This is a genomic window from Pseudomonas sp. Lb2C2, assembly GCF_052112205.1.
In the GTDB taxonomy this organism is placed as follows: domain Bacteria; phylum Pseudomonadota; class Gammaproteobacteria; order Pseudomonadales; family Pseudomonadaceae; genus Aquipseudomonas; species Aquipseudomonas kilonensis.
In genome coordinates this window covers 170,694-227,092 of sequence record NZ_JAUTYW010000007.1, presented here as the reverse complement: position 1 = coordinate 227,092, position 56,399 = coordinate 170,694, and the positions used below count along the sequence as shown (strand labels likewise).

Here is a 56,399-nt window from a genome sequence, read left to right as displayed (position 1 = left end):
GGCTTGATGTTTGGGTAAACCTGGCTGTAATGCTGTTCACTTAGAGAAAACGGCGCTTCTTCAGAAATGGGAAGCGCCGTTTTTTTTGGGCTTGGGTTTGGGTGTATATCCATTTCTTCGGTAACGGCTACTTATGGTTCCGCTCTTACAGCGGCTCACTTTTGAGAAGCCCGGGAGCCGGCCCAGTCAAAAGTAAGCAAAACGCTTTATGCCCCACCACTCGGTGCCTCGCCTAGGCTCGGCATCCATGCCGGGTTGCCCACTGCGCAATACCTTCGTTCAGCCAGCGTGGTTAACGGGGCGCCGAGATCAACGTCCGCCGCGAGGCGGCCTAACAGCCGACCTGGCTCTCCCGGTCGTACACCCATTAGATCTGTGGGAGCAAAGCTTGCTCGCGAATGCGGTGGTTCAGTTGTAATGATGTTGGATGTGCCGACTTCATCGCGAGCAAGCTCGCTCCCACAGGAGGAACGCGATCACCCAGAATCAGGCCGGCTGTCAGGCCGCCTCGCTTCGGCTTTTGATCTGGGGCGCCCCGTTAAACCACGCTGGCCGAACGCAGGTATGGCGCAGTGGGCACCTCGGCATGGATGCCGAGGTAGCCGCGCTGGGCCATGGATGGCCCTTCGCGGCGGCCCACGGAGCAATGCCTTCGTTCGGGCACACCGAGCCTAGGCGAGGTGCCGAGTGGTGGGGCAAGAGCGTTTTGCTTACTTTTGACTGGGCCGGCTCCCGGGCTTCTCAAAAGTGAGCCGCTGTAAGAGCGGAACCGCCAGTGGCCATCACCGCAACAACGGATATACACACCTAACCACGCCTCCAGAAACGGAATAAAAAAATCTTCATTAACCGCTCAAGTGAACAGCATTAACCCGAACCGTCAGGTTTTTGTATCTGCTTGTTGCATGGAAAGCGGGTATTCGTCGATCTACCGGATCAGCGTCTTTTTCCTGCAAACAACCCCCAGTAAACTTGTAACCCCCTTGAAACAAGATTAGCCACGCTGCCAGGTCGCGTTCTGTTGCACAATACGCCCCGGACCGTTTTTCTCAGGATGTTCAATGTTCAAATCATTTCACATGCGCACCGTCGGGCTTGCATTGGTGCTGGCCGCCGCAGCCGGTTGCTCGTCGAAGAAAACCGCCATTTACGAGCACGAGAATTTCGATGACTCCGGCACGTTTTCGCGCACTTATCCAGTGAGTGACGCGGCGACCTGCGAGGCCGGGCGTCGGGCGCTGCTCAGCCAGGGCTACATCATCACCAGCAGCGATCCGAAGCTGGTCAGCGGTCACAAGAGTTTCCAGCAGACCGGCGAGACCCATATGGAGATCAGCTTCAACCTGGTCTGTGCCGAAGACGGCGGTACCGGCCACCGTGCGACCATGTTCGCCAATGCCTTGCAGGACCGTTATGCCCTGAAGAAAACCAACAACTCCGCCAGCCTGGGCGTGGGGGTGCTGGGTTCGGTGTCGATGCCGATCGGCTCCTCGGATGATTCGATGGTCAAGGTCGCCAGCGAAACCGTGTCGGCGGCCAAGTTCTATGAGCGTTTCTTTGCCTTGGTCGAGCTGTTCCTGCCTCCCGAAGCGAAGAAAGCTGCCGAGAAGGCTGAGAATACCGACAAGCCGAAAGCTGAGCTGGGTATCCCGGAAACCAAGGCTGAATCGGCTGCGCTGATGCCGGCTCCAGTTCCAGCACCAGAGCCAGAGCCTGTTGCGCCTGCTCCCGCAGCAGCCACGCCGGTAGAGGAGGTCGCGCCGACCCCCGTCGAAACCGCTCCCACGGTGTCAGAGCCCGTCGCACCGCCGAGCGAGCCCGCGCCAATTGCGCCCGAGTCGTTCGAGTCTGCGCCGACGACGGAAACCGTTACACCTCCACCGTCCAGCTCGTTACCTGCCCCGACCGAGCCGATTCAGCCGCTTCCGGCATCCTGAGGTCCAGTGGCAGGGAGTTACGCCCTGTCACACTTCACACGGTAATTTTCCGACCCTGTGCTACGTTTAATTCATGAAGCCTTTGCTTCATGTTTTGTTCATAAAGCAGCTTTATGCTGATGCCAGCGCCATCAGGCATTGGTTTCAATGACAGGGGAAGGACACGTAATGGATGATTATCAGGAAGAGCTGCTGGAATACCAGGCGTATGAACTGGACCCGCTGGAACCCGCCGAAGATGCGACGGAGTTGTGAAAACCGCTACGGGCTACAAGTGGTAAGCAGCAACCCAGGTTCTTGTAGCTCAAACCCCTCTGTGACTACGACGAAATTCCCCGGGCGTCTGGTTGTTCCAGCGCTTGAAGGCTCGTTGAAATGCCTCGGCTGAGGCGAATCCCAATAGATAGGCGATTTCGCCGAACGCCAGTTCGGTATCGCGTATATAGGTCATGGCCAGGTCGCGGCGGGTGTCGTTGAGGATGGCGCGAAACTGCGTACCTTCCTCGGCCAGCTTGCGACGCAGGGTCCAGGTTGGCAGCTTCAGGCGGGTCGCCACTTCTTCCAGGTCGGGTTCCCGACCGCCGTTGAGCAACGGCCCCAGCAGCTGAATGATGCGTTCACGCAGGCTGCGGGTGCGGGTTCGTTGTTCCAATTCCCGTTCACACAACTGAAGCAGATGGTGCCAGGTGCTGGGGCAATGCTGCGGGTTGCGCTGGGCGAGGCTGTCCAGGCCCAGGCGCAGTTGATTCTGTTCGGCGCCAAACTGGATCGGGCAGTCGCCGAGCGTGCGGTAGGCTTCCAGGTATGCCGGCTCCTCGAATTCGATTTCGATGCGTTCTGGCCGCAGCGCGATGCCGCTGACGCTGGACAGTTGGGCAAGCCAGCCGGCAATGATCGAATCCACGACGAAGCGGTTGTAGGCGTTATACGGGCTGATGGAATAGAACCGTAGCCAAGCGCCTCGGGCATCTTCATGGAAACTCGATTGGCCGCGATAGTTGGAGCCATACAGCGGTTCGAAGCGGATCATGCAGCGGGCGGCCTCGCGCACGGTCGGCGCCTGGGCGGCGGTAACGCCCGCCAGCCCGGCCTGGCTCAAGCGCCCGAGCTGACCCATGCGCAGGCCCAGGGCCGGGTCCTGAGTCTGTTGAATCGCAGCGTGGCCCAAGCGCATGTAGCGTGGGATCGACAGCCGTGCCCCGGGCTCGGCCAGGCGTGCGGCATCGAGACCGTACTGTTCAAGCAAAGGTTGGGGGTCTTGCCCATGGCTGGCGACAGCGTCAGCCAGGCTATGGACGAAGCCCACTGACAAGTCCCCCAGGCGCATCGGCTGCGGTTTCATGTTCACAACCACAGGTTCAGCAGGCGGGCGCCACGGTCTTCGCCATCGGGGAAGTGTTGGCCGTTGTGGCTGATGAAGCTCTGGCCGGCGCTGCCGCTGTCCCAGAACTGGCCACGCAGGAATACGCTGACGCCGCCCCGGGCCTGGCTGATGGGCAATTGGCCGGTCAGTGTCAGGCGATGCCAGGCTTGGCCCTCGCTCACTTCACCCGGTTTGAGACTCACTTCGTTTGGTGTGGACAGGCCTTTATAACCGCTCCAAGGTTTGTCCCACGTTTCGCGGCCGATAATGAAGGCGGGCACCGCGATCAGTTCTGCGCCCTGGTCGTTGAGTTGCCGGTAGTGGAGCGGGTACCAACTGTCGCTGCCAATCAGCACGCCCAGGCGTCCGGCGGGGGTGTCGATGACGAGGGGGGCGGCCGGGTGGTCGGCGCCAAGCACATCCTGCTGTTCAAACACGGGATGCCGTTGGCGTTGTGGCTGGCCGATCGGCCGGCCATCGCTGCCGAACACCAGGCTGCTGTTGTACAGCGCGCCGCGGCCGACTTTCAGTTCACCGTCGCTGACGCTGGGCTCGGGAAGTACGATGGAACCGGCCACCAGGGTGATGCCGAACTCCTTGGCCAGGCCACCGAACAGCGCTTGATAGTCATGGGCCATGTGTTCGGCTTTCATGCGCAGGTAGGCATCGCCCAGTCGGTTATCGCCTTGAGCGCTGACCAGCGCCTGGATAAACGCCAGTGGATTGCTGACCGCCAGCCAGTTCATGGCTTCCTTCAAGGTGGTGGCCTGGTACAACTCGTCTTTTTCGCCGCCGACCATCAACCAGGTGCCGATGTGCTCGGGCAGGACCACGACGGTCTTGGCATTGAGCAAGCCCTGGTCGCGAGCGGCCTGCAGATAGGCCGCCAGTTTGCGATGCAGGCGCTCGGGGCTCTGGTAGTCGGTGGGGAACAGTTCGGGCTGGATGCCCAGCAGATTGCCGCGGTCGGCCGGCGTGCCTTGATTCACCGCCAGGTGGATGCGCAGGTCCGACAGGTAATGACCCATCGGACGATCCGTCGTCCACAGTGCGTAGGTGACCAGGGCGGCAATCAAGGCCAGTGAAAACAGCAGGTACAGAAATTTGCGCATGGGGAACAGTCAGCGGCCGTGTGCAGGTTCGTGATTTTTCATCAAGAGTTACGGGGCAGGGTACGGTAAAACAAGGGATTAGCGAAGGGCGGACGCTGATTTGTCCTCACGGCAGGCACACGCAAAGGCGTCCATGGAACCCTTGGATCGCCTCTGCGCGGGCAAGGCGCGCTAGTGACTTTTGGCCTTCCTGATCCGGATCAGAATCAGCAGCATGATCAACAGCACCGGCGGCGTCATGCCCAGCAGCGCTTCGCGGGCCGAGAGGTTCGCGCCCAAGGTGTGCAGCCCGCTATAGACCAGTTTGAACAGGTTGATCAGGTAGTAGGTGATGGCAATGATCGACAGGCCTTCCACCGCGCGCTGAATTTTTATCTGTGCATCGGCTCGGGCATTGAGGCTGCGCAGGATCTCGGCGTTCTGGTCTTCCATTTCGACTTGCACGCGTGCTTGCAGCAAGTCACCCAGGTTGGCGACGCTCATGGCCAGTTGTTCGAGGCGCTGTTCGGTGGCTGCGCAATAACGCACCGTGGGTTTGAAACGCCGTTCGATGAACACGCCCAGCCGTTGGCAATCGCCCAGGTGACTTTCGCGCAACTCACCCAGGCGCTCGAACACCAGTTGTGCGTAGGCGCGGGTCGCGCTGAAACGGTGGCGATTCCTGACCGTGCTGCTGACCACCTGGCGAGACAGCAGGGCGATGTCCTCCAGCAGGGCCTTGGCATGCACGCCGCTGGCATTGGCGTTGCGCTCGGACAGGCTCACCAGGGTGCGATCGAATTCGTTCAGTTGCGGATCCAGTGCCTTGGCGGTATTGAGCGACAAGGACGCCATCATGCGATAGGTCTCGATTTCCAGCAGGCGCCGGATCATGCGGCCCTGGCGATAAGCGTTGAGCCGTCGATTGATGAACAGCAGGCGGTTGGTGCCGTCCTCGGTCAGGCGAAAATCGCTCCAGACCACCGCATCGCCACCGCCCACGCAAGAGCCGCACGGGTCCTTGAAACCGTAGCTGGGCAGGTCGAGACCGGCTTCGGCGCGCACCACCACCTGAACCGCATTGATCAGGTGCTGGGAATGACCTTCGATACCCTGGGCAAGGCAGTCGGGCAGTGTTGTCCAGTGCAGTTCATTGGTGCTGGCGGGAACGACCAGGGTCAGGGTGAAGAACTCGGCGTGGCGCTCCCACTTGAGCGGGTGTCCTTCAAGGCGGGTGATGCCTTGTGCGGCTTCTGCTGCGTGGGTTTCAGGGCACAGTCGCTCGAGCAGCGCGTTGCACTGGGCATTGTCGCCCAGAAACGCCAGGTGGAAGACGTGGGCCGGTTCGTCGAAATATAGCGACGGGCGGGCGTGCAACTCGTTGTGCAGCATTTTTCGTTGGGGATGCATGCAAGGGCGACCGTGTTATTAGGGTTATTTTGGGTTCGAGCACTTGGTCCAGCGTTGATAGGACTGGCCCATCCCGTCGAGAGTCACGCACGGTTGATCGGCCCCCTGCACATTCGGATCATTAAGTTGTCAGTTACGGTCATTGAGTGCCCGCATCCCGGCTCTTACGCTGTGGGTCATGACAGACGCAAGCCGCAGAGCTTGCGCTTTTTCCCGTGATCGCCCGTTGTGGAGTTATCGATGACCGCCTCTCATTACCCGCACCTGCTGGCCCCGCTGGACCTGGGTTTCACCACCTTGCGCAACCGTACCCTGATGGGCTCGATGCACACCGGTCTGGAAGAGAAACCCGGCGGCTTCGAACGCATGGCGGCGTATTTTGCCGAGCGCGCCCGGGGTGGCGTCGGCCTGATGGTCACCGGTGGGATCGGGCCGAACGACGAGGGCGGTGTCTACTCCGGCGCGGCCAAGCTGACCACCGAAGAAGAAGCGCTCAAGCACCAGATCGTTACCCGGGCCGTACACGAGGCCGGTGGCAAGATCTGCATGCAGATTCTCCATGCCGGGCGCTACGCCTACAGCCCCAAGCAGGTGGCACCGAGCGCGATCCAGGCGCCGATCAACCCGTTCAAGCCCAAGGAACTGGACGAGGAGGGTATCGAGAAGCAGATCAGCGATTTCGTCACCTGCTCGGTACTGGCCCAGAAGGCCGAATACGACGGCGTCGAGATCATGGGCTCGGAAGGTTATTTCATTAACCAGTTCCTGGCGGCCCACACCAACCACCGTACCGACCGTTGGGGCGGCAGCTATGAAAACCGCATGCGCCTGCCGGTGGAAATCGTGCGTCGGGTGCGTGAGGCGGTAGGCCCGAATTTCATCATCATCTTTCGCCTGTCGATGCTCGATCTGGTGGAAGGCGGCAGCACCTGGGGCGAAATCGTCCAGTTGGCCAAGGCCATCGAGCAGGCCGGCGCGACGATCATCAACACCGGTATCGGTTGGCACGAAGCGCGAATTCCCACCATCGCCACCAAGGTTCCGCGGGCGGCGTTCAGCAAGGTCACGGCCAAGCTGCGTGGTTCGGTAAGCATCCCGCTGATCACCACCAACCGCATCAACACCCCGGAAGTGGCCGAGCAGATCCTCGCTGAAGGCGATGCCGACATGGTCTCCATGGCCCGGCCGTTCCTGGCCGATCCGGAGTTCGTCAACAAGGCCGCTGCCGGTCGCGGCGATGAAATCAACACCTGCATCGGCTGCAACCAGGCGTGCCTGGACCACACCTTTGGCGGCAAGCTCACCAGTTGCCTGGTGAACCCGCGGGCCTGCCACGAAACCGAGCTGAACTATCTGCCGGTGACCCAGGTGAAGAAAATCGCCGTGGTCGGTGCCGGCCCGGCCGGCCTGTCCGCTGCCACCGTGGCGGCCGAGCGTGGGCATCAGGTGACGCTGTTCGATTCGGCCAGTGAAATCGGTGGCCAGTTCAACGTCGCCAAGCGCGTGCCGGGCAAGGAGGAGTTCTTCGAAACCCTGCGCTACTTCAAGCGCAAATTGCAGACCAGCCATGTCGAACTGTGCCTTGACACCCGGGTGGATGTGGCGCAATTGGTGGCTGGCGGTTACGACGAGATCATCCTCGCCACCGGCATCGCGCCGCGCGTGCCGGCGATTCCTGGCGTGGAGCATGCCAAGGTGTTGAGCTACCTGGACGTGATCCTCGAGCGCAAGCCGGTGGGCCGCAGTGTCGCGGTGATCGGTGCCGGCGGTATCGGCTTCGACGTGTCGGAGTTCCTGGTGCATCAGGGCGTCGCCACCAGCCAGGACCGCGAGGCGTTCTGGAAGGAGTGGGGCATCGACACCCACCTCGAGGCTCGCGGCGGCGTGGCCGGGATCAAGGCCGAACCCCATGCACCGGCGCGCCAGGTGTTCCTGCTGCAACGCAAGACGTCCAAGGTCGGTGACGGCCTGGGCAAGACCACCGGCTGGATTCACCGCACGGGCCTGAAGAACAAGCAGGTGCAGATGCTCAACAGCGTCGAGTACCTGAAGATCGACGACGATGGCCTGCACATTCGCATCGGCGAAACCGGCGAGCCACAAGTGCTGGCCGTGGACAACATCGTGATCTGCGCCGGCCAGGATCCGCTGCGTGAATTGCAGGAAGGCCTGGAGGCGGCGGGGCAGACCGTTCACCTCATCGGCGGTGCCGACGTGGCGGCGGAGCTGGACGCCAAGCGGGCGATCAACCAGGGTTCTCGGTTGGCGGCACAGTTGTAACGCACAGCCCCAGACAAAACCCTTGTGGGAGCGAGCTTGCTCGCGATGGCGGCAGGTCAGTCAACCTCTATGTAGCTGACTAACCGCTATCGCGAGCAAGCTCGCTCCCACAGGGGGATGTGGTGAACCTGAAGTCACCCGCTGCCAAGCTGTTAAGATGCCGGGCATCTTTCTCCTCGACCTGCTGCCATGCTGCTTCCCGCCCTCGACTGGCATCCCCAACCCCGACTCGACCCCCTTCACCTGGACTGGCTCGCCCGAGCCGGTGTTGAAGTGGCGGTGTTGCGCCTGGACCGGATCGATCCGCTGATCAGCGGCAACAAGTGGTTCAAGCTGGTGCATCATTTGCGCGCCGCCCATGAGGCCGGTGCCGAGGGGGTCATGAGCCTGGGCGGGGCCTATTCCAACCATTTGCATGCGTTGGCCGCGGCGGGCAGGCGCTTCGGGTTTCCCACGGTGGGGCTGTTGCGTGGTCATCCCCAGGACACGCCGACGGTGCGCGACCTGAAGGCGTTTGGCATGGATCTGCACTGGTTGGGTTATGGCGGATACCGAGAGCGGCACGCGCCGGGTTTCTGGGCGCCGTGGCAGATCCGCTACCCACATTTGCATCCCGTGCCCGAGGGCGGTTCGGGGTTGCCTGGCGCACTAGGCTGCATGGCCTGGGCAGCCAATGTCCGTGAACAACTGGCAACGTTGGGATGGGCGGATTATCACGGCTGGTGGTTGGCCTGCGGCACCGGCACATCGCTGGCCGGGCTGGTGCTGGCCGAAGCGGGCGAGCGCCCGGTCTATGGCGTGCTGGCGGTGCCCCAGGACCATGGCGTGGCGCAGCAAGTCGAAAACATCGTGGCAGAGGCAGGCCTTTGTCGTGCGCTTTATGAATTGTTTGACGGCAGCCGTGGCGGTTTCGCCCGGGTCGATGCCGAACTCACCGAGTTCATCGAAACCACGGCGGCCATCGAACTGGAGCCGTTGTACACCGGCAAAGCCTTGATGTTGCTTAAAGCGCGGGTCGAAACCGGAGGGTTTGCCCCCGGCACCCGTTTGATTTTCGTCCACACCGGCGGTTTGCAAGGCCGCCGCGGGTTCGAGTAACAGCGATCAGCCGCGTTTGGGCATCATCCGCAACAGCGTGTTGTCCCGTACCACATAGTGGTGGTACAGCCCCGCCAAGGCATGCAAGCCAATCAACCAATAGCCGATGGTGCCGCCCAGCACATGCCAGCCTTCCAGCTGCTTGGCAAACTCCTTGTCCTGATCGATGAGCAAGGGCAGATCGAAACCGTAGAACATCACTTGATGACCTTCGGCGCTGGTGATCAGCCAGCCCAGCAACGGCATGGCGATCATGAACAGGTACAGCGCCCAGTGCATCAGGCGAGCCAGGACGGTTTGCCACACAGGCGAGGCCGGGAAAATTGCCGGTGTCTTACCCATGCTGCGGGCGAACAGGCGCAGCCAGACCAGCAGGAACACTGTCAGGCCGAGCATGAAGTGCGCTTCCTTGATCAGGGTCCGGCCACCGCTGCCCTTGGGGAAAATCCCCCGGAACTCGATGCAGGCATAAACCACGGCCAGCAGCACCAGCATCAGCCAATGCAAGGTCACCGTGACGGTACTGTAGCGGCTTTCTGAGCTTTTCCAGGGCATTGCAGGTATCTCCAACGATCAGGGTAGAGCGCCGTCTAGAGCGGCGTTGTCTATTTACTGTAAGCCCGTTTCGTTGAATTGGCATGAGCCAGATCAGTTTTGCCGGCATGAAGTCACAGGATGGGTCAGGGCGTGAAGTCCGGCGGATTCAGCAGCCAGTCCAGAAGCAGCCCGGCATCAGGATTGCCCCGGGGCGGTTTCGTGGGCGCGGCGGTTTGTCCTGCGCCGGTATCGACAGCCCCCGGGCACAGCACCGGTCGATCAGGGTCGCCATCGAGAAAACTCACCAGCACTTCGCTGCCGGCCATCAGGCTGGGGCTGCCATCCAACGTCAGCCGCGACACTGGCAGCGTGATGCCGTCCTGGTCCGGCGCCCATAGGCTGACACTCACCTGGCCACGCTCATCGGGGCTGGCCGGCTGGCCGGTGCGGCCGAGTACATGGGCCAGGTGGTACCCGGGGATGCAGGGCTTGGGGTGCTTGAGGGCCGGCCTGAACGTGGTGGACCAGGGAATGGCGGTGAACCGGTTGCGGTAGTCACGGGCCGACGGTGTGGTGGGCAGATCCGGTTCCAGGATCGAAAACTGTCGTCCGCGATGCTGGACCTCGGTGATCAGCCATTGATCGTTGAAGGTGGAAACCGGGTGTTCGCAGATCTGCACGATGTCGCCGCTGTGCAGGCCCGGTTGGGTGCTGTGGCCATGAATTTGTCGTTGCCGGCAGCGCAACCGTTCAAGGTGGCGGCGACCGGCCTGGTAACGGTGAGCCAAGGCCGGGTTGCCGCGCATGGCTTCGTGATCGATCCGCTCAAGGGGTTGATTCGCCGCCGAGGCCTCGGTTTCTGACTGGGCCCGGTCACTGAACCCGACAGGCAGGCCAGGCATCATCGGGTGGTGACGCAAATACAAGCGCTTGATGGCCGGTAGCTGGCTGTCGTTCGGGTGCAGGGGCAGCTCGACGGGGCGTGCGGGAAAGCTCTTCGGGTCTTCGGCAAACACCAGGACATGGCCCTGGGGAGCGTGTTCGAAGTGGTAATGAATACCTTCTTCCTCGCACAGCCGTTGCAGGAGGGTCAGGTCGCTTTCCTCGTACTGGATGCAGAATGGGCGACACGGATACTGCCCATGGGGCAGTTCGAAACGGTAGCTGTCGACGGGTAGCGCGTGTTCTTCCAGCAGGCGTTGCAGCACCTGTACCACGCTGAGCCGATGGAAAACCCGGCGCCGCGGGCCTTGCTCCAGTTGCTGGAGGTAGGGAACCAACGTCAAGCGATAGCCGATGCACCGCGTCGCCAGGGCATTCAAGCTAACGCGGTGGACAATCCCATGGACGCCCGATTCGCCGTCCAGGCGCAGGAAGGCCGGATGCCCCAAGAGGAGGTCGGGATCTATCGGCGGGGCCAGGCCGATCAGTTCGAGGTCAAAGCGGTATGGCTGGTTGAGGGCTTCGCGGCCGTTGAAGCGCAAGACTTGCAGTTGCAAGTCGCTTTGCGTGAGCGTCAGGCTGAAGGGACTTTCCGTGTCGTTGCGCATCGCCGCTCCTACTGGCGGGGAGAGAGGCGCAGAGGGTACGAAACCGCGGGGGGAAACGGTGCTTGTGAGTCACTATTTCAGAAACGCCCTACAACACGCTGTGAAAATGTCGATCCGGCAGGGTGAATTTTTTGGTCGATCAGCCGGTTTAGGCCGTATAAACTTGCGCCACAGCGCCGGCCGGCAGATGTCTCGGCGCGTCAGACAAGAGAGTGAGTAATGGGCGCACAGTGGAAGGTTAAACACAAAGAAGCGGCTGCCAACGCCAAGGGCAAGATCTTCGGCAAACTGGTGAAGGAAATCACCATTGCCGCGCGCAACGGCGCGGATACCGCTACCAACGCGCACTTGCGACTGGTGGTCGAACAGGCGAAGAAGGCCTCGATGCCCCGCGAGACCCTGGAACGTGCGATCAAGAAAGGTTCTGGCCAGCTCGGTGAAACCGTGCAATACCACCGCGTCACCTACGAAGGGTTCGCGCCGCACCAGGTGCCGCTGATCGTTGAATGCGTGACCGATAACATCAACCGTACCGTTGCCGAAATTCGCGTCGCGTTCCGCAAGGGCCAACTCGGCGCCTCGGGTTCGGTGGCGTGGGACTTCAACCATGTCGGCATGATCGAAGCCGCGCCGGACAGCCCGGACGCCGATCCGGAAATGGCCGCCATCGAGGCCGGTGCCCAGGATTTCGAGCCGGGCGAAGAGGGCGCGACGTTGTTCCTCACCGATCCTGCCGACCTCGACGCTGTCCAGAAGGCCTTGCCGGAGCAGGGTTTTACCGTGTTGTCGGCCAAGCTGGGCTACCAGCCGAAAAACCCGGTCAGTGGCCTCACCGACGAGCAGATGGCTGAAGTCGAAGCGTTCCTCGAAGGCCTCGACAACCACGATGACGTGCAGGATATGTTTGTCGGGTTGGCCGGTTAAGCGCTACCCGCAATGTCCTGTGGTGAGGGAGTTTGCTCCCTCGCCACGGTCGCGCAGTAAACCTTCAATCTCATCAAAGCCCGGCCGCGCCAGCACATACGGCTGACAGCAGCGCACCTGTAGATCCTGCAACGCTGCCAGTTCCTCAACACCGAGCCCCGGTTCGATCCGCGCCAGCAATTCCCCCAGCAGAATCCCGAAGGCCCGCACTTCGATGCGTTGCAGGGCGCGGGTTTGCAGGTTGTCCGTGGTGGCGTGGAACGACGCCGCGCCAAAATCCCCCAGCAGGCAATCGCCCTGGTCATCGCACAGAATATTGTGCCCGTAGAGATCCCCGTGGGTGATGCCCTGGCGGTGCAGGTGTGCCGCCACCGAGGCGATGCCATGGGCGATGCGCAGGGCCGCCGGAGCGCTCAGGCGCAGTTCATCGGCATAGACGTCGCGGCTGCACGACGCCAGGCTCGGCAGCCCGGCGAGGTTGCGGTAGCTGGGTTCGATCAGCGCCATCACCAGCCCGGCCTGTTGCTCGGGGTGTCCGGCAACCTGGCCCAACACCTCAATCAGGTTCGGGTGTCGACCGGCCGTGATGCAGGCATGCATCTCATGCAGGGGGGAGCCGTCGCTGGTCATCTGGCCTTTGTACAGCTTCACCGCGACCTTTCGTGCCACCTGGCCGGGCGTCTGCCAGAGCGCCTGATGAATCACCCCCGACGCGCCTTCACCCAGTGGTTGTTGCAGTTCCAGATGCGACCAGTCGATAGGCGTCGTGGTATTCAGGGCCGCCGCTTCTGCCCGGGCTTCCAGCGGGTTACCGGCGTAGGCCAGCCAACTGAGGCTTGGCAACGTGAGCAGCCATTGCGGCAGTTCGGTCAGTTGGTTGGCGGCGATACGTAGCAGTTCGAGGCGATGACACTGGCTCAGGCTCGCCGGTAATTGCCGCAAGCGGTTGCCGGCCAGCATCAGTTTTTGCAGAGAGGGGCGTTGGCCCAGTTCATCCGGCAATTGGCTGACGCAGTTGTCGGTCAGGATCAGCCAGCGCAGCCGTGGCGGCAGCGCGGCGCCTGCGACGTGCGCAATACGGTTGGCCTTGAAACCGACCATGGTCAAAGCGCCGCAACGGCCCAGGCATTCGGGCAGTTCGGTGAAGCGGTTGTCCGAACAGAACAGCACGCGCAGGCGAGTCAGCCGATGCAGGTCGTCGGGCAGCGTGTCCAACTGATTGCCACTGAGGTTGAGAATCTCGAGGGAATCGGCCAGGTCGAAGATTTCCTGGGGAAACTGCGTCAAGCCGCAGGCCAGGTCCAACCGGGTAATGCCTGAGAGCTGGCCGGCGCGTAGTTGGGCGAGGGTGTGCATGGTGGGGGTCGCTGTTGATCAAGGGGAGGGTCTGGCGTCCGTAGCCAGACAGTTAACCAATAATCAGCTCAGTACAACACCCTGTGGCGAGGGGATTTATCTGTGGGAGCAAGGCTTGCCCGCGATGAAGACGGCGCGGTCTCTGAGAAAACGAGGCGCCTGCATCGCGGGCAAGCCTTGCTCCCACAGCAATTCGCGCTAGCGCTCGATGCTGCGGTTCCAGCGGGCGTTCCAGGCCGGGCGTTGTTCGTTGACCTGGTCCCAATCCACGGCAATCGCCGTTTCCAGGTATTGCTTCATCGCCTCCACCTGGCCGCGGGTCTTGTCGGTGGTCGGGGTGTTGGGGTTGGACGGGATCTGGTCGCCTTCTTCCAGGGCGATGGCCTGGGCTTGCGGGGTCAGCAGGAACGCGGCGAGCTTTTGCGCCAGTTCCGGTTGGGTGTTTTGCGCGATGGCGCATTCGGCGACGTTGAGGACCACGGCGCCTTCCTTCGGCTGGGCATATTCGACCGGCATGCCCTTGAGTTTCAGCGCGGTCACTTGGGTCGGCGTCAGCGGGAACAGCGCGGCTTCATCGGTCTGCAGCATCTCGGATATCTTCGCCGAGCTCGGGATGTACTCCAGCACGTTGCGTCCCACCGTGTTTGGCCAGGCCTTGAAACCCGGCTCAACGTCGGTTTCGCTGCCGCCCTGGATCCGGTTGAACATCAAAAAGCCGTGCAGGCCGAACGTGGACGAGGCCATCGACTGGAACACCACTTTGTCCTTGAGGCGCGGATCGGCCAGGTCCATCCATGAGGTGGGCGTATTCCAGCCCTTTTCCTTGAATAGCCGGGTGTTGTAGGCCAACCCCGTCACCCCGAGGCTGACGGCCACGGCCTGATCCTTGATGCGCCCCTTGGCCGGGATCTGCGCCAGGGGTGGGCTGTCTTCGAGCTTGTCGCACAAGCCCATGGCGATGGCGCGGTACATGATGCCGTCATCGAGGAACATCACGTGCATCTGCGGGTTGCCTTTGCTGGCCTGGACCTTGGCCAGGATGTCGGCAGAGGTACCAGGCACGATGACCACTTTGACGTTGTTGGCTTTCTCGAAAGCCGGCAAGACCTTGTCGGCGTAGAGCCGCTCCATGGTGCCGCCGTTCATGCCCAGGTAAAGCGTCGGCTCGGCCAACGCCTGGGTGGCCGGGAGCAGGGCGCCCAGGCAAGCGGAACCCAGCGAGCAGAAACCGAACAGTGCACTGCGTTTGACGTTATTCATTGGCACGACCTTCCTCTATCAAGCAACGGAGATGGAGTGAAACCGGGTGATGGAAAACGCATCCAGCGGCGTGGTCGAAGCCCCGCTGCAGATGATCTCGGTGAGCGCCTGGCCCACCGCCGGGCCGATCTGGAAGCCCGCGCCGGCAAAGCCGAACGCATGCAACAGACCAGGCTGGGTGCTGCTGTGGCCAATCACTGGCTGGCGATCGGGCAGGTAACCTTCGGTGCCGCTCCAGGTACGGATCGCCTGGGCGCCCTCCAAAAACGGGTAGAGCTCGACGGCCTGACGCAGGATCTCCAGCACGGCGTTCTGGCCGGGGCGGGCGCGTGCAGCGTCCAAGGCAAAACCCTGGCCGCCGCCTAGCACGCAATTGCCGCGCGAGACTTGGCGGGCATAGATACCACCGCCCTCGACGCCAGTGCTGGCGTCCATCACCAAGGGCAAGGGTTCGGTGACCAGCATCGCCGGGTGTCCGGCGTGCATCGGTACCGCTTCGCCGAACTGCGCGGCGAACTGGCTCGCCCAGGCACCGGCGCAGTTCAGCAGCCAGGACGCGTGGAACGTCAGGCCTGTTGCGGTGTGTACGGCAAAGCGCTGACCGTCATGCACAACGTTGCTGACGGCGCACTGTTCATGGATTTGCGCACCCTGCCGGCGAGCGGCCTGGGCAAAGGCTGGCGACACCAGGCGCGGATTGGCATGGCCGTCGTCCGGGCACAGCGATGCCCCGACCGCGACAGAGCCGACCCACGGAAAACGGCCGCGCAGCGCCTTGCGATCGAGCAGTTGCAAATCCAGGCCAAAGCCCTGGCTGGCGACGGCGTAGTCGTGCAGCGCTTGCAGATCTTCAGCGCTGCGGGCCAGCTTCAGATGACCGCTGCGCTGGTACTCACCGTCGATGCCGATCAATTGTGGCAACTGGCTCCAGATTTCATGGGCCCGTTGCGACAAGGGCAATTGCGACAGCGGCCGGCCCTGGCGGCGCACACCGCCGTAGTTCACGCCGCTGGAGTGCGAACCGCAGAAGTCGCGCTCCAGCAACACCACCCGGCGTCCGGTCTGGCTCAGGAACAACGCGGCCGAGGCGCCGACGATGCCGCCGCCAATGATCACTGCATCCACTTCGATCATGGCTCGACCTCCAGGCCGAACGGCACGGGCTTGATCGGCGCCTGGGCCCGCAAGCGGCCGATGCTGGACACGGTGCGGCCACTTTCGCGGGCAATGATTTCCGCCGCGGCGGCACCGCACATTCGTCCCTGGCAACGGCCCATGCCGACCCTGCAATGCGCCTTGACCCGATTGATCTCCCAATGGCCTTGGCCCACCACCTGGCGGATGTCGCCGGCGCTGACTTCTTCGCAGCGGCAAATCATCAGGTCATCGGCGGCATCGGCGGCCCACGCTTCAGGAAAGGCAAACGCACGTTCCAGGCCCTGTCGGAAATGGCCGATGCGTTCGAGGGATTGTTCCAACTGAGTGCAACGCTGCGGGTCGATCAGATAACCAATGTCTTCGAGCAAGGCCAGGGCCGCCCGTTCACCGGCCATCTCAGCGGCGTCGGCGCCCATGATGCCGGCGCCGTCACCGGCCAGGTAGATCCCCGGCACGCTGCTGCGTCCAGCGCCGTCGCGTCGTGGCAGCCAGGCGCGGTTGAGGGCGTTCCAGGTGAAGTCGCAACCCAGCAGGTCGGCCAGTTGGGTTTCACTGCGCAAGCCGTGGGCGAAGGCCACCGCGTCGCAGTCGAGGGTGTGTTCGCCGTTGGCGCCGCGCCATTTCAACGACTGCACCCGGCGTTCGCCGTCGAGGCGCGACAGGCTCGCGCCTTGATGCACGGCGATGCCGTGGGCGGTCAGCCAGGCGCGGTAGTAGAGGCCTTTGGCGAGGGTGGCCGGTTGTGCCAGCAGGCCGGGCAGGGCACGGACCTGGGCGCCAAAGGGCGAACTGTCGAGCACTGCGACCACGTTGGCGCCGGCCCGGGCGTATTGATAGGCCACCAGATACAGCAAGGGGCCGCTGCCGGCGAACACCACCCGTTCACCAATGGCGCACCCCTGGAACTTCAGGGCGATCTGCGCCGCGCCCAGGCTGTAGACCCCGGGCAGGGTCCACCCCGGCACAGGCAGGATCCGGTCGGTGGCGCCGGTTGCAACGATTACGCTGGCGTACTCGAGGCGGTCGGCGCGGCCTTCATGCAGGGTATCGAGCAGGCCGGCTTCGGCGTTCCACACCAGGGTGTCGGGACGGTAATCGAGCTGTTCGCGCAACGCGTCGAGCGTCTGGTGGATGGCGTTGGCCTTGTGCGCTTCGAAGCCATAGAGCTTGCCTGGCGAGCGCTTGAAATTGGCCGGTTGGCGCCGATAGATCTGCCCGCCACCGCGGGCGGCTTCGTCCAGCAGGACCGGGTATAGGCCGTGGGCGACCAATGTCTGCGCGGCACGGATACCAGCGGGGCCGGCGCCGATGATGGCTATCGGTTTCATCGCCACCTCATTGGCCGGGCCGGGGGATTTGTGGTGTTGTCGAAGCCGCCATCGCGAGCAAGCTCGCTCCCACATTGGATCGGTTGTGGATGCTGGTGCCGCAGTACCCCTGTGGGAGCGAGCTCGCTCGCGATGAGGCCAGGCCAGTCGACAGTGTTCATACCTGGCGCCCCGGTTCGCGGCTGATGTGCTGGCCGGCTTCGAGCAGGGTCGAGCAGGCGCGGACGCGGCGGCCGTCGCCCAGGCGCACCCAGCAGTCCTGGCAGGCGCCCATCAGGCAGAAACCGGCCCGGGGTTCGGCGCTGAAGTCGCTGCCGCGCAGGTGTTCGCTGCAGGTCAGCACGGCGGTCAGCAGCGTGTCCCCCTGCAGGCCGGTGGCAGGCTGGCCATCGAGGGTAAAGTCCAGGGCCGGGCGGTCGCCTTCGGCCAGTCGTTTCAGCAGCGCCATGGTGCCCTCATTGTTTGCCTACCAGAACCCGATCCAGGCCATAGACCCGGTCGAGCAGAATCATGGTCAGCGCGGTCAGCGCGATGACCAGCGCCGACACCGCCGCCATCATCGGGTCGATGGATTCGGTGGCGTACACGTACATGCGCACCGGCAAGGTTTGCGTGGCCGGCGAGGTGACGAAGATCGACAGCGTGACTTCATCGAAACTGTTGATGAACGCCAGCAGCCAGCCCCCGGCCACCCCTGGCAGGATCATCGGCAAGGTGATTTGCCGGAACAGCGTGAAGCGTCCGGCCCCCAGCGATTGCGCGGCCTGTTCGGCGCTGCGGTCCAGGCCGATGGCCGAGGCCAGCACCAGGCGCAACACGTAGGGCGTGATCACCAGCACATGGGCGAAGATCAGCCAGGCAAAGCTGCCGTTCACACCCATCAGCGCAAACAGGCGCAGCAATGCGACCCCCAGCACCAGGTGTGGAATGATGATTGGCGACAGGAACAGGCCGTTGAAGAAGTCCCGCCCCGGGAACTCGAGCCGGGTGATCGCCAGGGCAGCCGGCACCGCGATCAACGTCGCCAGCGAGGCCGCGCTGAACGCCAGGACCAGGCTGTTGTAGAACGCATCGACAAAGTCCGCGCGTTCGAACACGGCGCGAAACCAGCGCAGGGAAAACGTCGTGGTCGGCAGGCTCAAGGTGTTTTCCGGGGTGAAGGCGACGAGGCAGACCACCACCAGCGGCGCGAGCATGAAGGCCACTACCAGGGCGTGAAACAGCAGCGCGAAAGGACCGTTTCTGGACATGAAGAATTACCCCAATGACTTCTTGTAGCGGCCTTCGATCATCCGGTTCCACGACAGCATGATCAGCAGGTTGAGCAGCAACAGGGCAACGGCAATGGCCGCGCCCATGGGCCAGTTCAGCTCCGACAGGTACTGGTCGTAGATCAACGTGGCGACCATCTTCAAGCGCCGTCCGCCGAGCAGACCGGGAATCGCGAAGGAACTGGCGGCGAGGCCGAACACAATCAGCGTGCCGGACAGCACGCCGGGCATGATTTGCGGCAGCACCACTTTGCGGATCACCGTGAATTGGCTGGCCCCCAGGGACAGCGCGGCCTGCTCGGCGGCCGGGTCGAGTTTCTGCAGCGAGGTCCAGACCGGAATGATCATGAACGGCAACATCACGTGGACCAGGGCGATGACCACGGCGAACGGTGTATAGAGCAGCTTCATCGGCGAGCCGCCGAAGGCTTGCAGCGCCTGGTTGACCAGGCCGTCGGCGCCGAGCAGGAGGCTCCAGCCGAAGGCCCGCACCACCACTGAAATCAGCAGCGGCGTGAGAATCAGAATCAGGAAAATCGAGCGCCACGGTGCGCCCATGCGGCTGAGGATGTACGCCTCGGGCACGCCGATCAGCACGCACAGGAGGGTGGTCAGGGCACTGATCCAGAACGTGCGCAAAAAGATCTCGTAGAAGTACGGATCGCCCAGCAGGCTGGTGTAGTGCTCGAAGGTATAGGCGTCGCCGTTGATGCCCGAGCTGTAGTCGAAGACGTTGAACGACAGGACCAAGGTCAAGCCCAAGGGAATGACCAGCAAGCCCAGGTACAAGGCCAGGGCCGGCGCGGACATCAAGTAGCCTTGGCGACCGCGGCGCATCGCATCGATCAGCTTCATGCCGGCACCTCGTCCGCGCTCAGCACCCGCAGCAGCGCGGGGTCCCAATCCAGGCCCACCGCCGTGCCTTCGACCAAGGGCGCGGAGCCGTCGTTGCGGCGCACCACGCAGAGCTCCCCCAGGCAGGTGGAGACGCCGTACAGCCATTGGCTGCCAAGGAAGAAGCGGCTGACGAGGGTGCCTTGCAGTCGGCCTGAACCGGCCTCGCACAGGTCGATTTTTTCCGGGCGCAGGCTCAGCGTCAGCTCGCCATTGCCCTGGCTGCAGGCTTGAACGACACCCGCACTGTCACGCATGCCGGGCAGCAGGTTGGCTTTGCCGACGAAGCCGGAAATGAATTCGGTGCGCGGGTGCTCGTAAAGGGTATACGGCGCGTCGATCTGGGTGATGCGCCCGGCCTGCATCACCACGACCCGGTCACTGATCGACAGGGCTTCGGACTGGTCGTGGGTCACCATCAGCGTGGTGATCCCGACTTCGCGCTGGATGCGGCGGATTTCGTATTGCATCTCTTCGCGCAAATTGGCGTCGAGGTTGGACAGTGGCTCGTCGAGCAACAGCACTGGCGGCTCGATCACCAGCGCCCGGGCCAGTGCCACGCGTTGGCGCTGGCCGCCCGAGAGTTCTCGCGGGTAGCGGTCGGCGTGGCGGTCCAGGCGTACCAGCTTCAACACCCGGTCTACCCGTTGTTGCAGTTCGGTATTGGCCACTTTGCGCATGCGCAGGCCGAAGGCGACGTTGTCCTTGACGGTCATGTGGGGAAATAGCGCGTAGCTCTGGAACACCACACCCAAACCACGGCTGGCGGGCTTGGCGTGGGTAATGTCGCGACCGTCCAGCAGGATGCGCCCGCTGCTGACTTCGACGAAGCCGGCGATCATCTGCAGGGTTGTGGTTTTGCCGCAGCCGGAAGGTCCCAGTAGCGAGACGAACTCGCCTTTTTCCACCGACAGATGGGTGGCGACCACGGCGTCGATGTCGCCGTAACGTTTGCCAAGTCCTTCAAGTTGCACAAAAGCCATAGCTGCGCTCCACCTGAGATTGTTATGCGTCGCCGCGAGGCGCGCTTTTTTGTATGGGCAGATACGAAAGGGTGTTGCTGGGGTGCGTTGGCGCTCGACCTTGAGTCGGCTGCCGCTGTTGTTCGAATCGCCCCTGTCTGGACGAAGAGTAGGACGAAGAATAGGATGGGCTCAATGGACTATTTCACTGAAGCGAAGACTATTTTCAGTTTCATTCAGTGAGTAAATTTAATAATGAGAAACTGCATGTCTAATTCCACTGATCGGAATAACGAGAAAGGTGAGGTAGGTGTCGGTGCGGTCTCCCGGCTGTTTGCCGTGTTGCGCAGCCTGGGTGACACCGCCGAGGGTGGGGAGCGGGTGACGCAACTGGCCCAGCGCATCGGCCTGTCCCAGCCCACCACGCATCGCTTGCTGCACAGCCTGATGGACGAGGGCATGGTCGAGCAGGACGCACGCAGCAAACGCTACCGCCTGAGCCTGGAGTTCTTCGCCCTGGCCGCCCGCGCCGGCAACACCGGCAACCTGCGCGAACTGGTGCGCCCGGCGATGCTGCGGTTGTCGGCCTCCCTGGGGGACTCGTTATTTTTGCTGGCGCGCAGTGGTTTCGATGCGGTCTGCCTGGACCGCAGCGAGGGGCCGTTTCCGATCCGCACGTTCACTGGCGACATCGGTGGTCGCGTGGCGTTGGGTGTGGGGCAGGGCAGCCTGGCGATCCTGGCATTTCTGCCGGAGGAGGAGCGCGACACGGTGATTCAATACAACCTGCCGCGGCTCAAGGATTTTCATTTGTACGACGAAGTCTTCCTGCGTTCGGAAGTGGAGAACGTCCGTACGCTGGGTTACGCCGGGCGCAATACAGGCGTATTGCAAGGCATGGCCGGGGTGGCCGTGCCGATCCTGGACCGTGACGGCCGGGCCGTGGCCGCCTTGAGCGTGGCCACGGTGAGCGACCGCCTGGGGCCCGATCGCCTGCCGACGGTGGTGGACATGCTCAAGCGCGAGGCAGCCCTGATCGGACCGCGGATCAACCCGTTCGACCCGTTGCTGCGCAGGCCTTCGCAGGTGTTTGGGCAGGGGTGAACACACTCTCAAGAGCAGCCTGTATCCCCTGTGGGAGCGAGCTTGCTCGCGATGGCGGTGGTTCAGTTAGAAATGATGTCGACTGATACACCGCTATCGCGAGCAAGCTCGCTCCCACAGAGATTCCCACAGGGTAGGGGACTCAGAAATTCAGGGTCTGCCTGAGCCGCTGCACTGTCGGCGTATCACTGGGGATGACCATCGCATAGTTGTAGCCCGGCCCGGACCAGTACTCGGCTTGCAACTCGCCCTCGCGGCGACTGCCCCGGGGCAGGAGGAAGTTTTTCGGGCCGGGTGGGCGCACGTAGAAGCTGATTTTTTGACCGCTCGTGTCCTGATAGACCACCATCGCCGCCGCGCCTTGTTCGGTGCTGAGCAAGCGCCCGCTGACCGGCTTGAAGCCGGCGCCCGACAGGTCTGGCAGCCGGTTGGCCTGGGTGAAGTAATGGTCGAGCCAATCTTGCATGTGCTGTTCGTCGCCGGTCTGGTAATCGGCCGGAAGGATGCCTTGCTGGGCAATCAAACGGTATGCCTGCAACGCATCGGCCATGGGGGCTGCGGCACTGAGCAGGGTCATTTGCCGCGCCTGCCAGCCGCCGAAGCCACCCACGCTGACGGCCAGCAGCAACACCGCGGCGCTGGCCAAGTGGCGGCGGGAACGATGTTTCAGGTGCTGGCGAATCATGGCCGGGTCGAGGTCCGGGTTGGGCGGCTGTTGCAAGGCGCCGCTCAGGGCCGTGCGCAGGTGCTGTGCGTCCTGTTGCCAGGCGCGGACCCGGGCGGCGACTTCCGGCTGGTTGGCCAGGTAGGCCTGCACCAGGCGCTGGTCGGCCTCGCTCAGTTGGCGATCGACGTAGGCGTGCAGGTCGCTTTCGCTGGGGGGCATGCTGATCATTTGAGTATCCGCAGGGTAGGGCGGGTGATTTCGCCGTCGCTGAGTTGGCGCAGGGCCTGGCGGGCGCGGGACAGGCGGGACATCACCGTGCCGGTCGGCACGCCGAGGATGTCGGCGACTTGCTGGTAACTCAGGCCTTCCACCGACACCCACAACAACAGTGCACGTTGTTCCGTCGTGAGTTGATCGAAGGCCTGCAGGGACGATTGCGCGATCACGCTGCGCTCGGCCGAAGGGTGGGCATCGTCGCGACCGGTGAAAAACTCCAGCATGCGCGCATACCGACGGGAGCGGCGGTGACCGTCGAGAAACTGCCGGTACAGAATCGAAAACAGCCAGGCCCGCAGATCGCCGTCCGGGCGCTTGTCGCTCCATTTGGACAACGCCCGTTCCAGGCACATCTGCACCAGGTCGTCGGCGTTGCTCGGGTTGCGCGTCAACGACATGGCAAAACGCCGTAGCCTGGGGATGAGCTCGCGCAACTGTTCGTCGAATGCGTTCATAGGGGTGTGGCTTCTGTGGGCAGTCACTGCGCCGGGACTGGAAAGACGACCCGCGAACGAGATTATTCCAGTGCAGGAAAAATAAATACGAGGCGTGGGAATAAACCTGTCACGCCTTCGTCTGACGGGTCCTTTCCAACAAATGGCCTCGAGGCCTGGAGATTTCTCATGGTTGATCCTTCATCCTCGTCGAGCCGGCCACCCTTGAGTGCCGCTGGCCTGACATTGCGCCTGAGCGGCATCGCCGTGATTGTTGCCGCGCTGGCCGGGGCGTTTGCCTACGTCAATGGTAGCCTCGACCCACAGCGCCTGACACCGCAGGCATTGGTCAATGTGCTGGAAAAAAACAACGGCGTTCACCCGGGCTTTCGACGCAACCACTCAAAAGGTGTCTGCGTCGCGGGCTATTTCCAAAGCACGGGCGAGGCCAGCGCCTATTCCAGCGCCCAAGTGTTCTCGCAGCCGCAAACGCCTGTGGTTGGGCGTTTCGCCTTGCCCAGCGGCAACCCCTATGCACCGGACGGCAGCGTGCCGATTCGCAGCCTGGCACTGCGCTTTACCCAGGCCAACGGCCAGCAATGGCGCACCGGCATGAACAGCATGCCGGTGTTTCCGGTGGGCACGCCCGAAGCCTTCTACCAGCTCCAGCAAGCCCAGTCGCCGGACCCTGCCACAGGAAAACCGAACCCCGCGGCCGTACCGGCGTTCTTTGCCGCACACCCCGAAGCGGTGCCGTTCCTGCAATGGATCAAGACCGCCAAGCCGTCGGCCAGCTATGCCACCGAAACCTACAACGGCATCAACGCATTCTATCTGGTCAACCCCGCCGGGCAGCGCCAGGCGGTGCGCTGGGGCGTGGTGCCGATGAGCCAGGATGCTGCGGATGCGACGCCACCCCAAGGGGCCGACTTTCTCGAGCAAGACTTGGCGAAGCGTCTCGCCGCCGGGCCGTTGCGCTGGCAGTTGAACATCACCCTGGCCAACCCGGGTGACCCGGTGAACGATGCCAGCAAGGCCTGGCCCGCTGACCGCAAGGTCCTCAATGCCGGCACGTTGGTGCTGGAGCGCACCCAGGCACAGGACAACGGCGAATGCCGCGACATCAATTATGACCCGCTGATCCTGCCCCAAGGGATCGAAGGTTCCGAAGACCCGCTATTGGTCGCGCGCTCCGCCGCCTATGCCAGTTCCTATCTGCGACGTACCAGCGAAGTGAGCCAGTTGCCCGCCAAACAGGAGTCCCGCCCATGAGCGCCCCTCGTCACTTTGCACCGCTGGCCCGGCTGCTGCACTGGCTGATGGCAGTGATGATCATCGCCATGCTGTTCATCGGCGCGGGCATGGTCGCCTCGGTGTCCGAACGCCATGAATGGCTGCTGCAGTTGCACAAACCATTGGGTATCGCGATTTTGCTGTTGGTGATCGTGCGCCTGCTGGTGCGCTTCACGACCCGCCAACCGCCGCTACCGGCCGATCTGCCGGCCTGGCAAGTGCTGGCGGCAAACGCCTCGCATGTGCTGTTGTACGCCCTGATGCTGGTCCTGCCGCTGTTGGGCTGGGGCATGATTTCGGCGGCGGGGGACCCGGTGATGCTCGGCGACTCGTTGCAACTGCCTTCGATTCTGCCAGCCCACGCCCAGACGTTCGCACTGCTGCGCAAGGCTCACGGGTACCTGGCTTACTTGTTGTTCGTGACGGTGCTGGTGCATCTGGCGGCGGCGTTGTTTCACGCTTGGGTGCGCCGGGATGAGGTGTTGGACAGTATGTTGCGCGGCAAGGGCTGATGAAATCATGGCAAGGGTGCTTGCTCCCGCCGGGTGGCGCAGCCGCCCCAAATGGGCTGACGCAATCTTCCAGACAGATTGCGTCAGCCGGCTTTACGACGGCTGCGCCGCCGAGCGGGAGCAAGCTCCCTCGCCACAGGTGTTCACCTTAGACTAGGGACATGATCAGGTCGTTGGATCAGCGTAACTCGTCAACCATGGCCTCGATGGTGCTCAACACATCCTTGCCCAGTTGCATCGAGCGTTTGCCAGACCAGCCGGTGATTGGGTTCGGGTGATCGTTGTGGTCCTTGAACGGCATTTCCAGGGTCAGGGACAGGCAGTCATATTTCTGGCCGACTGCGTTACAGGCCAGGGTCATGTTGGCCTGGCCCGGTTCGTCGCGGGTGTAGCCGTGAGTGGTCTGGAAGTCTTTGGTCTGATGCTTGAGATGGCTGCGAAAGCGCTCTTCAAGTTCGGCAATGCGGGGCGTGTAGCCCGGGTTGCCTTCGCAACCGGCGGTGAATACGTGGGGAATTTCCTCATCGCCGTGAGCATCTAGGAACAGATCGACGCCGTACTTTTCCATTTGCTGCTGGACGAAAAAGACCTCGGGGCTGATTTCCGGACTGGCGTTCTGCCAGGCACGGTTCAGGTCCTGGCCCATGGCGTTGGTCCGCAGATGCCCGTGGAACGCGCCGTCCGGGTTCATGTTTGGCACCAGGTACAGATCGGCCTTGGCGAGCAACTGGTTCAGTTGCGCATCGTCATGCTGCTGGAGGCGTTCGATCACGCCCTCCATGAACCACTCGGCCATGTGCTCGCCGGGATGCTGCTGGGCGATGATCCAGACTTTGCGCCGGCCTTCGGCACCGCTGCCTTTGCGCAGCAGTTGAATGTCACGGCCTTCCACGCTTTTACCGACGGCCAATAGTTCGGTGCCGGCCTTGTGTTGCGCTTGCTCGATCAGCCAATCGTGCCTGCCGCGGCTGTAGGGTTCGAAGTAGGCGAACCAGGCGTTGGTCTGTTCGGTCTCCAGATAAAAGCGCAGGGCGTCGCCTTCAAATTGGGTCGGAATACGGAACCAGTTGACGTGATCGTAGGAGGCAACGGCTTGGTAGCCGGTCCAGGCCTTGTTGTAGGACGATTGACTGGCGTTGAGCAGCCGGAAGGAATACTCCTGGCCGACGTGCAGGCCGCTGGCCTTGAAGTGGAACCACTGGAAATGGGCGCTGCGGGTGTCGGGCCTGATCTTGAGCAACGACTGCAACGGGTTGCTGATGTCGACGACTTCGATGTTGCCGCTGTCGAAATTGGCACTGATATCAAAGGAAGATTTAGCCACGGTCACGATTCCTGGAGAGGATTTTCATGGCCATTACTGTACACGCAAGACGGGGGGAACCGAGACGATTTACGTCACGTAAACGAGGGGGCGTCCTCCCTGGACGCCGAGTCAGCTTAGAGAGTCCGCAATTGATTCTCAAGTGCTGGTTGTCGATAGTTTCCGCCTGCGTGGCGGGGCTGCTCTTGCAAACAGATATTCATTTGCTATCATCGCCGCCACCGAATTGGCAGCACCCAAAAAGACTTCATTAGCCTGAAGACATAAGCCGAAAAATCGGCAAAAAAAGACCCGGCAAAAAGCCGGGTCAAAAACCGTGATTAGCCTGATGAGGAGATATTCCAGAAGTCCGACCTAAGGTCTTCTGGTCTATCGACTGATCTCGCGACCAGCTGATGCAATAATAATCATTATCATTTGCAAGTCAAATGGTTTTATCGCATCGATTGGAAAAAACTTTCTCGTCGTCCGCACTCGCGGCGACATTCCCAAGCGTTACCCCTAGCGAGTAGGGTAGCCATCCAGGGATCGGTCAAGCATCACCTTGACCAGATCAATCATGTGTACCACCGAAAATGCCAGGTCACGGCTCGAACCATTCAACTGGTTGGCGGACTCGTGGGCGGTTGCTGCAGCGCAGCGCAGCAGGTCGCATGCGTGAACAAGGGCTTCTTCTGCGCTGATGCTGTGGTGGACGTCGAAGAAGCGATGTTCTGACTGTGTCTGGGAAACACCTGGTTTCAAGTAGTAGTCGAGGGCGCGTTTGGCCGCCGGGCAATCCTGCAATGAAGGAAACGTGCCGTCGAAAGGGCTGCCGGGTTGGTCTTTGTTGGGCGTATCCATGGTGATGAAAATCTCCGTGTATGGGGCTGAACTCCTGAATTCAGAATAGTACTTATCGTAATTGTGACGATAATTTAAATACTACAATTTGTGTTTTGAATGGTCGGAGTCATCCACGTATCGTGCCGCACATGGATAAATGGATAGAGTTGGTCAAGGCCAAGATGAAGGAGCTGCGCATCACGCAAGTGGTGCTCGCAGAACGGTTGGGAATGTCCCAGGGCGGCGTCGGCCATTGGCTGACCAGGCGCCGGCAACCCAGTGTCGAAGACATGAACCGGGTCCTGCGGGAACTGGGGCTGGAGTTCCTGGAAGTGGCGATGGTGATTCGCGAGCCGGACACCTCCACGGACGAAGGCATGGCCCTGGCGCAGAAGTACAACCCGTACTTCCGCTACCCGGTCAGTGAATGGCACGAGGTTGGCGAGGTTCGCGAAGGCGATCCTGGCGCCTACAGCCAGGCGCGCTACGAGCTGACGGACTACCATGCCCTGGGGGCCGCGTTCTGGCTGGTGGTGGTGGGTGATGCGATGACCGCACCCAGCGGGTTGAGCATTCCCGAGGGCATGTCGATCCTGGTGGATCCGGCCATCGAGGCGGTGCCCGGCAAACTGGTGGTCGCCTGCTTGCCTGGCAGCAGTGATGCAACCTTTCGCAAATTGATCGAAGAGAGCGGGCAGCGTTACCTGGTTCCGCTCAATCCGACTTACCCGAAAAACCTGTACACCGAGCAGTGTCGCCTCATCGGTGTGGTGGTGCAGGCCACCATCAGGTTCTGACTGGATCGGCCCTGGGGACGGGCCGACTCCTATTCTTCGAATGCCACCAGGGCGCTGCCTTCGCTGACCATTTCACCTTCCTGGCAATACAGCGCCTTGATCACCCCGGCCTTGGGCGCACGAATGCTGTGCTCCATTTTCATGGCCTCCAGCACCACCAGTTGAGCCCCGGCCTCCACCGGCTGGCCGACACTCACCAATACCCTCACGATACTGCCGTTCATGGGCGCGACCAGGCCACCTTGATGGCTGTGGCTGGCCTCGGCGGCGGCCAACGGGTCGTACAGGTCGATCCGGTGCAGGTCACCCGCCCATTGCAGGTACAGGCTGTCGCCCTGGCGAATGGCCCGATGACTGCGGCGCAGGCCGTGGCGCTCGATCACCAGTTGCTCGCCCTTGAGTTCCGCGCAATGGGCGCTAACGTCCAGCGTCAGCGCGCGATCCTGGCCTTCGCAGCTCAGGTGCAAGGTGGTTTCCCTGGGCAGCCCCAGACGCAGCCCGGTGGTGCTGGCCCACGGTGAGTCGGCATCATCGCCGCGCACGCGCGGTGTCAGGCTCAAGGCGAAGCCCTGGGCGGCTGCGAACCAGAATGCGTCATCCAATTCGCCCGGCTCTGGCAGCAATTGCGCCTGGTAACGTGGGATAAATCCAGTGTCTAGCTCTTCCGCCGCGAAGGCGGGGTGAACCACGATTCGGCGCAGGAACCCGATGTTGGTTTTCAGCCCGCCAATGGCAAATTCGTCGAGCATGCTCAACAGCCGCAAGCGCGCCTGTTCACGGTCTTCACCCCAGGCAATCAGCTTGCCGAGCATCGGGTCGTAGAACGGCGAGATTTCATCGCCTTCTTCAACCCCGCTGTCGACCCGCCGGCCCGCGCCCTCGGCCGATTCGCGATACAACGCCAGGCGTCCGGTGGCCGGCAGGAAATCGTTGACCGGGTCTTCGGCATAGAGCCGCACTTCGATGGCGTGACCGAGCAGCGGCACTTGCGCTTGAGTGATCGGCAAGGGTTCGCCTTGGGCGACGCGGATCTGCCAGGCTACCAGGTCCAGTCCGGTGATCGCTTCGGTGACCGGATGCTCGACCTGCAAGCGGGTGTTCATTTCCATGAAGAAAAACTCGCCCCGCGCATCCAGCAGGAACTCCACGGTGCCCGCCCCGACGTAACCAATCGCCTGGGCTGCGCGCACGGCAGCTTCACCCATGGCCTGGCGCAATTGCGGGGTCAGGCCGGGGGCGGGGGCTTCTTCCACGACTTTCTGGTGGCGGCGCTGGATCGAGCAATCGCGTTCGTTGAGGTACAGGCAGTTGCCGTGTTGGTCGGCAAATACCTGGATTTCCACATGGCGTGGCTTGAGCAGGTACTTTTCCACCAGCATCCGTGAGTCGCCGAACGAGGACTGCGCTTCCCGCTGGGCCGAGGCCAGGGCTTCGGCCAGTTGGCTGACGTCCTCGACGACTTTCATGCCCTTGCCGCCACCGCCGGCCGTGGCCTTGAGCAATACCGGGTAGCCGATGCGCTCGGCGGCGTCGCGAAAGGTCTCCAGGTCCTGGGCTTCGCCGTGATAACCGGGCACCAGGGGCACCCCGGCGGTTTCCATCAAGGTCTTGGCCGCCGATTTGCTGCCCATGGCATCGATGGCCGAGGCCGGTGGGCCGAGGAAGATCAGCCCGGCGCTTTCAATCGCCCGGGCGAACCCGGCGTTCTCGGACAGAAAACCATAACCGGGATGGATGGCCTGGGCGCCGCTGGCTTTCGCTGCGGCGATCAGCTTGTCGATTTTCAGGTAGCTGTCGGCGGCCTTGCTGCCGCCCAGGTCGACGCGGATGTCGGCTTCACGGCTGTGGCGGGCATCGCGGTCGGTGGCGCTGTGGACGGCAACGGTGGTCAGGCCCATGGCCTTGGCGGTGCGCATCACGCGGCAGGCGATTTCGCCACGGTTGGCCACCAGCAACGTGGTGAGGGCAGGGGCGCTCATCGACGCGGCTCCTTGTTATTCGATTCGGCTTGCCAGTTCGGCGCACGCTTTTGCAGGAAAGCCCGCAAGCCTTCCTGGCCCTCCGGGCTGACGCGGATGCGGGCGATGGCGTTTTCGGTGTAGCGCCGCAGCGCCGGGGTAAGGGCGCCGTTGCCGACTTCACGCAGCAGTTCCTTGCTGGCGCGCATGGCCGCCGGGCTGTTGAGCAACAGGTTGTCGATCCATTGTTCGACTTGATAATCCAGGGCCTCGGCCGGGTAACTTTCCGACAGCAAACCGATTTCTTTCGCACGTTGCCCGTCGAAGCGTTCCGCCGTCAGGGCATAACGACGCGCGGCACGCTCGCCGATGGCTTGCACCACGAACGGGCTGATCACCGCTGGCGCCAGGCCAATGCGCACTTCCGACAGGCAGAACTGTGCTTCATCGGCGCCAATGGCCATGTCACAAGCGCTGATAAGCCCCAGTGCGCCACCGAACGCGGCGCCCTGGACGACGGCCAGCGTAGGAATTTTCAGCTTGGCGAGGTTGTACATCAGCTCCGCCAGTTCCCGGGCGTCATCGAGGTTGGTGTGGTAGTCGAGCTCGGCTGATTGTTGCATCCAGGCCAGGTCGGCGCCGGCGCTGAAATGCTTGCCGCGACCGCGGATCAGCAGGAAGCGCAAGCTTGGATCGCTGCTGACGTGGTCCAGGGCGAGGATCAGTTCGCGGATCATTTCGGCGTTGAACGCGTTGTTCTTCGACTCGCGGCTGAGCCACAAGGTGGCAACGCCCCGTGGGTCGGTGTGCAGTTCGAGGGTGTTGAAGTTATCCATGGGCATTCCCCGTTTACATCCGGAACACGCCGAAGCGGCTCGGTTCGATAGGCGCGTTCAGTGACGCGGACAAGGCCAGGCCCAGCAAGTCGCGGGTCTGGGCCGGGTCGATGACGCCGTCGTCCCACAGCCTGGCACTGGAATAATAGGGGTGACCCTGTTCTTCGTATTGATCGAGGATCGGTTGCTTGATCTCGGCTTCCTGCTCGGCGCTGAAGGGGTGGCCACTGCGTTCGGCTTGTTCACGCTTGACCTGCACCAGCACGCCGGCCGCCTGTTCGGCGCCCATCACGCCAATCCGCGCGTTTGGCCACATCCACAGGAACCGAGGGTCGTAGGCGCGACCGCACATGCCGTAGTTACCTGCGCCGAAACTGCCGCCAATGATCACGGTGAATTTCGGCACTTTCGCGCAGGCCACGGCCGTCACCAGTTTGGCCCCGTGCTTGGCGATGCCGCCGGCTTCGTACTTCTGCCCGACCATGAAGCCGGTGATGTTCTGCAGGAACAGCAATGGGATCCCGCGCTGACAAGCCAATTCGATGAAGTGCGCGCCTTTCTGCGCGGCCTCGGCGAAGAGAATGCCATTGTTGGCCAGGATCGCGATCGGGTAGCCGTGCAAATGGGCGAAGCCGCACACCAGCGTCGTTCCGAACAGCGCCTTGAATTCGTCGAACACCGAACCGTCCACCAGGCGCGCGATCACTTCCCGGACATCGAACGGTTGCTTGGCGTCGGCGGAAACCACGCCGTACAACTCGTCACCCGAGTAAAGCGGAGCAATCGGCAGGCGATGCTGTAACTCGCCCTGTTTGCGCCAATTGAGGTTGGCCACGCTGCGGCGGGCCAGGGCCAGGGCATGTTCGTCGCTGTCGGCGTAATGGTCAGCCACGCCGGAGATCTTGCAGTGCACATCGGCGCCGCCCAGGTCTTCGGCACTGACCACCTCACCGGTGGCGGCTTTCACCAACGGCGGGCCGGCGAGGAAAATCGTCGCCTGCTGACGGACCATGATCGCCTCGTCCGCCATGGCCGGCACATAGGCGCCACCGGCGGTGCAGGAACCCATGACCACGGCGATCTGCGGGATGCCCTGGGCACTCATGTTGGCCTGGTTGAAGAAGATCCGGCCGAAGTGCTCGCGGTCCGGGAACACCTCGTCCTGGCGCGGCAGGTTGGCGCCGCCGGAATCCACCAGGTAAATGCAGGGCAGGCGATTCTGCTGGGCGATGGTCTGGGCGCGCAGGTGTTTTTTCACCGTCAGCGGGTAGTAGGAGCCCCCTTTGACCGTCGCGTCGTTGGCGACAATCATGCATTCGACGCCTTCCACGCGGCCGATGCCAGCAATCACGCCGGCCGCCGGCACGTCTTCGCCATAGACTTCGTGGGCTGCCAATGGGCTGATTTCCAAAAACGGCGAGCCCGGGTCCAGCAGCCGGTTGATGCGTTCACGGGGCAGCAACTTGCCTCGCGAGGTGTGCCGTTCCTGGGCCTTGGGACCGCCGCCTTGGCGAATTTGTGCGAGCAGGGTGCGCAGGGCCTCGACGTGTCCGAGCATCGCATCGCGGTTGGCGATGAATTCCGGCGAGCGCGGGTTGAGCTGAGTGTGCAGCGTGGCCATGGTCAGCTCCGTTAGCGGGTTTCGTTGAACAGTTCGCGGCCGATCAACATCCGACGAATCTCACTGGTGCCAGCACCGATTTCGTACAGCTTGGCGTCACGCAGCAGACGACCGGCCGGGAATTCATTGATGTAGCCATTGCCGCCGAGGATCTGGATCGCGTCGAGGGCCATTTGCGTGGCGCGTTCGGCGCTGTAGAGGATCACCCCGGCGGCGTCCTTGCGGGTGGTTTCGCCGCGCTCGCAGGCTTGGGCCACGGCATACAGGTAGGCGCGGCTGGCGTTGAGCTGGGTGTACATGTCGGCGACCTTGCCCTGGATCAGCTGGAATTCGCCAATGCTCTGGCCGAACTGCTTGCGGTCGTGGATGTAGGGCACGATCAGGTCCATGCAGGCCTGCATGATCCCGGTTGGGCCACCGGAAAGCACGACGCGCTCGTAGTCGAGGCCGCTCATCAGCACTTTCACGCCACCGTTGAGTGTGCCGAGGATGTTTTCTTCCGGCACTTCGACGTCATCGAAAAACAGCTCGCAGGTGTTGGAGCCGCGCATGCCGAGCTTGTCGAATTTGTTGCTGCGGCTGAAGCCTTTCCAGTCACGTTCGACGATGAAGGCGGTGATGCCGTGGGGGCCCTTTTCCAGGTCGGTCTTGGCGTAGATCACGTAGGTGTTGGCATCGGGGCCGTTGGTGATCCAGGTCTTGCTGCCATTGAGCACGTACTTGTCGCCACGTTTGTCGGCGCGCAGTTTCATCGAGACCACGTCGGAGCCGGCGTTCGGCTCGCTCATCGCCAGGGCCCCGATGTGTTCGCCGCTGATCAGCTTGGGCAGGTATTTGGTTTTCTGTTCATGATTGCCGTTGCGGTTGATCTGGTTCACGCAGAGGTTGGAGTGGGCACCGTAGGAGAGGGCGACCGAGGCCGAACCGCGGCTGATTTCTTCCATCGCCACCACGTGGGCCAGGTAGCCCAGGCCAGCGCCGCCGTATTCTTCCGGTACGGTGATGCCCAGCAGGCCCATGTCGCCGAACTTGCGCCACATGTCGGCGGGAAACAGGTTGTCGATATCGATCTGCGCTGCTCGCGGCGCCAGTTCGGCCTTGACGAAGGCCTGCACCTGGTCGCGCAACATGTCGATGGTTTCGCCGAGGGCAAAGTTCAGGGATGGGTAGCTCATGGGACACCTTTGGCTTTTTTATCGGGTGCGGAGAGTGACGGAATCGCTCTCACCTTTACGTTAACGTAAGCCTGCGACGAGAGGCTGTCAATCGGCCTTTACGTTAACGTCAACTTGGGCCAGAGTAAGTGCGCTTGAATAGCTTTACCAAAAGCATCTGTGCATGAGATTCCACCGCTACACCCACTAATAAAGACAAGAGGGGGCGTCATGGATCAACCCGGTTCGCATTCGCAGCTCAGCTACACCCGTGGTTCCGAGGACAAGGCCTTGCTGGGCCAGACCATCGGCGAAGTTTTCGACCAGACCGTGGCTCGCCATCCCGAGGGCGAGGCGTTGGTGGTTCGCCATCAATCGCTGCGTTACACCTGGCAACAACTGGCCGAGGCCGTTGATCTGCACGCCCGAGCCTTGCTGGCGCTAGGCTTGAAAACCGGCGATCGCCTTGGCGTGTGGGCGCCCAATTGCGCCCAGTGGTGCATCAGTCAGTTCGCCAGTGCGAAGATCGGCGTCATTCTGGTCAACATCAATCCGGCCTATCGCGTCTCTGAGCTCGAATACGTGCTTAAACAATCCGGATGCCAATGGCTGGTGTGTGCCGGGTCGTTCAAGACCTCGGATTATCACGCCATGTTGCAAGCGCTGGCACCAGAGCTGGCGGAGCAATCGATTGGCCACCTGCAGAGTGAACGCTTGCCGGATTTGCGCGGTGTGATCAGCCTCGATTCCCAGCCGCCGGCAGGTTTCCTGCCCTGGTCGCAACTGGCCGCCCTGGGTGCGGCGGTGATGCCGGAACAACTGGCCGAACGTCAATCCAGCCTGCAGTCCGATCAGCCGGTGAATATTCAGTACACCTCCGGCACCACCGGCTTCCCCAAGGGCGCCACCCTCAGTCATCACAACATTCTCAATAACGGTTACATGGTCGGCGAAAGCCTGGGCCTGACGGCTGACGATCGGCTGGTGATCCCGGTGCCGCTCTACCATTGCTTCGGCATGGTCATGGGTAACCTGGGCTGCATGACCCATGGCAGCACCATGATCTACCCCAACGATGCCTTCGACCCGTTGCTGACGCTAAAGGCCGTGGCCGAGGAAAAAGCCACGGCACTGTATGGCGTGCCCACCATGTTCATCGCCCTGCTGGACCAGCCGCAGCGGGGCGACTTCGACGTGTCCAGCCTGCGCACTGGCATCATGGCCGGGGCCACATGCCCCATCGAAGTGATGCGACGGGTCATCAATGAAATGCACATGGCCGAAGTGCAGATTGCCTACGGCATGACGGAAACCAGTCCGGTGTCATTGCAGACCGGTCCTTCAGACGAACTGGAACTGCGCGTAACCACCGTCGGCCGTACCCAGCCCCAACTGGAAAGCAAAATTATCGATGAGACCGGCAATATCGTCCCGCGTGGCGCTGTCGGCGAGTTGTGTACCCGCGGCTACAGCGTGATGCTCGGTTACTGGAACAACCCCAAGGGCACCACCGATGCCATCGACCCGGATGGCTGGATGCACACCGGCGACCTGGCGACCATGGACGAGCAGGGCTACGTGCGTATCGTCGGGCGCAACAAGGACATGATCATCCGCGGCGGGGAGAATATTTACCCGCGTGAGTTGGAGGAGTTTTTCTTCACCCACCCGGCAGTGGCGGACGTGCAGGTGATCGGCATCCCGTGCTCGCGCTATGGCGAGGAAATCGTCGCCTGGATCAAGTTTCATCCCGGCCACAGTGCCTCCGAGCAAGAGCTGCAGGCCTGGTGCAAGGAGCGTATTGCCCACTTCAAGACGCCGCGTCATTTCAAATTCGTCGAAGAATTTCCCATGACGGTCACCGGCAAGATCCAGAAATTTCGCATGCGCGAAATCAGCATCGAAGAACTGCGCGAGGTAGAAGGCTGAGCAAGCCCCCTGTGGGAGCGGGCTTGCTCGCGAAAGCGGCGTCACAGTCGATGAAGATGTTGGATGGGCTGGCCTCTTCGCGAGCAAGCTCGCTCCCACAGGTTTTGCGGTGCACATGGGCTTTGGGTCTGCTGAAGATCCAGTGTGGGAGCGAGCTTGCTCGCGATAGCGGTGGCTCAGCCACATAGACGCCGGCATGAGCCCTGCTCTTGCTCTTGCTCTTGCTTTGGATCTTGATCTGAACGCCCCGTTAAACCACGCTGGCCGAACGCAGGCATTGCGCAGTGGGCATCCCGGCATGGATGCCGGGATAGCCGCGCTGGGCCATGGATGGCCCTTCGCGGCGGCCCACGGAGCAATGCCGGAGTGAGGGCATGCCGAGCCTAAGCGAGGCACCGAGTGGTGGGGCAGAAGCGTTTTGCTTACTTTTGACTGGGCCGGCTTCCGGGCTTTTCAAAAGTGAGCCGCTGTAAGAGCGGAACCGCCAGCCGCCGTTACCGCAACAACGGATATGTACTCAATCAACAAAATCCAGGCCACCTGTCAGGCCGCCTTCGCGAGCAAGCCCGCTCCCACAAGAAAACCCCAAACCCCAGACAGCACAAAGGGGAGCCGAAGCTCCCCTTTAATTTTGTCGTCGCGTGCTCTTTTTTTATTATTGAGGGGCGGCCTATTGTTGTTTTTGGCAGCCGTTGCCCTTTACCGCTGTTTTTGGCGATCCCCATCCGGGATCAAGAGCAAACGTATTTTTTTGAGCGCTGATCTGCTTTTTCGCCTTGCGATCCAACCGATTCGGGAGCTACCTGAAGGTAGTTTTATTGTTCTCTGCCCGGTTGCGGGTTGCTCCTGAAAGCACCCTGAAAAGCACATCCTCTCCAAAAAAATCTGTTAGCTGCGTCTCTGCCGTGTTGTTTTTGTTATGTCAGAGTCGTTTCGTCTTGTTTTTATTGGGTTTGCTGCGTTTTTTTATTCTTGTTATGCAAGAGATATAGCAGGTGGCGTGCCAACTTTTAAAAAACTATATAAATCAACGGCTTGTATTTTTTGACTGAAAAACCTGGCGCGCCAAACCTGACAAATTGTTTCCGTGTTACTCGTTTCGCCGCTGTTACAAAGCCAGCGGTAACACCTCACTGTGCGCTGCGGGCCTTGGCGACACGCGAACCGCTAGGGCGGCCGAGGACGTCGCAGATCTGCCGACCCGCGGCGATCAGGGCATCCAGGTCGACACCGGTTTCGATACCCAAGCCGTTGAGCAGGTACAGCACGTCTTCGGTGGCAACGTTACCGCTGGCGCCCTTGGCATAAGGGCAGCCGCCCAGGCCGGCGATGGAGCTGTCGAACACCGCGATGCCTTCCAGCAGGCTGGCGTATACGTTGGCCATGGCTTGGCCGTAGGTATCGTGGAAGTGTCCGGCGAGCTTGTCCCGAGGCACCTCGGCGCCCACCACCTCGAACATCCTGCGGGTGGCACCGGCGGTGCCCGTGCCGATGGTGTCGCCCAGGGAGACTTCGTAGCAGCCCATGGCATACAGCTCCCGAGCGACCCAAGCCACCTGTTCCGGCTTGACCGCCCCTTCATACGGGCAGCCCAGCACGCAGGACACGTAGCCGCGCACACTGACGCCGTGCTGCTTGGCGGCTTCCATGATCGGCGCGAAGCGCTCCAGGCTGTCCTTGATGGAGCAGTTGATATTGCGCTGGGAAAACGCTTCGGACGCGGCGGCGAACACCGCCACTTCTTTTACACCCGCCGCCAGCGCGTCTTCAAAACCCCGCAGGTTCGGCGCCAGGGCGCCATAGGTCACACCGGGCTTGCGTTGGATCTGCGCGAACACCTCGGCGGAACCGGCCATTTGCGGCACCCATTTGGGCGAGACGAAACTGCCGACTTCGATGTAGCCCAGGCCGGCGGCGCTCAAGGCATCCACCAGGCGCACCTTGTCGGCGACGCTGATGGGCTGTGCTTCATTCTGCAGCCCGTCACGGGGGCCGACTTCGATCAGGCGTACAAAGGAGGGGAGGGACATGGGGGTTGACCTGTAGTGAGTTGCCAAAGTATCGAGAACGATGCTGCCCCCTGTGGGAGCGAGCGATAGCGGTATGTCAGTCAACATTGATGTTGTCAGTTACATCGCTATCGCGAGCAGGCTCGCTTCCACAAGGGGCATGTTGTGTTACTGGACGATTTCCTCGCCCTTGATCGTCTGCTCCAGCGCCTGGATGCAGCGTTCTTCGGCGGTGTCGAGTTCCAGTTTCATCTGTTCGATGTCCAGCAATTGCTGTTCGAGCTGTTCCCGGCGCTCGGTGATTTTCGCCAGCATGCTGTGCAGCTGTTTCTGATTGCCGCTGGAGGGGTCGTAGAGTTCGATCAACTCGCGGCATTCGGCCAGGGAAAAGCCAATGCGCTTGCCGCGCAGGATCAGCTTCAGGCTGACCTTGTCCCGCGGCGAGTAAATGCGCTCCTGGCCCCGTCGCTCCGGGCTCAACAGGCCTTGTTCTTCATAGAAACGGATGGCCCGGGTGGTGATATCCAGTTCGCGGGCGAGGTCGGAGATGCTGTAGGTCTGGCTGCTCATGGAAGCGCTCGAAACGAAAGGGGCTGGCGCTAAGCTAAAGGCAGGTTGACGTTCGCGTCAAGCAGAGCGGTCTCATCCTGGAAGCGCAGCACCTGTGGGAGCGAGCTTGCTCGCGATGACGGCAGCACATTCAACATTAATGCAAGCTGATCCACCGCCATCGCGAGCAGGCTCGCTCCCACAATTTAGATCTTCTAGACCTTATCGAGCTTCTTCTCATGGGCCGTCACCTGCTGGCACAGCTCGATCATCTGCTCGCGCATCCAGCGGTTGGCCGGGTCCTGGTCGGTGCTTTCGTGCCAGTAGAGGTGGGTTTCCACCGGCGGCACATCGTTGACTGGTAACAGGAAGGCATGCAGATCGTGACGACGGGCAAAGCGCTCGGGGACGGTCATGACCATGTCGGTCTGCTGCAGCACCTGGGAGGCCATCAGGTAATGCTGGGAACGCAGGGCGATCTTGCGCTGGATACCCATCTTGCCGAGGGCCAGGTCGACATACCCCAGCCCGTTGCGGCGGCTGGAAATATGCACGTGGGTCTGCGCCAGGTAATCATCGAGGCTGATCTTTTCCTTGCCCGCCAACGGATGGCCCTTGCGCATGGCGCACACGTAGCGATCTTCCATCAACTTGACGTGGCGTACCTGCGGGTCTGTGTTGAGCGGTGCATCCACGGCGAAGTCGAGGCGGCCGGCGGCCAGCTCCTTGGTGGTTTCACGGCGCTTGGAGAGAAAGCTCTCGATCGCCACGGTCGGTGCCAGGCGACGCAGGCGCTGGAACAGCAGCGGCAGGATCACGCCTTCGGTGAGATCGGTCATGCTGATGCGGTAGGTCTTGACCGCCTGCAACGGGTTGAAGATCCGGCTTTCCTGCACCGACACCCGCAGCAGCGACAGGGCGTTGCGCACCGGACCGATGATGTTCTGGGCCATGGGCGTCGGCACCATCCCCTGGGCGGTGCGTACAAAGAGCGGATCGTTGAAGGTCTCCCGCAGGCGCGCCAGGGCATTGGACACGGCCGGCTGAGTGATGCCGACGATCTGCCCGGCGCGGGTCAGGTTGGCTTCGGTGTAGATCGCATCGAAGACAATGAAAAGGTTGAGGTCGACCTTGCTCAGATTCATGGCGCTGCACTCTTGTTCTTGGGCTTGTTGTGAGGTGCCGGGTGGCGATGAGAATCAGTGAAACATATATCGGTGATGAATGTTAATACACGCTGAGAATAGGTTAGGTAAATTTTCGTAGCTGAACTAGCATCGATTTCATGACCTAAAACAACCTCTGCCAAGAAGGTGCTGCTCATGGATTTTGCCTATTCCCCCAAGGTTCAGGAACTGCGTGAACGCATCACGGCGTTCATGGATGCCTACGTCTACCCGGCCGAAGCAGTGTTCGAACGGCAAGTGGCCGAAGGCGACCGCTGGCAACCCACCGCCATCATGGAAGAGCTCAAGGCCAAGGCCAAGGCAGAAGGCCTGTGGAACCTGTTTCTGCCTGAGTCCGAACTGGGTGCCGGCCTGACCAACCTGGAATACGCGCCGCTGGCAGAGATCATGGGGCGTTCGTTGCTGGGGCCGGAGCCGTTCAATTGCTCGGCGCCGGACACCGGCAACATGGAAGTGCTGGTGCGCTACGCCAATGAAGAACAAAAGCAACGCTGGCTCGAGCCACTGCTGCGCGGCGAGATCCGCTCGGCTTTTGCCATGACCGAGCCGGACGTGGCCTCCTCGGACGCCACCAACATGGCTGCCCGTGCCGAGCGTGACGGCGATGAGTGGGTGATCAACGGCAAGAAATGGTGGACCTCAGGGGCCTGCGACCCGCGCTGCAAGATCCTGATCTTCATGGGCCTGAGCAACCCCGATGCGCCACGCCATGCCCAGCACTCGATGATTCTGGTGCCGGTGGACACTCCTGGGGTCAAGATCGTCCGGCCGCTGCCGGTGTTCGGCTACGACGATGCGCCCCACGGGCATGCCGAAGTGCTGTTCGATAACGTGCGGGTGCCGTACGAAAACGTTTTGTTGGGTGAAGGACGCGGCTTTGAAATTGCCCAGGGTCGCCTCGGCCCGGGCCGGATTCACCACTGCATGCGTTCGATCGGCATGGCCGAGCGGGCATTGGAATTGATGTGCAAGCGTGCCGTCAGCCGCACGGCCTTCGGTCAGCCGTTGGCGCGCCTGGGCGGTAACATCGACAAGATTGCCGACTCGCGGATGGAAATCGACATGGCGCGCCTGCTGACGTTGAAGGCGGCGTATATGATGGACACGGTCGGTAATAAAGTGGCCAAGAGCGAAATCGCCCAGATCAAGGTCGTTGCGCCGAACGTGGCCTTGAAGGTCATTGATCGGGCGATCCAGATCCACGGTGGTGCCGGGGTTTCCAACGATTTCCCGCTGGCCTACATGTACGCCATGCAACGCACCCTGCGCCTGGCCGACGGCCCGGACGAAGTCCACCGCGCGGCCATCGGCAAGTTCGAGGTCGGCAAGTACGTGCCAAAAGAAATGCTGCGTAGCAAGGGCTAGGATCTGGCCTGTGGGAGCAAAGCTTGCTCGCGATGACGGTAGCACCTCCCACATTGATGCAAGCTGACCCACCGCTATCGCGAGCAAGCTTTGCTCCCACAGGCTAATCCTGTGGGGGCGAGTCCGCTACTCCTTGACGCTCATGTACTCCTCGGCCCAGCGGATGTAGTCCTCGGGCTGGGTGTAGGTGTGGGTCAATTCGGTGGCGCTCAGATCCGAAGCCTGGGTGAAGATCTGTCGTTGTTCGCGAAGGCTGTCGTAGGTCGCCTTGATCGCGGCAAAATACGCGCCGTGGCCGTCGATGGTCACACGCACACCCAACTCGGCCAGGCGCTTGTCGTCGCGCAGCAACGGGTTGCCATAAGTGACAAGCATCAGCGGCACCGTCAGGTTTTCGCTGATCTTCTCCAGATGATCGAAGTCTTGCACACCTACCATGCAAATCCCGTCCGCTCCGGCACGCTCATAGTGCTGGGTGCGGCTGATGATTTCCTGGACCGGCAAGATCCCGGCGTTGGTCCGGGCAATGATCGCCATTTCCGGATCGACTCGCGCCTCCAACGCCGCACGAATCTTGCCGACGCCTTCGGCTACGCCGATCAGGTCGGTGGATTTACGCCCGAACTGGGCCGGCAGCAAGGTGTCCTCGATGGTCAGCGCCGCGATGCCGGCCCGTTCCAGTTCAACGATGGTGCGCATCACGTTCAGGGCATTGCCGTAGCCGTGGTCGGCGTCGGCAATCACCGGCAGTTGGGCCACGCGGCCGATGCGGGTGGCCTGTTCGGCAAATTCGCTGAGAGTGATCAGGGCGAAGTCCGGTGCGCCCAATACCTGCAACGACGCCACCGAGCCTCCCAGGATGCCTACTTCGAAACCCAGGTCAGCGGCGATGCGCGCCGACATCGGGTCGAACACCGAGGCGGTGTGGTAGCAGGTGTCGGAAGCCAGCAATTGGCGAAAGTTACGACGCAAATCTTGATGGGAAAGCCTGGACATATGAGTTCCACCAATGGAATGGAAAGGCTTGAGCAAAAGTGTCAACGCCGAAAGATCCAAAGGCTATCACGTGGCAAGCGCAAAGATGATGACGAATGTGTATGGGTGATGCCGTTATGGCATCGAAAAAAGGCTGCAGGCCCGGAAGGTCTGCAGCCGGGCAAAAAAAGCCCATTTCAAACTATTCAGTCTTCGGTTGGTAGGTTCCAGAATTGCTTGATCTCATGGATGTTCCCGACGTTGAAGCGCGTCGGGAATCCGGGGAGTGTGCAGTGGATTTCGTTGGTTAACTGCGTTGCGGTATCGACCACATGGGTGCTTGCCCGCAGTAATGGGGTTTCATCCCAGTCTTTCATCAGGTTGTTCAAGGTTCCTCCTTTCTTCAGTTACTGGACAGCGAATGACTACCGGCATGGAGCAGTGACAGTGTCTCTCTAAACAACGTGATCTCTTGCGCAGCCACGCCGGGGTAAAGGGGTATGTAATCTTTATCAAAGCACCATGCTTCGTCGATCTTGTCCAAGCGTTCCGGATGGACAAGCAGGCTGAGTGAAGCAGACATTGAGTTTGGGGCTATTTGTTTATGGATCTCCCGTAAGGCTGGCATATACAAGACTTTTCCTGGCGCAAGTTTAAGCCTGCGCTTTTTGCCCAGTCGGGGTCTTTTACCTTTTTGCAGCGGTAGATCATCAAGTAGTTCGCGTACAAGGGTGGTGTAGCCATCGCCGCTGTAGCCGACTGCGTAAATGTCAAAGTCGTGGCTGTGGTTCAGATCATAGATAAATGTTTCACTTTCATCATGGGTTTTCACCGGTGACCAGAACCCCAGGCGAAGGGTGAATGAATCATTCTTGTGCAGTACAAAACCATAGGCGTTATAGAGGCTGTTGCGTGTACTGAAACCGTCTCGCTGGAGGGTGGCATAAAGATGTTCGCTCAATAGACAACGGTTTTTGGCCAGTTGGCGCAAGTCTGCAATGATTCTGGTTCTGTCCCTTTGCATGTCATAAGTGTTCAGCCGCTCGACAAACGTTTCCAGGTTCATGCCGCCTGCACCAGTGAGTGGAGCAGGTTGTCCAGGCGCGCACTTTCGAGTTTTTTCAGCAGTGGAGCGTAGTTCAGCGCGTTTTGCGGGTCAGCCCGATAAAGCATCTGGAAGGCTTTCCACGCCACGGCAGGGTGATAGTGGTAGATCAGTTCCCGGGCAACCCTGACACCTCCCGGGTCCTGGATCGTTTCGAGTAATTCGAGGCTCACCAGGTACCGGGCGGCACTGTTGTCGTGAGGCAGCCAGGCTGTTTTGCGCAATGAGACAGGATCAAATACGCTGATGTCCGCACTACGGTCGGGGAAGTTAATTCTGCCAATCAATGCAGGTTGTTTTTCACCCTTTTGAGAGTAGTCGAATAAGGTTCGATTGCCATCAATGATCAGCGGATTGCAGTTGTCGATGATCGAGATGTCGGTTTTTTCAAGTTGATGCGTGTTGAGGGTGTATAGCTGGATTTCGAAAGGCTGATCAAGTGCGAATAGAATGCTTTGGCCGGGCACCGAGTACAGTTGCGAAGACGCAGTGTTAAATGCAGGTGTCTTGATACTTATATTGGCAACGCCCGTGCAGTACAGCGTGATGGTGCCGGTGTGCGAGTTGGTCATGTTCATGATGGCCGCGCGTCGAGACTGTGCCGTGGCAACTTTGTGTTGAGCATTCAGGTCGGCGATCAATTGTTTGATTTGCGTGGTCATGTCTAATGTCTTGATTTTCTCCGCTATGTGTTCGAGCGGTAATCGTGTAGCAATCAGATTCTTGATCATGAACAGTGTCGTTACAGTTGGGCGGTGCGCGAAAGTATGGGTCTCGAGTAGGTGGGTGGCAATTATGCAATTGTGGAGAAGTATTGCTGATCAACGACAGACTTGTGTATTGGATATATCCAAGGCCGGGCGATACCGAGGCTATGCCGCCACCGCCTGTTGCCCCTGCCTGGGCAATGCCACGGCGCGCACCGTATCACCCGGTTGCACTTGCAGGCGTTTGGCGGTGAGGCGATCGACGAGTAGCTTGTGGCCATGCTGGTGCGCGCGAGCGCTGGTGACGCGGCAATTTTCCTGGCGCCGATTGTGAATCAGCCAGACCGGTGCCTGTTCGTCCGGGGTGCCAATGACCAGGGTCAGCGTCTGGCTGTCGCGTACCGTGCGGATCTTCGACACTGGCGCCTCGATCACGGGGCCGCCGTCAAAGATGTCGATGTAGCCCTTGTGGCTGAAACCTTCGGCGCTGAGGATTTTCATGGCCGGCTCGGTGTTCGGGTGAGCCTTGCCAATCACCGCCTGGGCCTGTTCGGTGAGCAGGCAGGTGTACAGCGGCTGGCGTGGCATCAGCTCGGCGATAAACGACTTGTTACCCATGCCGGACAACTGATCGGCGTGGCTGAAGTCTTTCTTGAAAAAATGCCGTCCCAGGCTGTCCCAGAACGGCGAACAGCCTTGTTCGTCGGCATGGCCCCGCAGTTCGGCGATCAGTTTTTCGCCGAACAGCTGGGGAAATTCGGCCACGAACAGCAGGCGCGCCAGGGACAGCAGGCGTCCGTTGTGACCGTGGCGTTGCTCGGGGTGCAGGAACAACGAGCAGATTTCCGACTGCCCGGACATCTCGTTGTTGAGGAACAGGGTCGGGATCTGCCGCTGGATCCCCAGCTCCGGCGCCGAGCTGACCGTCAGTCCGACCCGATAGTTGTACCAAGGCTCGCGCAACCCGACCGCGCCGGTCAGGGCACTGATACCCACCACTTGCCGGTCATCGTCTTCGAGCACGAACAGGTAATCGGCGTCGGCACGTTCGACTTGCCCGGCAAAGGTCCGTTGGGCCCAGCGAATGCGGTGGGCCAGGCGCTCTTCGTTGGCCGGCAGGCTGGTGAAGCCGGGACCGGCGCAACGGGCCAGGTCCAGCAACGCGGGCAGATCGGTAATGGCGACCGGACGGACAATCATGCTGCAGCTCCTTCATCGTGTCGGTCCAAGCGCCGATGCGTGCCACGGGATCGAGTGAGGCTCATAGGGCAACCACCCGGATCCGCTCGCCATCCATGACGCCCAGGGCGGCCAGCATATCGGGCGACAGGGCCACGGGGCCTTCGGCGTTGACGTCCAGCTCGGCGACGATGGCCCGGTAGTCTCCAAGGCGGTCGTTACTCACCAGGTAACGGCCTCTGGCATCGATCTGCAGGCTTTGCCGGGCCGTGGCACTACGACTTTGCGTGATGGTACGGACGTTGGCGATACGGGCATGCAAGGTCGGCCCACCGTCGAAGATATCGACATAGCTGTTGGTCTCGAAACCCTCGCGCGCCAGGATGTCGAAGGCTTCCTGGCCGTCGGGATGCACCCGGCCGATGCAGGCCTGGGCTGCAGGCGGCAGCATGGGTACGTAGATCGGGTATTGCGGCATCAGCTCGGCGAGAAAGGTCCGGCTCTGCAAACCACACAGCCGTTCGGCTTCGACGTAGGGCAGGTCGAAGAAGTGCTGGCCGATGGCGTCCCAGAAGGGCGACTGGCCGTCCTCGCTGCTGAACCCGACGATCTCGGTGATGACCGATTCGGCAAATCGCTGGGGGTGGGCGGCGATGAACATCAGCCGGGCCCGGGACAGCAGCTCCGATTCCGGCGTGCGCACCCGCTCGGCGTCGATGTGGAAACCACGCAGCAGCGTCTGTCCGTTGAGGTCCTGGCACAGTGACAGCGCAGGCACGCCATGCTGGATATTCAGCTCCCGGGACTCGCTGGAAAACGGCCGGTTGCGCAGGCTGTAGAACGGTTCGTTGTAACCGGTGCTGGAGAGAATTTCCGAACAACCGACCAGGCGCCCGGATTCCAGGTCCTCCAGGACAAAAAAATAATTCTCCGCGCCAGGGCCCTGCACATCGGCCTCGAACGAGGCGCACGAGTCGAGGATCTTTTCCTCCAGGCGCGCGGTATCGTCCGGCAGCGACGTGACACCCACCAGGCTGTCACGGGCCAATTGTTGCAGTTGCGGCAGATCGGTTAATTGAACTGGACGTAAGGCCAGCATGGATTGCACTCCTGTTCCAGAGAGCCCGGTGACAGGCACCGGGCTTGACGATCACTGTCGATGTCCACGCGTTGTAACCAGGGTTGGCCGAGTCCTTCGACCGCCGACCCTCACTGACCGGCCGGATCGGGCACGGCGCTAGGGTTGCCGAATTTGTTGAGCGCACACAGGTAGACCACGCCCGCGGCAATCCAGATCAGGCCGAGCTTCTGCGCAGCCACGCCCATGTTGTACATGATGGCCGCGACGATCACGAAGCCGACCAGTGGGCAAATCAAGTGGCGAATCAGTTGGCCGGACCGCTGGCGGCGCCAGTAATGGTTGATGACGGTGATGTGCAGCAACATGAAGCCGCTCAGGGCGCCGAAGTTGACCAGGGAGGTGAGGGTGTCCACGGCGTCGATGAACAGGTAGCAGATCAACAGCGACAGCACTGCCACCAGGTAGATGCTCAAGTACGGGGTGTTGTGTTTTGGATGGACCTTGGCCAGCACCTTGGGCAACTGGCCGTCCCGGGCCATGCCGAACAACAGGCGCGACACCGCCGCCTGCGAAGTGATCGCCACGGCCACGCCCCAGGCCAGGGCCGTGGCAACCGCAGTCAAGGTGGCCAGCCAACTGCCGGCTGCCAATTCGGCGATTTCATAGAATGCGGTGTCGGCGGACTTGAAACCCATGCCAGCGGCCAGGTCCGTGGCGATCCAGGTCTGCACCACGAAGATCGCCCCCATCACCAGCAAGGTCACCAGGGCTGCCTTGCCGACGCTGCGGCCCGGGTCGCCCTTGATCTCTTCGGCCAGGGTGGAAATGGCGTCGAAGCCCAGGAACGACAATACCGCGATGGACACGGCTTGCATCAGCAGGGCGAAGTTGAAGTGTTCCGGGCTGTACAGCGGCGCCAGGGTCAGTTGACCGTTACCGGCGCCGCCGTGCAGGGCATTCCAGGCGTAGAACAGGAAAATCCCCAGCACCACCAACTGCGCCAGCAGGAAAATGATGTTCATCCGCGCGGTGAAGGTGATGCCCCGCAGGTTGACGAAGGTCGCGCTCACCAGGAAGGCCAGGATGAAACCGACCTTGGGAATGTCCGGGTACAAATGGTTCAGCGCCATGGCGGCGTAGACATAGAGCAGCGGCGGGATCAGCAGGTAGTCCAGCAGCATCAGCCAACCGGCGATGAAGCCGACGTGTGGGTTAAGGCCCCGTTGCGCGTAGGAATAGACCGAACCTGCCACCGGGAAGGCCCGGGCCATGCTGCCGTAGCTCAAGGCAGTAAACAGCATCGCCACCATGCCGATGATATACGCCAGCGGCACCATCCCCGGTGCCTCGGCGTTGACATAGCCATACACGCCGAACGGGGCGATGGGGATCATGAAAATCATCCCGTATACCACCAGGTCTGTCAGCGACAGGCCGCGTTTCAATTCCTGTTTGTAGCCAAATGCCTCAATGCTCATGAGCCGTTTTCCTTTTCAGCTGTGTGGGTTGCGCTTGCTTGCTGTCTGTCGCTGGAAACTTGCCGCTGCCGCGCTACAGCAGGGGCGCCAGGTAGGCACTCCAGGTCCGTACCGCCTCGGGGTTGCGCAGTTGGTCGTTGCGCACTTCGATCAACACCGAATCCAGGCCGCGGCCATCGCCGTGCACCGGGACCGTCATGTCGGTCAGGGGGTTGATCTTGTAGGGTTGGTTGCCCGCTGCTCGCAGCGAATGCCGGCCCAGCCCGTCGACGATGTGCTGGGCGTACTCCTTGGCTTCGCCGAACAGCACGCCCGCTTCCAGGGCACGCGGCTGGCCATAGAACACCGGGGTGAAACTGTGGATGCCCACCACGCGCACCGGCCGGTTGGCGGCCAGGCGCTGGTCGATCAACGCCCGCAACCGATCATGGAAGGGATGGAACAGGCACTGCTGGCGATACTCGCGCGTGGCCTCGTCCAGGTCATGGTTGCCCGGGACCTGGTAGATCTCGCTCTGGGCCGGAATGCTGTCCGGCACATGCAGCGGCCGGTTGAGGTCAATTAACAGCCGTGAGTAATTGGCAGCCAGCAAGGTCGCGCCGAGGGTTTCGGACAGGCGTTCGGCCAGGTGCAGGGCGCCAATGTCCCAGGCAATGTGCTCCTGGGACGCGGTTTCATCCAGGCCCAGATCGTTCAGCGCATCGGGAATGAAGCGGCTGGCGTGTTCGCACACCAGCAGCACCGGGTGTTCGGAGTCCTCCCGGGCCAGTCGGTAGGGTGGCTTGATGTAGAGGCCTGATTCAGCACATTCAATAGATTCGTGCATAGTGCTCACAACGCTCGGCAGGTGACAGCGCCTCGGTCAAGGCCAGCTCCTGGGCCTTCAAGGCGAAGTAGGTTTCGACCAGCGGACCGGGCAGGGTCTCGAGCAGCGCCCCGCTGTGGCGCAGGCAGTCCAGTGCCTCGGCCAGGCTGGTCGGCAGGGCGATAATGCCACGGGCGCGCCGTTGTGCTTCATCCAGCTCATCGGGTATTTCATCAGTGACAGCGTTCAAGGCCAGTCGTTGCTGGATGCCCAGTCGCCCGGCAATCAGCAGTGCCGCCATCGCCAGGTGCGGCGAGGCGGTGGCGTCCATGGCGCGGAACTCCAGGTTGTACTGGTTCGCCAGCGGTTTGGCACTCAGGCTCACGGTCGGGCAAATGCGCAGCGCCGCTTCGCGGTTGCGCTGTCCCAGGCACGCATAGGACGCGCTCCAGTGATGAGGTTGCAGGCGCTCGTAGGACACCGGCGTCGGCGCGGTCAACGCACACAATGCTGGCAGATAGTGCAGCACACCGGCGGCCCAATGCTGGCCGAGGCTGGACAAGCCGTTACTGCTGGCGGCGTCATGCAGTACCGGGTCCGCGCTCAGGTCTTGCAGGCTCAGGTGCAAATGCACGCCGTTGCACACGGCGTTTTCCGCGGTCTTGGGGGCGAAGCTCAGGTCCAGGCCCATTTGCCGGGCGATTTCGCGGGTGATTTCCCGTACGTTCACGGCCCGGTCGGCGGCGGCTACGCCCAAAGTTGGGCGGCAGGTGATTTCGTATTGATGCTGGCCATATTCCGGCAGGAACATTTCCGGCTCGACACCGCCGGCCCGCAGGGCACTGAGCAACCACCCGGCGAACCCGGCCTGCTGGCGCTGGGCCTGGAGGCTGAAGGCCAGGCGATCAGGCTGCGCAGGCGTGGCAATCAGGTTGAACTCATGCTCGAACGCAGCGAAAACCTGCAAGCCCAGTTCGGCGCGATAACGCTCCACTTCGTCCTGCAGCAGCGTGCGCGGGCAAGCGCTCCAGGGCCGGCCGTCGGTCTCCCGAATGCCGCAATGGATGAAGTCGAGGGCAGGCGCCTGGGCGTCGGGGCCGTTGTTGACGGTCACCCGGCTGGACAGGTCCGGCACCAGCCGCAGGTCGCCATAAGCGCCCCACGGGTTGGTCGAAGCGATGATGTCCTGGGGCGTCAGTGCGCTGTTGGCCGGCACCCAGCCACAGCCCGCGGTGACGTAGTGGGGCAATTCATCACTGGGAAACGAGCGCCCACGGGTCACGCCGATCAGATCGGTGGTCACCAGGGTCGTGACGGGCAGCGGGGCGAGGACGGCTGCGGGATCAAGGCGGCTCATGGCTGCATCTCCTGCAACCGCGCGAGCACGGTGTCGGTATCGGTGATCCAGCAATAGCCCTTGATCGCGTTCAGGCACGCCAGGTGCCGTTGTTCGGTGTGGGTGGCGCAGGCATCTTCCACCAGGGTGACCAGGTAGCCGCGATCGGCGGCGTCGCGCACGGCCATGTCGACGCACTGGTCGGTGACGATGCCGGCGATGATCAAGTGGCGGGTCTGCAGGTTGCGCAGCACGTAGTCGATGTTGGTGGAATTGAAGACCCCGGAGGAGGTCTTGGGCAGCACGATTTCGTTTTCCAGCGGCGCCAGTTCGGCAATGATCTGCGCCTCGGGGCTGCCCTTGGGCAGGTGCATGTCCGACAGCTTGTGATCCAGGGAACGGTCGCGGCCATCGGCGGTGAGGCTTTCGATGTGAGTGTGCAACACGTTGTGCTGCCCTTCGCGCATCGCGTTGAGCAAGCGCTGCTGGTTGGGAATGACCTGCTGGCGGGCCCGCTGGATGAAATACTCGGCCTCGCGGGTGTGCAGGTGGGCATCGAATTGCGGTTCCAGCCAGGCGCGTTGCATGTCCACCAGCAGCAAGGCCGTGTGCTGGCAGGTGAACGGCAAATCCCGGGGCGAGCGGTGGGGGAGCGAGAACATCCTTATTTTTCCTCCAGCAGGTGCGTGTTGAATTCCGTGCGCAAGGCATCGATGCCTTCCAGGCGTTCGGCCAGCTCGGGGCATTGCAGGGTCAGGCAGGCAATCAGCGCCTCGACCTGGGCCAGTGCCGGCACCAGGCTGTCGAAGGCCGAGATCGATTCCACCGGGGCGCTGATGATCAGGTCGGCCAGCTCGCGCAACGGCGAAGCGTAGACGTCGCTGAACAGCACGACCCGGGCGTGGCGCGCCTTGGCCGCGCTGGCCACGCGCAGGGCCTGGGCCTGGTAGCGGCGGTAATCGAAGATCAGCACCACATCCTGGCGTTGCACGTCGAACAGCCGGTCAGGCAGTTGGGCGTTGTCTTCCAGGGCAAAACAGCCGGCGCGCAACAGCCGCAAATGGTTGAGCAGGTAGTGGGCCAGGAAGCTGCTGAAGCGTCCGCCGAAGCAATGCACCTGATGGCGGCTGTCGAGTAACCACTGCACGAGAATGCGCACGTCTTCGGGTTGGGTCAGGGCCTGGGTGTCGATGAGGTGGCGTTGACTGGCGGCCAGATACTGGCTCCAGGTATCGCCTTGCTGCAATTTGGCCCGCGGTTTCAACAGGGTGCGGGGGGAGCGCAGGCGATGATCCATGTCACTGAGCAGGGCATCCTGGAATTCGGCGTAACCGCCAAACCCGAGTTTTTTCACCAGCCGCACGATGGTCGGGTCGCTGACGCCGGCATGGTCCGCCAGGCGTGACATCGGGCCGAGGCCGTTGCGAGGGTAGTGATCGAGCAGGGCACGGACGACCTTGCGTTCCGACGGCGTCAAAACCAGGCCGGGATCGGTGATCAGGTCTCTGAGAGGTGGCATCCGTGCTCCTTGCCAGGATGGGTGTTGAATTTCTTTCATAACTCCTGAAAACAGTATTTATGTAGCTGGTGCTACATGTCCAGTGGTTTTTACGTTCCGTTTAAAATGCTCCAGTATTGTGCGAAACCCTTGTAGGAGTTGGTTCCGGCTGGGTAGACCGAGTATGTCAGTCGATGCTTCTGACGATGTCGGACATAACGCCTTTTTGTCTCACTTATTTGATTTCGTATAAGGTGCTGTACAACTAAGTGCGTGAATATCCCGCCCATGTGCCCCTTCCGATTGCCTGAGAATCCAGTGTGCAAGCCACTCGTCTGACCTTGATCTGCCACGCCCGCACCGTCGCCCAGAAGCAGGCGCGCTTTGGCCTGGACGAACCGCTGGACGCCGACTGGCTGGCACGCTGTGCGCAGCTCGACCACCACTACCGAAATGTCCGGCAACTGCTGTGCGGGCCGGAACTGCGCACGCGCCAGACCGCCGCCTTGTTCGGCGACGAGCCCGAGCAGGACCTGGCCCTGGCCGATTGCGATCTGGGACGCTGGCGCGGGTTGTCCATCGATGACTTGCTCCAGGCTGAACCGCAAGCCCTGCAGAGTTGGCTCGATGATGTCGAGGCGGCCCCCCATGGTGGTGAATCTGTCGCCCAGTTGTGTCGCCGTGTCGGGGACTGGCTGGCCAGTCTGGAAACCCGGCCAGGACATCTGCTGGCCGTCACCCACCCCTTCGTGATCCGCGCAGCCCTGGTGAATGTCTTGGGCTGCCCGGCCGCTACATTCAACCGGATCGACATTGAACCGTTGTCCACCCTCGAATTGCGTTTCCACGGCGTATGGCGATTGCGCACCCAAGGACCTGGCCAGGAGTCGCCGCGATGAAGACGTTGTCAGTCATTGGCATTGGGGCCGGCGATCCGGATCAACTGACGATGCAGGCAGTGAAAGCCTTGAACCGCTTGGACGTGGTCTTTCTCATGGACAAGGGGCCGGCCAAGGACAAACTGTTGGACCTGCGGCGCGAAGTCTGTCGGCGCTATATCGTTGATCACACCTACCGTTTCGTCGAAGCCTATAGCCCGGAACGCCAACGCGGCGACCTGGACTACAAGGACAGCGTCGAAGCATTGAACCGGGCTAAACAGACCACCTTCGAACGCTTGATCAATGAGGAACTGTCCGACGGTCAACGGGGTGGTTTTCTGGTGTGGGGCGATCCGGCGTTGTACGACAGTACCGTGCGCATCCTGCGGGCGATCCTCGACGCGGGCCGCTGCACCTTCGAATTCGAGGTGATCCCCGGCATCACCAGCGTCCAGGCCCTGGCCGCCCGGCATAAAGTACCGTTGAACAGCATTGGCGGTTCGCTGGAAATCACCACCGGACGCCGGTTGGCGGCGGGGCAGGTGGGCGACGCGGCGAGTGTGGTGGTGATGCTCGATGCCGAGGACGCCTATCGCCAGGTGAGCGATCCCGATACGCACATCTACTGGGGTGCCTATGTGGGGACGCCGGATGAAATCCTTATCGCCGGCCGCCTGGGGGACGTGGCCGATGACATCGAACGCACCCGCAAGGCCGCGCGAAAGGCCAATGGCTGGATCATGGATACGTATTTGTTGCGTAAGCCTCAATGACGCTTGCACATCAACCTGTGGCGAGAGGGTATGTGGGAGCAAGGCTTGCCCGCGATACAGGCGATGCGGTCTTCCAGAAATCGAGGCACTCATATCGCGAGCAAGCTTTGCTCCCACAAATATGCCCTTGCCATAACAGCGTTCGACAGCTTCATCACCAGTAGGCTATTTACCCCCGCCCAAACCGCTCCCGATACACCGACGGCGCCAGCCCCACGACGCTGCGAAACGCCACGCGAAAGCTTTCCACCGAGCGGTAGCCACACAGTTGCGCGATGTTGTCGGTGTTGTCCCCGGTGCTTTCCAGCAACTCGCGGGCCCGGGCCAGGCGTTCATGTTGCAGCCAGGCCTTGGGCGACACGCCGCAGGCCTGGGTGAAATGGCGCAGGAAGGTGCGTTCGCTCATGGCCGCCTGGCTGGCCAGTTCGCGCACACCGAGGGGTTCGTGCAGGCGTTCGCGGGCCCATTGCATGACACTCGACAGGTCGCTGCGTGGCGTGCGGCTGACCGGTGAGGGAATGAACTGCGCCTGGCCGCCCGTACGTTGCGGCGACATCACCAACCGGCGTGCCACGCAGTTGGCGATCTGGACGCCATAGTCCCGTGCCACCAGGTGCAGGCAGGCATCGATACCGGCGGCGCTGCCCGCCGAGGTGATGACCTGTCCTGAATCCACGTACAGCACATCCGGGTCTACTCGCACGGCCGGAAAGCTTGCGGCCAGTTCATCGGTGTAGCGCCAATGAGTCGTGGCGCCCAGGCCATCGAGCAGCCCGGCGGCGGCGAGTACGAAGGCACCGGAGCAGATCGACAGCAGGCGCGCACCACGGGCGTGGGCCCTGCGCAGTGCCTCGAGCAACGCCGGGGACGGTGGCTCGCTGCGGTTGCGCCAGCCCGGCACGACAATGGTCCGGGCGGTTTCGAGCATTTCCATGCCGCCATCGGCCAATACCTGGAAGCCGCCCATGGCGCGCATCGGGCCGTCATCGACCGCGACGATCCGATGCGTGTACCAGGGAAAGTCGAATTCCGGTCGCTCCAATCCGAAGATCTCGATGGCGACACCGAATTCGAAAGTGCATAGGCCGTCGTAGGCGAGGATCGCGACCAGACCAGGGTTAGGCTGCATTTGGCGGAAAATTCCCACAGAGTGTCTTGTGCGCCACTGTAGCGGTAAGCACCGAGGGGATAAAGTCTCTTCACGCCCTATCTATCCTGGAGTACACGCCCATGACCAGCCTGGTTCGCGAAGTGCCTGCTGCCCCCTCCGATATCGCCCTGCAGCATTTCAGCCGTCGCCTGACATTCGAAACCGATTGTTCCGACGTTCACGCCAGCCAACAGGCCGGCAACATCGATTTTGTGCTGGTGGATGTACGCGGACCCCTGGCCTACGAGCGCGGCCACGTCCCCGGGGCGATCAACCTGCCAACCCGAACACTCACCGCCCAGGCACTGGCCGCCTATGCCAAGACCACCCTGTTTGTGGTGTATTGCGCCGGCCCCCATTGCAATGGTGCGAACAAGGCGGCAGTGCGCCTGGCAACGTTGGGCTACCCGGTCAAGGAAATGATCGGCGGCGTCATGGGCTGGCTCGATGAAGGCTTTCGCTTGACCGGCACAGTGGAGCGCATGGCGGATGAGGCGATCAGCTGCGACTGCTGACTCCCCGCCACAATCAGATTGCAAGCAGGCTTTTGTGGCGAGGGAGCTTGCTCCCGCTGGGCTGCGCAGCAGCCCCTTGGTGTCCGTCTGAGACAGATGGCATCGTCGCCCTTATTGGGGCCGCTGCGCGCCCCAGCGGGAGCAAGCTCCCTCGCCACAGGTGCGTATCGGCCACAGGGGTGTTTACCTGTCAGGTTTTTCGCAAATCCCGTGACCACCGGACGCACCCGGCTGTTTTTATAACTATTTGTCGCCTCAACATAATTCCCCTCCTGAGTGCCCCTCTAGACTCCCGGCCACTTCGGTTTTTGCTGACCGAACGCTGCTTACGAATCTGCCTATAACGATCAATAAAATACCCTGCGCACTCAGGAGCGAAAATGAAGAAGCTAGCCATGTTCGGTGCCTTGGCACTGTCCGTATTGTCCCTGTCGGCCGTGGCCGAAGACGCCAAGCCGATCCGTCTCGGGATCGAAGCCGGTTATCCGCCTTTTTCGATGAAAACCCCTGATGGCAAGCTGACCGGCTTCGATGTCGATATCGGCGACGCCCTCTGCGAGCAGATGAAGGTCAAGTGCACCTGGGTCGAGCAGGAGTTCGATGGCCTGATCCCCGCGCTGAAAGTGAAGAAGATCGATGCGATCCTGTCGTCCATGACCATCACCGACGATCGCAAGAAAAACGTCGATTTCACCATCAAGTACTACCACACCCCGGCGCGGTTCGTGATGAAGGAAGGCTCCGAGGTCAAGGATCCGCTGACCGAGCTCAAGGGCAAGAAAGTCGGCGTGTTGCGGGCCAGTACCCACGACCGTTTCGCCACCGAAGTGCTGGTGCCTGCGGGTATCAACCTGGTGCGCTACGGCTCCCAGCAGGAAGCCAACCTGGACATGGTCGCCGGTCGCCTCGACGCCATGCTGGCCGACTCGGTCAACCTCGACGACGGTTTCCTGAAGACCGATGCCGGCAAAGGCTTCGCCTTCGTGGGCCCGACCTATGAAGACGCGAAATACTTCGGCGGTGGCGCCGGCATTGCGGTGCGCAAGGGCGATAAGGCCCTGGCCGACAAATTCAACGCCGCCATCAGTGAAATCCGCGCCAATGGCACCTACAAGAAAGTGCAGGACAAATACTTCGCCTTTGATGTCTACGGGCATTAATCGCTGAACCCAAGGTGGCCCGCCGTTGACCCGGCCGGCCACCTTTTTCATGGGCGATTGTTTTACCCTGCGCCTATCGAAATACCGCCATCCGGAGTTCTCTCATGCAACGCATCGACCATACCCTGCCATGGAGCCACCTGGGCACCGAGCGCCGGCTCAGTGTGTTTCGTTACGGCCACGGCCCGCGCAAGGCCTACATCCAGGCCAGCCTGCACGCTGATGAACTGCCGGGCATGCGTACCGCCTGGGAGCTGAAGCAGCGGCTCAACGACCTCGAGGCCCAAGGGCTGCTCAAGGGTGTGATCGAACTGGTGCCGGTGGCCAATCCCATCGGCCTGGATCAACATCTGCAAAGTGCCCACATGGGGCGTTTCGAACTGGGCAGCGGCAAGAATTTCAACCGCGCCTTCGTGGAACTCAGTGCCCCGGTGGCGCAACGCATCGGCGATCGCCTGGGTGACGACCCGGCCGCCAATATCACCTTGATCCGCCAGACCATGGCCCAGGTTCTCGACGACCTGCCAGCGCCACCTTCGCAACTCGAAGCGCTGCATCGCCTGCTGCTGCGCCATGCCTGCGACGCCGACATCACCCTGGACCTGCATTGCGATTTCGAGGCAGCGATCCACTTGTATGCCTTGCCGCAACAGTGGCCGCAATGGCGTTCCCTGGCCGCCCGCTTGAAAGCCGGTGTGGCGTTGCTGTGCGAGGATTCGGGCGGCAGTTCGTTCGATGAGTCCTGCTCCTCGCCCTGGTTGCGTTTGGCCAAGGCCTTTCCCGCAGCGGCGATCCCACCGGCCAACCTGGCGACGACGCTGGAGCTGGGCAGCATGGGCGATACCCGGGTGGCGCAGGCCCAGGCCAATTGTGAAGCCATCCTCGGGTTTCTGGCCGAGCAGGGTTTCATCGCCGGGGATTGGCCTCCTGCGCCGGCGCAGTGCTGTGAAGGTTTTCCGTTCGAAGGCACTCAATACCTGTTCGCGCCGCACCATGGCGTGGTGAGCTTTTTGCGTGAGGCTGGCGAGTGGGTGGAGCAGGGCGATCCGCTGTTCGAAGTGGTCGATCCGTTGAGTGATCGGGTCACCACCGTGCGGGCTGGCACCAGTGGCGTGCTGTTTGCCCTGGACCGCGGACGCTACACCCAGCCAGGGATCTGGCAGGCAAAAGTCGCCGGGCGTGAGCCGATTCGTACGGGGAAATTGATCAACGACTGATAAGTGCTGTCTACCTCACCGCACGCTCTTTGCCGTGCGGCTATCGAACGATGGAGGAAGATTGATGTTTAAAGCGCTCGCCCTGTTTCTATTGCTGGTCTCGTCCGGGTTGCAGGCCCAACCCTCGCTGCACACGGACTTGCCGCTCAACTACCTGGCCCAAGCCGATGAGCAAGCCGGCAACCGCCCCCTGGTGATCTTCCTGCACGGCTCCGGCAGCAACGAACAGGACCTGTTCGAACTCAAGGGCGAGTTGCCCCAGGATTACAACTACCTCTCG

The 56,399-nt window shown here is 61.7% G+C and carries 52 protein-coding genes (1 of these 52 only partly in view); 16 read left to right on the top strand and 36 right to left on the bottom strand.

Annotated features, from left to right (window positions below; genetic code table 11):
• Positions 1–1,061: 1,061 nt before the first annotated feature.
• Positions 1,062–1,937 (top strand): DUF2242 domain-containing protein, encoded by an 876-nt coding sequence (locus Q7F16_RS22095; protein ID WP_079304473.1) that lies wholly within the window; start codon positions 1,062–1,064, stop codon positions 1,935–1,937.
• Between the two features lie 304 nt (positions 1,938–2,241).
• Here Q7F16_RS22095 and Q7F16_RS22090 read toward each other — a convergent pair whose 3' ends face one another.
• The 3 genes from Q7F16_RS22090 to Q7F16_RS22080 form a co-directional block, all read right to left on the bottom strand.
• Positions 2,242–3,279: an AraC family transcriptional regulator gene (locus Q7F16_RS22090; RefSeq protein ID WP_041476043.1), complete on the bottom strand. Its 1,038-nt coding sequence runs from the start codon at positions 3,277–3,279 to the stop codon at positions 2,242–2,244.
• Positions 3,280–3,281: 2 nt separating this feature from the next.
• Entirely contained in the window at positions 3,282–4,412 is a 1,131-nt protein-coding gene (locus tag Q7F16_RS22085; protein ID WP_409556764.1) for a carbon-nitrogen hydrolase family protein, read from the bottom strand.
• A 171-nt stretch (positions 4,413–4,583) separates the two neighbouring features.
• Positions 4,584–5,801: a DUF3422 domain-containing protein gene (locus Q7F16_RS22080; RefSeq protein ID WP_024619705.1), complete on the bottom strand. Its 1,218-nt coding sequence runs from the start codon at positions 5,799–5,801 to the stop codon at positions 4,584–4,586.
• A 240-nt stretch (positions 5,802–6,041) separates the two neighbouring features.
• Here Q7F16_RS22080 and Q7F16_RS22075 point away from each other — a divergent pair, with 240 nt between their 5' ends.
• Positions 6,042–8,081, top strand: coding sequence for an oxidoreductase (locus Q7F16_RS22075; RefSeq protein WP_046064756.1), 2,040 nt, complete (start codon positions 6,042–6,044; stop codon positions 8,079–8,081).
• Positions 8,082–8,270: 189 nt separating this feature from the next.
• A complete protein-coding gene (locus tag Q7F16_RS22070; RefSeq protein WP_186652386.1) occupies positions 8,271–9,179 on the top strand; it encodes a 1-aminocyclopropane-1-carboxylate deaminase/D-cysteine desulfhydrase in 909 nt (302 codons plus the stop codon).
• 6 nt (positions 9,180–9,185) lie between these two features.
• On the opposite strand, the gene Q7F16_RS22065 is transcribed toward Q7F16_RS22070, so the two are convergent.
• Entirely contained in the window at positions 9,186–9,734 is a 549-nt protein-coding gene (locus Q7F16_RS22065) for a cytochrome b (RefSeq protein ID WP_014339294.1), read from the bottom strand.
• Positions 9,735–9,859: 125 nt separating this feature from the next.
• The gene (locus tag Q7F16_RS22060; protein WP_409556765.1) at positions 9,860–11,266 is read right to left on the bottom strand and encodes a type VI secretion system Vgr family protein; all 1,407 of its coding nucleotides are present in this window, start codon (positions 11,264–11,266) and stop codon (positions 9,860–9,862) included.
• Positions 11,267–11,485: 219 nt separating this feature from the next.
• On the opposite strand from Q7F16_RS22060, the gene Q7F16_RS22055 reads away from it, so the two are divergent.
• Positions 11,486–12,190, top strand: a complete 705-nt coding sequence (locus tag Q7F16_RS22055; protein ID WP_003199952.1) for a YebC/PmpR family DNA-binding transcriptional regulator — start codon at positions 11,486–11,488, stop codon at positions 12,188–12,190.
• Between the two features lie 3 nt (positions 12,191–12,193).
• Here Q7F16_RS22055 and Q7F16_RS22050 read toward each other — a convergent pair whose 3' ends face one another.
• The 8 genes from Q7F16_RS22050 to Q7F16_RS22015 form a co-directional block, all read right to left on the bottom strand.
• The gene (locus Q7F16_RS22050; protein ID WP_409556766.1) at positions 12,194–13,546 is read right to left on the bottom strand and encodes a leucine-rich repeat-containing protein kinase family protein; all 1,353 of its coding nucleotides are present in this window, start codon (positions 13,544–13,546) and stop codon (positions 12,194–12,196) included.
• Positions 13,547–13,744: 198 nt separating this feature from the next.
• Positions 13,745–14,806 carry an ABC transporter substrate-binding protein gene (locus Q7F16_RS22045; RefSeq protein ID WP_046064760.1) on the bottom strand — a complete coding sequence of 354 codons (1,062 nt, stop codon included), beginning with the start codon at positions 14,804–14,806 and terminating at the stop codon, positions 13,745–13,747.
• Positions 14,807–14,824: 18 nt separating this feature from the next.
• Positions 14,825–15,940 carry an NAD(P)/FAD-dependent oxidoreductase gene (locus Q7F16_RS22040; protein ID WP_046064761.1) on the bottom strand — a complete coding sequence of 372 codons (1,116 nt, stop codon included), beginning with the start codon at positions 15,938–15,940 and terminating at the stop codon, positions 14,825–14,827.
• The gene (locus Q7F16_RS22035; protein ID WP_046064762.1) at positions 15,937–17,292 is read right to left on the bottom strand and encodes an FAD/NAD(P)-dependent oxidoreductase; all 1,356 of its coding nucleotides are present in this window, start codon (positions 17,290–17,292) and stop codon (positions 15,937–15,939) included. The genes Q7F16_RS22040 and Q7F16_RS22035 overlap by 4 nt, the downstream gene beginning before the upstream one ends.
• Before the next feature lie 157 nt (positions 17,293–17,449).
• The gene (locus Q7F16_RS22030) at positions 17,450–17,740 is read right to left on the bottom strand and encodes a (2Fe-2S)-binding protein (RefSeq protein WP_092175339.1); all 291 of its coding nucleotides are present in this window, start codon (positions 17,738–17,740) and stop codon (positions 17,450–17,452) included.
• A 7-nt stretch (positions 17,741–17,747) separates the two neighbouring features.
• A complete protein-coding gene (locus Q7F16_RS22025; RefSeq protein ID WP_057447751.1) occupies positions 17,748–18,542 on the bottom strand; it encodes an ABC transporter permease in 795 nt (264 codons plus the stop codon).
• A gap of 6 nt (positions 18,543–18,548) precedes the next feature.
• On the bottom strand, positions 18,549–19,418 hold the full coding sequence (locus Q7F16_RS22020; RefSeq protein WP_014339287.1) for an ABC transporter permease: 870 nt from the start codon (positions 19,416–19,418) through the stop codon (positions 18,549–18,551).
• The gene (locus Q7F16_RS22015; RefSeq protein ID WP_409556767.1) at positions 19,415–20,440 is read right to left on the bottom strand and encodes an ABC transporter ATP-binding protein; all 1,026 of its coding nucleotides are present in this window, start codon (positions 20,438–20,440) and stop codon (positions 19,415–19,417) included. The genes Q7F16_RS22020 and Q7F16_RS22015 overlap by 4 nt, the downstream gene beginning before the upstream one ends.
• 246 nt (positions 20,441–20,686) lie before the next feature.
• Between Q7F16_RS22015 and Q7F16_RS22010 the strand changes: the two genes are divergently transcribed.
• Positions 20,687–21,523 carry an IclR family transcriptional regulator gene (locus tag Q7F16_RS22010; protein ID WP_409556768.1) on the top strand — a complete coding sequence of 279 codons (837 nt, stop codon included), beginning with the start codon at positions 20,687–20,689 and terminating at the stop codon, positions 21,521–21,523.
• 142 nt (positions 21,524–21,665) lie between these two features.
• Here the strand turns inward: Q7F16_RS22010 and Q7F16_RS22005 are convergent, their stop codons facing one another.
• Complete coding sequence (locus tag Q7F16_RS22005; protein ID WP_409556769.1) at positions 21,666–22,418, bottom strand: anti-sigma factor family protein; 753 nt, start codon at positions 22,416–22,418, stop codon at positions 21,666–21,668.
• Entirely contained in the window at positions 22,415–22,921 is a 507-nt protein-coding gene (locus Q7F16_RS22000; RefSeq protein ID WP_014339283.1) for a sigma-70 family RNA polymerase sigma factor, read from the bottom strand. The genes Q7F16_RS22005 and Q7F16_RS22000 overlap by 4 nt, the downstream gene beginning before the upstream one ends.
• A gap of 168 nt (positions 22,922–23,089) precedes the next feature.
• Between Q7F16_RS22000 and Q7F16_RS21995 the strand changes: the two genes are divergently transcribed.
• A complete protein-coding gene (locus Q7F16_RS21995; protein ID WP_409556770.1) occupies positions 23,090–24,172 on the top strand; it encodes a catalase family peroxidase in 1,083 nt (360 codons plus the stop codon).
• Positions 24,169–24,705 (top strand): cytochrome b, encoded by a 537-nt coding sequence (locus tag Q7F16_RS21990; protein ID WP_409556771.1) that lies wholly within the window; start codon positions 24,169–24,171, stop codon positions 24,703–24,705. The genes Q7F16_RS21995 and Q7F16_RS21990 overlap by 4 nt, the downstream gene beginning before the upstream one ends.
• A 178-nt stretch (positions 24,706–24,883) precedes the next feature.
• On the opposite strand, the gene Q7F16_RS21985 is transcribed toward Q7F16_RS21990, so the two are convergent.
• Together Q7F16_RS21985 and Q7F16_RS21980 are read right to left on the bottom strand one after the other, a co-directional pair.
• On the bottom strand, positions 24,884–26,035 hold the full coding sequence (locus Q7F16_RS21985; protein ID WP_072346615.1) for a M14 family metallopeptidase: 1,152 nt from the start codon (positions 26,033–26,035) through the stop codon (positions 24,884–24,886).
• 495 nt (positions 26,036–26,530) lie between these two features.
• Complete coding sequence (locus Q7F16_RS21980; protein ID WP_046064772.1) at positions 26,531–26,872, bottom strand: DUF6124 family protein; 342 nt, start codon at positions 26,870–26,872, stop codon at positions 26,531–26,533.
• Positions 26,873–27,003: 131 nt separating this feature from the next.
• Between Q7F16_RS21980 and Q7F16_RS21975 the strand changes: the two genes are divergently transcribed.
• Positions 27,004–27,651, top strand: coding sequence for a LexA family protein (locus tag Q7F16_RS21975; RefSeq protein ID WP_046064773.1), 648 nt, complete (start codon positions 27,004–27,006; stop codon positions 27,649–27,651).
• Between the two features lie 29 nt (positions 27,652–27,680).
• Here Q7F16_RS21975 and Q7F16_RS21970 read toward each other — a convergent pair whose 3' ends face one another.
• Genes Q7F16_RS21970 through Q7F16_RS21955 form a run of 4 tightly spaced genes read right to left on the bottom strand, consistent with a single transcriptional unit; the run spans position 27,681 to position 33,241 of the window.
• Entirely contained in the window at positions 27,681–29,630 is a 1,950-nt protein-coding gene (locus Q7F16_RS21970) for an acetyl/propionyl/methylcrotonyl-CoA carboxylase subunit alpha (protein ID WP_409556772.1), read from the bottom strand.
• On the bottom strand, positions 29,627–30,445 hold the full coding sequence (locus Q7F16_RS21965; RefSeq protein ID WP_018602285.1) for a gamma-carboxygeranoyl-CoA hydratase: 819 nt from the start codon (positions 30,443–30,445) through the stop codon (positions 29,627–29,629). Before Q7F16_RS21965 ends, Q7F16_RS21970 begins: the two co-directional genes overlap by 4 nt.
• Positions 30,446–30,458: 13 nt before the next feature.
• Positions 30,459–32,066 (bottom strand): carboxyl transferase domain-containing protein, encoded by a 1,608-nt coding sequence (locus tag Q7F16_RS21960; RefSeq protein ID WP_046064775.1) that lies wholly within the window; start codon positions 32,064–32,066, stop codon positions 30,459–30,461.
• A gap of 11 nt (positions 32,067–32,077) precedes the next feature.
• The gene (locus Q7F16_RS21955) at positions 32,078–33,241 is read right to left on the bottom strand and encodes an isovaleryl-CoA dehydrogenase (protein ID WP_014339274.1); all 1,164 of its coding nucleotides are present in this window, start codon (positions 33,239–33,241) and stop codon (positions 32,078–32,080) included.
• Positions 33,242–33,451: 210 nt separating this feature from the next.
• Here Q7F16_RS21955 and Q7F16_RS21950 point away from each other — a divergent pair, with 210 nt between their 5' ends.
• The gene (locus tag Q7F16_RS21950; RefSeq protein ID WP_409556773.1) at positions 33,452–35,149 is read left to right on the top strand and encodes an AMP-binding protein; all 1,698 of its coding nucleotides are present in this window, start codon (positions 33,452–33,454) and stop codon (positions 35,147–35,149) included.
• A 1,130-nt stretch (positions 35,150–36,279) separates the two neighbouring features.
• Here the strand turns inward: Q7F16_RS21950 and Q7F16_RS21945 are convergent.
• The 3 genes from Q7F16_RS21945 to Q7F16_RS21935 form a co-directional block, all read right to left on the bottom strand.
• Complete coding sequence (locus Q7F16_RS21945) at positions 36,280–37,179, bottom strand: hydroxymethylglutaryl-CoA lyase (protein ID WP_003199998.1); 900 nt, start codon at positions 37,177–37,179, stop codon at positions 36,280–36,282.
• Positions 37,180–37,326: 147 nt separating this feature from the next.
• Entirely contained in the window at positions 37,327–37,728 is a 402-nt protein-coding gene (locus tag Q7F16_RS21940) for a MerR family transcriptional regulator (RefSeq protein ID WP_003200000.1), read from the bottom strand.
• 194 nt (positions 37,729–37,922) lie between these two features.
• The gene (locus Q7F16_RS21935; RefSeq protein WP_003200002.1) at positions 37,923–38,852 is read right to left on the bottom strand and encodes a LysR family transcriptional regulator; all 930 of its coding nucleotides are present in this window, start codon (positions 38,850–38,852) and stop codon (positions 37,923–37,925) included.
• Positions 38,853–39,029: 177 nt separating this feature from the next.
• On the opposite strand from Q7F16_RS21935, the gene Q7F16_RS21930 reads away from it, so the two are divergent.
• A complete protein-coding gene (locus Q7F16_RS21930; RefSeq protein WP_409556774.1) occupies positions 39,030–40,259 on the top strand; it encodes an acyl-CoA dehydrogenase in 1,230 nt (409 codons plus the stop codon).
• Between the two features lie 126 nt (positions 40,260–40,385).
• Here the strand turns inward: Q7F16_RS21930 and Q7F16_RS21925 are convergent, their stop codons facing one another.
• The 11 genes from Q7F16_RS21925 to Q7F16_RS21875 all read right to left on the bottom strand — a co-directional run bounded on the left by Q7F16_RS21925 (position 40,386) and on the right by Q7F16_RS21875 (position 50,444).
• On the bottom strand, positions 40,386–41,255 hold the full coding sequence (locus Q7F16_RS21925) for an isocitrate lyase/PEP mutase family protein (RefSeq protein WP_014339271.1): 870 nt from the start codon (positions 41,253–41,255) through the stop codon (positions 40,386–40,388).
• A 185-nt stretch (positions 41,256–41,440) separates the two neighbouring features.
• The gene (locus tag Q7F16_RS21920) at positions 41,441–41,623 is read right to left on the bottom strand and encodes a hypothetical protein (protein ID WP_204126479.1); all 183 of its coding nucleotides are present in this window, start codon (positions 41,621–41,623) and stop codon (positions 41,441–41,443) included.
• A 14-nt stretch (positions 41,624–41,637) separates the two neighbouring features.
• Positions 41,638–42,300, bottom strand: coding sequence for a transposase (locus Q7F16_RS21915; RefSeq protein ID WP_409556775.1), 663 nt, complete (start codon positions 42,298–42,300; stop codon positions 41,638–41,640).
• A complete protein-coding gene (locus Q7F16_RS21910) occupies positions 42,297–43,070 on the bottom strand; it encodes a hypothetical protein (RefSeq protein WP_409556776.1) in 774 nt (257 codons plus the stop codon). Before Q7F16_RS21910 ends, Q7F16_RS21915 begins: the two co-directional genes overlap by 4 nt.
• A 141-nt stretch (positions 43,071–43,211) precedes the next feature.
• The gene (gene astA, locus Q7F16_RS21905; protein ID WP_409556777.1) at positions 43,212–44,246 is read right to left on the bottom strand and encodes an arginine N-succinyltransferase; all 1,035 of its coding nucleotides are present in this window, start codon (positions 44,244–44,246) and stop codon (positions 43,212–43,214) included.
• 61 nt (positions 44,247–44,307) lie between these two features.
• A complete protein-coding gene (locus Q7F16_RS21900; protein ID WP_014339267.1) occupies positions 44,308–45,324 on the bottom strand; it encodes an arginine N-succinyltransferase in 1,017 nt (338 codons plus the stop codon).
• Between the two features lie 110 nt (positions 45,325–45,434).
• Positions 45,435–46,784 (bottom strand): APC family permease, encoded by a 1,350-nt coding sequence (locus Q7F16_RS21895; RefSeq protein WP_046064781.1) that lies wholly within the window; start codon positions 46,782–46,784, stop codon positions 45,435–45,437.
• 73 nt (positions 46,785–46,857) lie between these two features.
• Positions 46,858–47,610, bottom strand: coding sequence for an N-formylglutamate amidohydrolase (locus tag Q7F16_RS21890; RefSeq protein ID WP_046064782.1), 753 nt, complete (start codon positions 47,608–47,610; stop codon positions 46,858–46,860).
• Positions 47,594–48,946, bottom strand: coding sequence for a glutamine synthetase (locus tag Q7F16_RS21885; RefSeq protein ID WP_409556778.1), 1,353 nt, complete (start codon positions 48,944–48,946; stop codon positions 47,594–47,596). The genes Q7F16_RS21890 and Q7F16_RS21885 overlap by 17 nt, the downstream gene beginning before the upstream one ends.
• On the bottom strand, positions 48,943–49,587 hold the full coding sequence (locus tag Q7F16_RS21880; RefSeq protein ID WP_409556779.1) for an isochorismatase family cysteine hydrolase: 645 nt from the start codon (positions 49,585–49,587) through the stop codon (positions 48,943–48,945). Before Q7F16_RS21880 ends, Q7F16_RS21885 begins: the two co-directional genes overlap by 4 nt.
• A 2-nt stretch (positions 49,588–49,589) precedes the next feature.
• Positions 49,590–50,444: a MurR/RpiR family transcriptional regulator gene (locus Q7F16_RS21875; RefSeq protein ID WP_409556780.1), complete on the bottom strand. Its 855-nt coding sequence runs from the start codon at positions 50,442–50,444 to the stop codon at positions 49,590–49,592.
• A 299-nt stretch (positions 50,445–50,743) separates the two neighbouring features.
• On the opposite strand from Q7F16_RS21875, the gene Q7F16_RS21870 reads away from it, so the two are divergent.
• Both Q7F16_RS21870 and cobF read left to right on the top strand, forming a co-directional pair.
• Positions 50,744–51,322: a histidine phosphatase family protein gene (locus Q7F16_RS21870; protein ID WP_409556781.1), complete on the top strand. Its 579-nt coding sequence runs from the start codon at positions 50,744–50,746 to the stop codon at positions 51,320–51,322.
• Complete coding sequence (gene cobF, locus Q7F16_RS21865; RefSeq protein ID WP_409556782.1) at positions 51,319–52,077, top strand: precorrin-6A synthase (deacetylating); 759 nt, start codon at positions 51,319–51,321, stop codon at positions 52,075–52,077. The genes Q7F16_RS21870 and cobF overlap by 4 nt, the downstream gene beginning before the upstream one ends.
• A 169-nt stretch (positions 52,078–52,246) precedes the next feature.
• Here cobF and ftrA read toward each other — a convergent pair whose 3' ends face one another.
• Positions 52,247–53,206, bottom strand: a complete 960-nt coding sequence (gene ftrA / locus Q7F16_RS21860; RefSeq protein WP_046064788.1) for a transcriptional regulator FtrA — start codon at positions 53,204–53,206, stop codon at positions 52,247–52,249.
• Positions 53,207–53,307: 101 nt separating this feature from the next.
• Between ftrA and Q7F16_RS21855 the strand changes: the two genes are divergently transcribed.
• The 4 genes from Q7F16_RS21855 to Q7F16_RS21840 all read left to right on the top strand — a co-directional run.
• Entirely contained in the window at positions 53,308–53,742 is a 435-nt protein-coding gene (locus Q7F16_RS21855; RefSeq protein WP_046064789.1) for a rhodanese-like domain-containing protein, read from the top strand.
• A gap of 380 nt (positions 53,743–54,122) precedes the next feature.
• Positions 54,123–54,902, top strand: coding sequence for an ABC transporter substrate-binding protein (locus Q7F16_RS21850; RefSeq protein ID WP_014339257.1), 780 nt, complete (start codon positions 54,123–54,125; stop codon positions 54,900–54,902).
• Between the two features lie 104 nt (positions 54,903–55,006).
• Positions 55,007–56,119 (top strand): M14 family metallopeptidase, encoded by a 1,113-nt coding sequence (locus Q7F16_RS21845; protein ID WP_079302441.1) that lies wholly within the window; start codon positions 55,007–55,009, stop codon positions 56,117–56,119.
• A gap of 64 nt (positions 56,120–56,183) precedes the next feature.
• A protein-coding gene (locus tag Q7F16_RS21840) for an alpha/beta hydrolase (protein WP_409556783.1) crosses the window boundary here: on the top strand, positions 56,184–56,399 show its 5' end (the start). Its footprint extends 501 nt past the window's final position; only the first 216 of its 717 coding nucleotides appear in the window; it begins with the start codon at positions 56,184–56,186; its stop codon lies off the right edge, out of view.

Coding starts and splice junctions, on each gene's coding strand:
- Q7F16_RS21940 (WP_003200000.1), bottom strand. CDS start 37,728: ATGAGCAGCCAGACCTACAGCATCTCCGACCTCGCCCGCGAACTGGAT.
- Q7F16_RS21955 (WP_014339274.1), bottom strand. CDS start 33,241: ATGAGCTACCCATCCCTGAACTTTGCCCTCGGCGAAACCATCGACATG.
- ftrA (WP_046064788.1), bottom strand. CDS start 53,206: ATGCAGCCTAACCCTGGTCTGGTCGCGATCCTCGCCTACGACGGCCTA.
- Q7F16_RS22065 (WP_014339294.1), bottom strand. CDS start 9,734: ATGCCCTGGAAAAGCTCAGAAAGCCGCTACAGTACCGTCACGGTGACC.
- Q7F16_RS21855 (WP_046064789.1), top strand. CDS start 53,308: ATGACCAGCCTGGTTCGCGAAGTGCCTGCTGCCCCCTCCGATATCGCC.
- Q7F16_RS22090 (WP_041476043.1), bottom strand. CDS start 3,279: ATGAAACCGCAGCCGATGCGCCTGGGGGACTTGTCAGTGGGCTTCGTC.
- Q7F16_RS21850 (WP_014339257.1), top strand. CDS start 54,123: ATGAAGAAGCTAGCCATGTTCGGTGCCTTGGCACTGTCCGTATTGTCC.
- Q7F16_RS22015 (WP_409556767.1), bottom strand. CDS start 20,440: ATGGCTTTTGTGCAACTTGAAGGACTTGGCAAACGTTACGGCGACATC.
- Q7F16_RS21925 (WP_014339271.1), bottom strand. CDS start 41,255: ATGTCCAGGCTTTCCCATCAAGATTTGCGTCGTAACTTTCGCCAATTG.
- Q7F16_RS22050 (WP_409556766.1), bottom strand. CDS start 13,546: ATGCACACCCTCGCCCAACTACGCGCCGGCCAGCTCTCAGGCATTACC.
- Q7F16_RS22030 (WP_092175339.1), bottom strand. CDS start 17,740: ATGGCGCTGCTGAAACGACTGGCCGAAGGCGACCGCCCGGCCCTGGAC.
- Q7F16_RS22055 (WP_003199952.1), top strand. CDS start 11,486: ATGGGCGCACAGTGGAAGGTTAAACACAAAGAAGCGGCTGCCAACGCC.
- Q7F16_RS22080 (WP_024619705.1), bottom strand. CDS start 5,801: ATGCATCCCCAACGAAAAATGCTGCACAACGAGTTGCACGCCCGCCCG.
- Q7F16_RS21965 (WP_018602285.1), bottom strand. CDS start 30,445: ATGGATAACTTCAACACCCTCGAACTGCACACCGACCCACGGGGCGTT.
- Q7F16_RS21990 (WP_409556771.1), top strand. CDS start 24,169: ATGAGCGCCCCTCGTCACTTTGCACCGCTGGCCCGGCTGCTGCACTGG.
- Q7F16_RS22025 (WP_057447751.1), bottom strand. CDS start 18,542: ATGTCCAGAAACGGTCCTTTCGCGCTGCTGTTTCACGCCCTGGTAGTG.
- Q7F16_RS21945 (WP_003199998.1), bottom strand. CDS start 37,179: ATGTCCCTCCCCTCCTTTGTACGCCTGATCGAAGTCGGCCCCCGTGAC.
- Q7F16_RS22070 (WP_186652386.1), top strand. CDS start 8,271: ATGCTGCTTCCCGCCCTCGACTGGCATCCCCAACCCCGACTCGACCCC.
- cobF (WP_409556782.1), top strand. CDS start 51,319: ATGAAGACGTTGTCAGTCATTGGCATTGGGGCCGGCGATCCGGATCAA.
- Q7F16_RS22005 (WP_409556769.1), bottom strand. CDS start 22,418: ATGATCAGCATGCCCCCCAGCGAAAGCGACCTGCACGCCTACGTCGAT.
- Q7F16_RS21880 (WP_409556779.1), bottom strand. CDS start 49,587: ATGTTCTCGCTCCCCCACCGCTCGCCCCGGGATTTGCCGTTCACCTGC.
- Q7F16_RS22035 (WP_046064762.1), bottom strand. CDS start 17,292: ATGAAACCGATAGCCATCATCGGCGCCGGCCCCGCTGGTATCCGTGCC.
- Q7F16_RS22020 (WP_014339287.1), bottom strand. CDS start 19,418: ATGAAGCTGATCGATGCGATGCGCCGCGGTCGCCAAGGCTACTTGATG.
- Q7F16_RS21950 (WP_409556773.1), top strand. CDS start 33,452: ATGGATCAACCCGGTTCGCATTCGCAGCTCAGCTACACCCGTGGTTCC.
- Q7F16_RS21845 (WP_079302441.1), top strand. CDS start 55,007: ATGCAACGCATCGACCATACCCTGCCATGGAGCCACCTGGGCACCGAG.
- Q7F16_RS22000 (WP_014339283.1), bottom strand. CDS start 22,921: ATGAACGCATTCGACGAACAGTTGCGCGAGCTCATCCCCAGGCTACGG.
- Q7F16_RS22010 (WP_409556768.1), top strand. CDS start 20,687: ATGTCTAATTCCACTGATCGGAATAACGAGAAAGGTGAGGTAGGTGTC.
- Q7F16_RS21885 (WP_409556778.1), bottom strand. CDS start 48,946: ATGAGCCGCCTTGATCCCGCAGCCGTCCTCGCCCCGCTGCCCGTCACG.
- Q7F16_RS21890 (WP_046064782.1), bottom strand. CDS start 47,610: ATGCACGAATCTATTGAATGTGCTGAATCAGGCCTCTACATCAAGCCA.
- Q7F16_RS21970 (WP_409556772.1), bottom strand. CDS start 29,630: ATGAGCGCCCCTGCCCTCACCACGTTGCTGGTGGCCAACCGTGGCGAA.
- Q7F16_RS21895 (WP_046064781.1), bottom strand. CDS start 46,784: ATGAGCATTGAGGCATTTGGCTACAAACAGGAATTGAAACGCGGCCTG.
- Q7F16_RS21980 (WP_046064772.1), bottom strand. CDS start 26,872: ATGGATACGCCCAACAAAGACCAACCCGGCAGCCCTTTCGACGGCACG.
- Q7F16_RS21930 (WP_409556774.1), top strand. CDS start 39,030: ATGGATTTTGCCTATTCCCCCAAGGTTCAGGAACTGCGTGAACGCATC.
- Q7F16_RS22075 (WP_046064756.1), top strand. CDS start 6,042: ATGACCGCCTCTCATTACCCGCACCTGCTGGCCCCGCTGGACCTGGGT.
- Q7F16_RS21960 (WP_046064775.1), bottom strand. CDS start 32,066: ATGGCCACGCTGCACACTCAGCTCAACCCGCGCTCGCCGGAATTCATC.
- Q7F16_RS21900 (WP_014339267.1), bottom strand. CDS start 45,324: ATGCTGGCCTTACGTCCAGTTCAATTAACCGATCTGCCGCAACTGCAA.
- Q7F16_RS21995 (WP_409556770.1), top strand. CDS start 23,090: ATGGTTGATCCTTCATCCTCGTCGAGCCGGCCACCCTTGAGTGCCGCT.
- Q7F16_RS22045 (WP_046064760.1), bottom strand. CDS start 14,806: ATGAATAACGTCAAACGCAGTGCACTGTTCGGTTTCTGCTCGCTGGGT.
- Q7F16_RS21875 (WP_409556780.1), bottom strand. CDS start 50,444: ATGCCACCTCTCAGAGACCTGATCACCGATCCCGGCCTGGTTTTGACG.
- astA (WP_409556777.1), bottom strand. CDS start 44,246: ATGATTGTCCGTCCGGTCGCCATTACCGATCTGCCCGCGTTGCTGGAC.
- Q7F16_RS21915 (WP_409556775.1), bottom strand. CDS start 42,300: ATGAACCTGGAAACGTTTGTCGAGCGGCTGAACACTTATGACATGCAA.
- Q7F16_RS21975 (WP_046064773.1), top strand. CDS start 27,004: ATGGATAAATGGATAGAGTTGGTCAAGGCCAAGATGAAGGAGCTGCGC.
- Q7F16_RS22060 (WP_409556765.1), bottom strand. CDS start 11,266: ATGCGCAACGACACGGAAAGTCCCTTCAGCCTGACGCTCACGCAAAGC.
- Q7F16_RS22085 (WP_409556764.1), bottom strand. CDS start 4,412: ATGCGCAAATTTCTGTACCTGCTGTTTTCACTGGCCTTGATTGCCGCC.
- Q7F16_RS21935 (WP_003200002.1), bottom strand. CDS start 38,852: ATGAATCTGAGCAAGGTCGACCTCAACCTTTTCATTGTCTTCGATGCG.
- Q7F16_RS21910 (WP_409556776.1), bottom strand. CDS start 43,070: ATGATCAAGAATCTGATTGCTACACGATTACCGCTCGAACACATAGCG.
- Q7F16_RS22095 (WP_079304473.1), top strand. CDS start 1,062: ATGTTCAAATCATTTCACATGCGCACCGTCGGGCTTGCATTGGTGCTG.
- Q7F16_RS22040 (WP_046064761.1), bottom strand. CDS start 15,940: ATGATCGAAGTGGATGCAGTGATCATTGGCGGCGGCATCGTCGGCGCC.